54 protein-coding genes (1 of these 54 running past the window's edge) are annotated in these 56,446 nt (G+C 71.7%); 15 read left to right on the top strand and 39 right to left on the bottom strand.

Features of this window, described 5'->3' with window-relative positions:
- Positions 1 to 214: the beginning of an ATP-dependent DNA helicase gene (locus GLX25_RS02300; protein WP_155840528.1), read on the bottom strand. It extends 1,103 nt beyond the left edge of the window; the window shows 214 of its 1,317 coding nt (coding positions 1–214); it begins with the start codon at positions 212 to 214; the stop codon falls past the left edge of the window.
- A gap of 200 nt (positions 215 to 414) precedes the next feature.
- On the opposite strand from GLX25_RS02300, the gene GLX25_RS02295 reads away from it, so the two are divergent.
- The gene (locus GLX25_RS02295; RefSeq protein ID WP_155840527.1) at positions 415 to 1,464 is read left to right on the top strand and encodes a hypothetical protein; all 1,050 of its coding nucleotides are present in this window, start codon (positions 415 to 417) and stop codon (positions 1,462 to 1,464) included.
- 22 nt (positions 1,465 to 1,486) lie between these two features.
- Here GLX25_RS02295 and GLX25_RS02290 read toward each other — a convergent pair whose 3' ends face one another.
- The 15 genes from GLX25_RS02290 to GLX25_RS02220 all read right to left on the bottom strand — a co-directional run bounded on the left by GLX25_RS02290 (position 1,487) and on the right by GLX25_RS02220 (position 15,542).
- Positions 1,487 to 3,430: a bifunctional copper resistance protein CopD/cytochrome c oxidase assembly protein gene (locus GLX25_RS02290; RefSeq protein WP_155840618.1), complete on the bottom strand. Its 1,944-nt coding sequence runs from the start codon at positions 3,428 to 3,430 to the stop codon at positions 1,487 to 1,489.
- A 436-nt stretch (positions 3,431 to 3,866) separates the two neighbouring features.
- Complete coding sequence (locus GLX25_RS02285; protein ID WP_129233735.1) at positions 3,867 to 4,154, bottom strand: HU family DNA-binding protein; 288 nt, start codon at positions 4,152 to 4,154, stop codon at positions 3,867 to 3,869.
- A gap of 276 nt (positions 4,155 to 4,430) precedes the next feature.
- Positions 4,431 to 4,736, bottom strand: coding sequence for a 30S ribosomal protein S14 (gene rpsN / locus GLX25_RS02280; RefSeq protein ID WP_155053011.1), 306 nt, complete (start codon positions 4,734 to 4,736; stop codon positions 4,431 to 4,433).
- Between the two features lie 3 nt (positions 4,737 to 4,739).
- Complete coding sequence (gene rpmG, locus GLX25_RS02275; protein WP_021760158.1) at positions 4,740 to 4,907, bottom strand: 50S ribosomal protein L33; 168 nt, start codon at positions 4,905 to 4,907, stop codon at positions 4,740 to 4,742.
- Complete coding sequence (gene rpmB / locus GLX25_RS02270; protein ID WP_056727420.1) at positions 4,907 to 5,143, bottom strand: 50S ribosomal protein L28; 237 nt, start codon at positions 5,141 to 5,143, stop codon at positions 4,907 to 4,909. Before rpmB ends, rpmG begins: the two co-directional genes overlap by 1 nt.
- A gap of 149 nt (positions 5,144 to 5,292) precedes the next feature.
- Positions 5,293 to 6,015 (bottom strand): hypothetical protein, encoded by a 723-nt coding sequence (locus tag GLX25_RS02265; RefSeq protein WP_205719801.1) that lies wholly within the window; start codon positions 6,013 to 6,015, stop codon positions 5,293 to 5,295.
- 20 nt (positions 6,016 to 6,035) lie between these two features.
- The gene (gene gad, locus GLX25_RS02260; RefSeq protein WP_155840526.1) at positions 6,036 to 7,403 is read right to left on the bottom strand and encodes a glutamate decarboxylase; all 1,368 of its coding nucleotides are present in this window, start codon (positions 7,401 to 7,403) and stop codon (positions 6,036 to 6,038) included.
- Between the two features lie 268 nt (positions 7,404 to 7,671).
- Positions 7,672 to 8,565: a glycine betaine ABC transporter substrate-binding protein gene (locus GLX25_RS02255; protein WP_155840525.1), complete on the bottom strand. Its 894-nt coding sequence runs from the start codon at positions 8,563 to 8,565 to the stop codon at positions 7,672 to 7,674.
- A 155-nt stretch (positions 8,566 to 8,720) separates the two neighbouring features.
- The gene (locus tag GLX25_RS02250) at positions 8,721 to 9,674 is read right to left on the bottom strand and encodes an ABC transporter permease (RefSeq protein WP_166548351.1); all 954 of its coding nucleotides are present in this window, start codon (positions 9,672 to 9,674) and stop codon (positions 8,721 to 8,723) included.
- A complete protein-coding gene (locus GLX25_RS02245; protein ID WP_155840524.1) occupies positions 9,671 to 11,152 on the bottom strand; it encodes a quaternary amine ABC transporter ATP-binding protein in 1,482 nt (493 codons plus the stop codon). Before GLX25_RS02245 ends, GLX25_RS02250 begins: the two co-directional genes overlap by 4 nt.
- 352 nt (positions 11,153 to 11,504) lie before the next feature.
- Positions 11,505 to 11,909: a Fur family transcriptional regulator gene (locus GLX25_RS02240; protein WP_155840523.1), complete on the bottom strand. Its 405-nt coding sequence runs from the start codon at positions 11,907 to 11,909 to the stop codon at positions 11,505 to 11,507.
- Positions 11,906 to 12,748, bottom strand: a complete 843-nt coding sequence (locus tag GLX25_RS02235) for a metal ABC transporter permease (RefSeq protein ID WP_155840522.1) — start codon at positions 12,746 to 12,748, stop codon at positions 11,906 to 11,908. The genes GLX25_RS02240 and GLX25_RS02235 overlap by 4 nt, the downstream gene beginning before the upstream one ends.
- Positions 12,748 to 13,656: a metal ABC transporter permease gene (locus tag GLX25_RS02230; RefSeq protein ID WP_155840521.1), complete on the bottom strand. Its 909-nt coding sequence runs from the start codon at positions 13,654 to 13,656 to the stop codon at positions 12,748 to 12,750. Before GLX25_RS02230 ends, GLX25_RS02235 begins: the two co-directional genes overlap by 1 nt.
- Positions 13,657 to 13,693: 37 nt before the next feature.
- A complete protein-coding gene (locus GLX25_RS02225; protein ID WP_155840520.1) occupies positions 13,694 to 14,461 on the bottom strand; it encodes a metal ABC transporter ATP-binding protein in 768 nt (255 codons plus the stop codon).
- Between the two features lie 4 nt (positions 14,462 to 14,465).
- On the bottom strand, positions 14,466 to 15,542 hold the full coding sequence (locus GLX25_RS02220; protein ID WP_155840519.1) for a metal ABC transporter substrate-binding protein: 1,077 nt from the start codon (positions 15,540 to 15,542) through the stop codon (positions 14,466 to 14,468).
- Between the two features lie 121 nt (positions 15,543 to 15,663).
- Between GLX25_RS02220 and GLX25_RS02215 the strand changes: the two genes are divergently transcribed.
- Positions 15,664 to 16,161, top strand: a complete 498-nt coding sequence (locus GLX25_RS02215; protein WP_155840518.1) for a GNAT family N-acetyltransferase — start codon at positions 15,664 to 15,666, stop codon at positions 16,159 to 16,161.
- A gap of 45 nt (positions 16,162 to 16,206) precedes the next feature.
- Here GLX25_RS02215 and GLX25_RS02210 read toward each other — a convergent pair whose 3' ends face one another.
- The 4 genes from GLX25_RS02210 to GLX25_RS02195 form a co-directional block, all read right to left on the bottom strand.
- The gene (locus GLX25_RS02210; protein WP_155840517.1) at positions 16,207 to 17,628 is read right to left on the bottom strand and encodes a dihydrolipoamide acetyltransferase family protein; all 1,422 of its coding nucleotides are present in this window, start codon (positions 17,626 to 17,628) and stop codon (positions 16,207 to 16,209) included.
- 67 nt (positions 17,629 to 17,695) lie between these two features.
- Positions 17,696 to 18,655 (bottom strand): alpha-ketoacid dehydrogenase subunit beta, encoded by a 960-nt coding sequence (locus tag GLX25_RS02205; protein WP_420837635.1) that lies wholly within the window; start codon positions 18,653 to 18,655, stop codon positions 17,696 to 17,698.
- Positions 18,656 to 18,720: 65 nt separating this feature from the next.
- Entirely contained in the window at positions 18,721 to 19,854 is a 1,134-nt protein-coding gene (locus GLX25_RS02200; protein ID WP_166548350.1) for a thiamine pyrophosphate-dependent dehydrogenase E1 component subunit alpha, read from the bottom strand.
- A gap of 43 nt (positions 19,855 to 19,897) precedes the next feature.
- On the bottom strand, positions 19,898 to 20,980 hold the full coding sequence (locus GLX25_RS02195) for a histidinol-phosphate transaminase (protein WP_271192340.1): 1,083 nt from the start codon (positions 20,978 to 20,980) through the stop codon (positions 19,898 to 19,900).
- Between the two features lie 53 nt (positions 20,981 to 21,033).
- On the opposite strand from GLX25_RS02195, the gene GLX25_RS02190 reads away from it, so the two are divergent.
- Positions 21,034 to 21,414, top strand: coding sequence for a phage holin family protein (locus GLX25_RS02190; RefSeq protein WP_155840514.1), 381 nt, complete (start codon positions 21,034 to 21,036; stop codon positions 21,412 to 21,414).
- A 28-nt stretch (positions 21,415 to 21,442) separates the two neighbouring features.
- Here GLX25_RS02190 and GLX25_RS02185 read toward each other — a convergent pair whose 3' ends face one another.
- The gene (locus GLX25_RS02185) at positions 21,443 to 22,954 is read right to left on the bottom strand and encodes a hypothetical protein (RefSeq protein WP_155840513.1); all 1,512 of its coding nucleotides are present in this window, start codon (positions 22,952 to 22,954) and stop codon (positions 21,443 to 21,445) included.
- Entirely contained in the window at positions 22,951 to 23,289 is a 339-nt protein-coding gene (locus tag GLX25_RS02180) for a hypothetical protein (RefSeq protein WP_155840512.1), read from the bottom strand. Before GLX25_RS02180 ends, GLX25_RS02185 begins: the two co-directional genes overlap by 4 nt.
- Before the next feature lie 194 nt (positions 23,290 to 23,483).
- Between GLX25_RS02180 and GLX25_RS02175 the strand changes: the two genes are divergently transcribed.
- Complete coding sequence (locus GLX25_RS02175; RefSeq protein WP_155840511.1) at positions 23,484 to 24,011, top strand: low molecular weight protein-tyrosine-phosphatase; 528 nt, start codon at positions 23,484 to 23,486, stop codon at positions 24,009 to 24,011.
- Entirely contained in the window at positions 24,008 to 25,393 is a 1,386-nt protein-coding gene (gene purB, locus GLX25_RS02170) for an adenylosuccinate lyase (RefSeq protein ID WP_155840510.1), read from the top strand. Before GLX25_RS02175 ends, purB begins: the two co-directional genes overlap by 4 nt.
- Before the next feature lie 158 nt (positions 25,394 to 25,551).
- Here purB and GLX25_RS02165 read toward each other — a convergent pair whose 3' ends face one another.
- From GLX25_RS02165 to GLX25_RS19270, 5 genes are all read right to left on the bottom strand, one after another.
- A complete protein-coding gene (locus tag GLX25_RS02165) occupies positions 25,552 to 25,836 on the bottom strand; it encodes a hypothetical protein (RefSeq protein ID WP_155840509.1) in 285 nt (94 codons plus the stop codon).
- The gene (locus tag GLX25_RS02160; RefSeq protein ID WP_166548349.1) at positions 25,833 to 26,438 is read right to left on the bottom strand and encodes a DUF308 domain-containing protein; all 606 of its coding nucleotides are present in this window, start codon (positions 26,436 to 26,438) and stop codon (positions 25,833 to 25,835) included. The genes GLX25_RS02165 and GLX25_RS02160 overlap by 4 nt, the downstream gene beginning before the upstream one ends.
- Before the next feature lie 119 nt (positions 26,439 to 26,557).
- Entirely contained in the window at positions 26,558 to 27,970 is a 1,413-nt protein-coding gene (gene pntB, locus GLX25_RS02155; RefSeq protein ID WP_240898054.1) for a Re/Si-specific NAD(P)(+) transhydrogenase subunit beta, read from the bottom strand.
- A gap of 35 nt (positions 27,971 to 28,005) precedes the next feature.
- Complete coding sequence (locus tag GLX25_RS02150; protein WP_155840508.1) at positions 28,006 to 29,568, bottom strand: Re/Si-specific NAD(P)(+) transhydrogenase subunit alpha; 1,563 nt, start codon at positions 29,566 to 29,568, stop codon at positions 28,006 to 28,008.
- A gap of 241 nt (positions 29,569 to 29,809) precedes the next feature.
- Entirely contained in the window at positions 29,810 to 31,003 is a 1,194-nt protein-coding gene (locus tag GLX25_RS19270; RefSeq protein WP_166548348.1) for an adenylate/guanylate cyclase domain-containing protein, read from the bottom strand.
- 115 nt (positions 31,004 to 31,118) lie between these two features.
- On the opposite strand from GLX25_RS19270, the gene GLX25_RS02140 reads away from it, so the two are divergent.
- On the top strand, positions 31,119 to 31,835 hold the full coding sequence (locus GLX25_RS02140) for an IclR family transcriptional regulator (RefSeq protein ID WP_271192339.1): 717 nt from the start codon (positions 31,119 to 31,121) through the stop codon (positions 31,833 to 31,835).
- 24 nt (positions 31,836 to 31,859) lie between these two features.
- On the opposite strand, the gene GLX25_RS02135 is transcribed toward GLX25_RS02140, so the two are convergent.
- Positions 31,860 to 33,818 carry an FAD-dependent monooxygenase gene (locus GLX25_RS02135; protein WP_166548347.1) on the bottom strand — a complete coding sequence of 653 codons (1,959 nt, stop codon included), beginning with the start codon at positions 33,816 to 33,818 and terminating at the stop codon, positions 31,860 to 31,862.
- A gap of 165 nt (positions 33,819 to 33,983) precedes the next feature.
- On the opposite strand from GLX25_RS02135, the gene GLX25_RS02130 reads away from it, so the two are divergent.
- Positions 33,984 to 35,330, top strand: coding sequence for an aspartate aminotransferase family protein (locus tag GLX25_RS02130; RefSeq protein WP_155840506.1), 1,347 nt, complete (start codon positions 33,984 to 33,986; stop codon positions 35,328 to 35,330).
- A 28-nt stretch (positions 35,331 to 35,358) separates the two neighbouring features.
- Complete coding sequence (locus tag GLX25_RS02125) at positions 35,359 to 36,681, top strand: FAD-dependent oxidoreductase (protein ID WP_166548346.1); 1,323 nt, start codon at positions 35,359 to 35,361, stop codon at positions 36,679 to 36,681.
- Positions 36,682 to 36,687: 6 nt separating this feature from the next.
- Here the strand turns inward: GLX25_RS02125 and GLX25_RS02120 are convergent, their stop codons facing one another.
- Positions 36,688 to 37,857, bottom strand: coding sequence for an aminotransferase class I/II-fold pyridoxal phosphate-dependent enzyme (locus GLX25_RS02120; RefSeq protein ID WP_155840505.1), 1,170 nt, complete (start codon positions 37,855 to 37,857; stop codon positions 36,688 to 36,690).
- Between the two features lie 130 nt (positions 37,858 to 37,987).
- On the opposite strand from GLX25_RS02120, the gene GLX25_RS02115 reads away from it, so the two are divergent.
- Positions 37,988 to 38,359: a hypothetical protein gene (locus tag GLX25_RS02115; protein ID WP_155840504.1), complete on the top strand. Its 372-nt coding sequence runs from the start codon at positions 37,988 to 37,990 to the stop codon at positions 38,357 to 38,359.
- A gap of 57 nt (positions 38,360 to 38,416) precedes the next feature.
- Here GLX25_RS02115 and GLX25_RS02110 read toward each other — a convergent pair whose 3' ends face one another.
- The 8 genes from GLX25_RS02110 to GLX25_RS02075 all read right to left on the bottom strand — a co-directional run bounded on the left by GLX25_RS02110 (position 38,417) and on the right by GLX25_RS02075 (position 45,796).
- Positions 38,417 to 39,022, bottom strand: coding sequence for a hypothetical protein (locus tag GLX25_RS02110; RefSeq protein WP_155840503.1), 606 nt, complete (start codon positions 39,020 to 39,022; stop codon positions 38,417 to 38,419).
- Positions 39,023 to 39,247: 225 nt separating this feature from the next.
- On the bottom strand, positions 39,248 to 40,621 hold the full coding sequence (dnaB, locus tag GLX25_RS02105) for a replicative DNA helicase (RefSeq protein WP_155840502.1): 1,374 nt from the start codon (positions 40,619 to 40,621) through the stop codon (positions 39,248 to 39,250).
- Positions 40,622 to 41,125: 504 nt separating this feature from the next.
- The gene (gene rplI, locus GLX25_RS02100; RefSeq protein ID WP_155840501.1) at positions 41,126 to 41,578 is read right to left on the bottom strand and encodes a 50S ribosomal protein L9; all 453 of its coding nucleotides are present in this window, start codon (positions 41,576 to 41,578) and stop codon (positions 41,126 to 41,128) included.
- 13 nt (positions 41,579 to 41,591) lie between these two features.
- Positions 41,592 to 41,852, bottom strand: coding sequence for a 30S ribosomal protein S18 (gene rpsR / locus GLX25_RS02095; protein ID WP_067947514.1), 261 nt, complete (start codon positions 41,850 to 41,852; stop codon positions 41,592 to 41,594).
- A 71-nt stretch (positions 41,853 to 41,923) separates the two neighbouring features.
- Positions 41,924 to 42,439: a single-stranded DNA-binding protein gene (locus tag GLX25_RS02090; RefSeq protein WP_155840500.1), complete on the bottom strand. Its 516-nt coding sequence runs from the start codon at positions 42,437 to 42,439 to the stop codon at positions 41,924 to 41,926.
- A gap of 5 nt (positions 42,440 to 42,444) precedes the next feature.
- The gene (gene rpsF, locus GLX25_RS02085) at positions 42,445 to 42,828 is read right to left on the bottom strand and encodes a 30S ribosomal protein S6 (RefSeq protein ID WP_155840499.1); all 384 of its coding nucleotides are present in this window, start codon (positions 42,826 to 42,828) and stop codon (positions 42,445 to 42,447) included.
- Between the two features lie 305 nt (positions 42,829 to 43,133).
- On the bottom strand, positions 43,134 to 44,135 hold the full coding sequence (locus GLX25_RS02080; protein WP_155840498.1) for a hypothetical protein: 1,002 nt from the start codon (positions 44,133 to 44,135) through the stop codon (positions 43,134 to 43,136).
- A 227-nt stretch (positions 44,136 to 44,362) separates the two neighbouring features.
- Positions 44,363 to 45,796 carry a CCA tRNA nucleotidyltransferase gene (locus GLX25_RS02075; protein WP_155840497.1) on the bottom strand — a complete coding sequence of 478 codons (1,434 nt, stop codon included), beginning with the start codon at positions 45,794 to 45,796 and terminating at the stop codon, positions 44,363 to 44,365.
- 116 nt (positions 45,797 to 45,912) lie between these two features.
- Here GLX25_RS02075 and GLX25_RS02070 point away from each other — a divergent pair, with 116 nt between their 5' ends.
- From GLX25_RS02070 to GLX25_RS02045, 6 genes are all read left to right on the top strand, one after another.
- Positions 45,913 to 48,126 carry a DUF6049 family protein gene (locus GLX25_RS02070; protein WP_155840496.1) on the top strand — a complete coding sequence of 738 codons (2,214 nt, stop codon included), beginning with the start codon at positions 45,913 to 45,915 and terminating at the stop codon, positions 48,124 to 48,126.
- Positions 48,119 to 49,741 carry a murein biosynthesis integral membrane protein MurJ gene (gene murJ / locus GLX25_RS02065; protein WP_155840495.1) on the top strand — a complete coding sequence of 541 codons (1,623 nt, stop codon included), beginning with the start codon at positions 48,119 to 48,121 and terminating at the stop codon, positions 49,739 to 49,741. Before GLX25_RS02070 ends, murJ begins: the two co-directional genes overlap by 8 nt.
- Before the next feature lie 173 nt (positions 49,742 to 49,914).
- On the top strand, positions 49,915 to 50,925 hold the full coding sequence (trxB, locus tag GLX25_RS02060) for a thioredoxin-disulfide reductase (protein WP_155840494.1): 1,011 nt from the start codon (positions 49,915 to 49,917) through the stop codon (positions 50,923 to 50,925).
- Between the two features lie 82 nt (positions 50,926 to 51,007).
- Positions 51,008 to 51,331 carry a thioredoxin gene (trxA, locus tag GLX25_RS02055; protein ID WP_129233079.1) on the top strand — a complete coding sequence of 108 codons (324 nt, stop codon included), beginning with the start codon at positions 51,008 to 51,010 and terminating at the stop codon, positions 51,329 to 51,331.
- Between the two features lie 220 nt (positions 51,332 to 51,551).
- Complete coding sequence (locus GLX25_RS02050) at positions 51,552 to 52,874, top strand: aminotransferase-like domain-containing protein (protein WP_166548345.1); 1,323 nt, start codon at positions 51,552 to 51,554, stop codon at positions 52,872 to 52,874.
- A 16-nt stretch (positions 52,875 to 52,890) separates the two neighbouring features.
- Complete coding sequence (locus GLX25_RS02045) at positions 52,891 to 53,850, top strand: D-alanine--D-alanine ligase family protein (protein ID WP_155840493.1); 960 nt, start codon at positions 52,891 to 52,893, stop codon at positions 53,848 to 53,850.
- A 24-nt stretch (positions 53,851 to 53,874) separates the two neighbouring features.
- On the opposite strand, the gene GLX25_RS02040 is transcribed toward GLX25_RS02045, so the two are convergent.
- Entirely contained in the window at positions 53,875 to 54,852 is a 978-nt protein-coding gene (locus GLX25_RS02040) for a ParB/RepB/Spo0J family partition protein (protein ID WP_155840492.1), read from the bottom strand.
- Complete coding sequence (locus GLX25_RS02035) at positions 54,852 to 55,796, bottom strand: ParA family protein (protein WP_271192338.1); 945 nt, start codon at positions 55,794 to 55,796, stop codon at positions 54,852 to 54,854. Before GLX25_RS02035 ends, GLX25_RS02040 begins: the two co-directional genes overlap by 1 nt.
- Positions 55,797 to 56,446 lie beyond the last annotated feature (650 nt).

Genomic DNA, 56,446 nt, shown 5'->3' with positions numbered 1-56,446 from the left:
GGAACAGCGAGTGGATGGTCTGCCCGCCCACGTTCAGCGCCGCGACGCCCGTCGGCGCGCAGATCACGATCTGCTTGGACGTGTTCCAGTTCAGGTGGTTGAGCAGCGTCGACTTGCCCGTGCCCGCGCGGCCGGTGACGAACACGTGCTCGCGCGTGTGCTCGATCGCCCGGAACACCGCCTGCTGCTCGGCGGTGAGGGTCACGTGCTGCAACGGTCGGCCTTCGGTCTCGCGGGTTCGACGGGGTTCGGCGCGCCGCGGCGCTCCGGATCGTGGGGCGGATGCCGCGGGCGGGCGTCTTCACTGTAGACCGCGATCCCCGGCCCGAGGCCCGCGGTCGCGGCATCCGTCGACGCGTCACGCGGCGTTGTGGAGAGACCGAACCGTGATATCGGCCTGTCTAGACTTGCCGGGTGGGGAGCTCGGGCCGACGTGAGGGACGCCTGTCGCCGGTCGCGATCGTCGGGTGGACAGGCCTCGCCGTCATGCTCGTCGCCGGGTTCCTCGCCGCACTCGGCGGGCTGAACCAGAGCCTCTACGGCGCCCCCGCGTTCGTCGAGCGCTACCTCGACGCGATCGCGCGCGACGACATCGTGAGCGCCGCGGCCACGCCCGGCGTCCGGCTCGACGAGGGCGACCTCGCCGGCGCTGGGCTTCCCGCCGACATCTCCACCGCGATGCTGCGCTCGAACGTGGTCGACGCCGGCCCGGAGGACGTACGCGTGATCTCCGATGAGGCGCACGACGACGGGCGGCACACCGTGACCGTGAGCTACCGGCTCGACACCGCGATCGTGCAGACCGCGTTCGACGTGCGCCCGATCGAGCCGCTCTACGGCGTGCTGCACCGGTGGGAGTTCGCGACGAGCCCGCTGGCCGTGATCGAGGTCACGTCGGCGCAGAGCCCGCTGTTCACGGTCGGCTCGCTGACGCTCGACGCCCGGGCCACGAAGACCGGCGACGAGCTGTCGGCGTTCACGCAGACCGCGCAGTACCTCGCGATCGCCCCCGCGGTGTACGAGTTCGGCTACCAGTCGACGCTGCTCGAGGCCGTCCCCGTGCAGGTCATCGCCGAGCCCGGTGCGAGGGCCGAGGTCAGGGTCGATGCGCTCCCCACCGAGGCGTTCGTCGAGCGCGTGCAGGTGAAGGTCGACGAGTACCTCGTCGACCAGTGCGCGAGCCAGCCCGTGCTCCAGCCGGCGGGGTGCCCGTTCGGCGTCGTGATCGACGACCGCGTCGTCGGCGAACCCGCGTGGAGCATCGTCGAATCCCCCGTGGTCACGCTCGTCCCGGGCGACACCACGTTCGAGATGCCGCCGACGCCCGGCCTCGCGCACATCTCGGTCGAAGTGCAGTCGCTCTTCGACGGCACGTTCTCGACGCTCGAACAGGACGAGTCGTTCACGCTCGCACTCGACGCGACGGTGCGTCCCGACGGTTCGATCTCGATCCAGCTGCGCTGACCGCGCGCCGGCGCCGACGGGTTCAGCGCACGCCGTCGCGCTCGGCGAGCGCCGCGAGCCGGGCGTTGTACTCCTCCAGCTCGGCCTCGCCCGTCCGGTCGGCGTGGCGGTCGCGGCGCTTCGTCTCCTTGGCGTCGGACCGCGACCACTGCACCGCGACGGTGATCGCCAGCGCGACCGTCGGGATCTCGCCGATCGACCAGGCGATGCCGCCGCCGACCTGCTGGTCGGCGAGCGCGTCGGTGCCCCACCCCATCGCGCCGTACCAGTCGGCGAGCATCAGGCCGGTGCCCATCATGATCGCGAGCCCGAAGAACGCGTGGAACGCCATCGTGCCGAGCAGGAGCAGCAGCCGGAAGGGATACGGCAGTCGATACGGCACCGGGTCGATCCCGATGAGCGACTGCACGAAGAGGTACCCCGTGATGAGGAAGTGGGTGATCATCCACTCGTGCCCGATGTGGTCCTCCATCGACCACCGGAACAAGGGCGAGTAGTAGAACACCCAGAGCGAGCCGGCGAACAGCACGGCCGCGACGATCGGGTTCGCGATGATCGATGCGAACCGCGAGTGCACCGCGAGCAGGATCCACTCGCGGCCGCCTCGACTGCCGTCCTTCCTGGGGCGGATGGCGCGTGCCGCGAGCGTCACGGGCGCGCCCGGGACGAGCAGCACCGGCACGGCCATCGTGAGCGCCATGTGCCCGAGCATGTGCGCGGAGAAGAGGTACTGCTCGTACGCGGCGACCCCGCCGCTCGTGATCCACGCGAGCAGCAGCAGGCCGGCGACCCAGAGCACGGTGCGGTAGATCGGCCAGCGGTCGCCGCGGCGGTGGAGGCGCACCACGCCAGCCACGTAGAAGAAGATGCCGAAGCCGCACGCGAGGAGCCACAGCAGGTCGGGGCTCCACTCGGTGAAGTAGCGCAACGCGTCGGGCGCGGGCGGCAGGGGCTCGCCCGTCAGGATCTCGGCGGGCGTGCGGGCGAGCCCGCCGGAGACGTCCTCGTCGACGGGCGTGGCCGTCCGGGCGAGCGCCGCGGCGACGCCGGAGGCGATGCCCATGAAGGCCAGCTCGATGACGACGAGGAGCCAGAAGGTGCGGTTCGCCGATGCGCCGGGCGCACCGCGGCCGTTCCGCGCGGCGTCGGCGCGCAGCATCCGCCCGATCATCACGCGTCGCTGCCCGGCGCCGAACAGGCCGAGCGCGATGAGGGCCGCGACCTTCATCACGACGAGCACGCCGTACTGGGTGGCGAGCTGGTCCCACGTGCCGATCCGCAGCGCGGCGCTCGCGTACCCCGAGATCGCGACGACGATGAAGGCGATGAGCGCGACCGTCGAGTAGCGGGACAGCACGACTCCGAGGCGATCCCCGTCGAGCGCGGGCTTCAGGAGCACGATCGTGAGGAGCCCGCCGAGCCAGGCGGCCGCGAACACGAGGTGGAGCCCGAGCGCGGTGATCGCCTCGTTGTGGCCCGTCGCGCCGGCCGCGTGACCCTGCTGCGCCATGGGCACGAGCGCGACGACCGCGAGCACGGCGACGAACACGAGCGCGGTGTGATTGCGCACGGCGAAGCAGAGCACGGTGACGGCCGCGGCGATGAGCGTCGTCGCGAGCCACGCCTGGCCGAGCTCGATCGAGGTGACGAACTGCCCGAGCTGCTGGCCGAACCGGTCGTCGACCGAGAACTCGGCGCCGGTGACGAGCATGAAGGTCAGCACGCCGGTCGCGGCGCTCGCGACCGTGAGCACGGCGGCGGATGCCGCCGCCACGTCGAGCGCGAGGTCGAACTCGCGGCGCTTCGGGCTCAGTGCCCAGACGGCGAGCACGAGCGCGCCGATCATGCCGGCGGCGCCGAGGTTCACGAGGAGCTTCGCGACGGGGACGCCCCACCGTGCCACGGGGCCCGGGTCCTGGATCGGGTACGGCTCCGCGCCGCCGCCGTACGCGAGTGCGGCGATCATCGCGGCGAGCGCGACGGCGACGAGGGCGGCTGGGCCCAGCACGCGGGCGGAACGGATCACCGTACGAGCCTAGGCGAGCCGGCTGGGAGCGGGCGCCCGGCGCCGCGGCCCCGGGCGCGCGCCGGGCGCGCGCCCCGCAGCTCCGCGACATCCGCCCACCGCCTCGAGAAGTCGCACATGGCGAACCCGACCCTGCATCCGCGACTTCTCGGCACGAATGCCGCCGCGGCAGAAGCCCAGCCCCGCAGCGCTCACTCCTCGAGAAGTCGCAGATGGCGGGGCTGACCCTGCATTCGCGACTTCTCGGGACCGAGCGCGCGCCCGGCGGCGCGCCTGAGCAGGCGGGCTTGGCCCGCCCGGGCACGACGAAGGGGCGCACCGGACCAGCCGGGCGCCCCTTCGGGAGTCGCGGAATGCGTCTGCGGACGCGCGCGGGTTACTTCGCGGCGGCCTTGAGCTTCGAGCCCGCGGTCACCTTGACCGAGTTGCCGGCGGCGATCTGGATGGTCTCGCCGGTCTGCGGGTTGCGGCCCGTGCGGGCGGCGCGGTGGGTGCGCTCGACGGCGAGCCAGCCCGGGATCGACACCTTGGTGCCCGAGCCGACCGACTCGGCGAGGGTGTCGAAGAAGCCGTTGAGCACGGCGTCGACGGCCGTCTGGCTCTGGCCCGTCGACGCGGCGATCTTGGCAACGAGCTCCGACTTGTTGAGCGACTTGTCAGCCATTGAATGTCCTCCTCGGACCTTCGCTGTTGGTACAGCTGTCGTGTGGAAACACGGAGAACCGATCGCATCGATCGCCCCCGTAGCCGTTCAGGCCGCCTCGAATGTAGCAGAGTCCCGCGGAAACACGCGGATTTCCGGCCCATTCGGGCAGGTTCGCAGGGGGCTTGACGGATGCCGCGGCATCCGTCGCCCGTTGCCCCCACCACATCGACGCGCAGACGACGAGAGGGGCGCCCCGGAAGACCGGGACGCCCCTCTCGGAAGCGGTGCTTGTGGTTACCAGCTCGACTTGGTGATGCCGGGCAGCTCGCCGCGGTGCGCCATGTCACGGAAGCGGACGCGCGAGACGCCGAACTTCGTGAGCACGCCGCGGGGGCGGCCGTCGATGGCGTCGCGCGAGCGGACGCGCACCGGCGAGGCGTTGCGGGGCAGCTTCTGCAGGCCGACGCGGGCGGCCTCACGGGCCTCGTCGGTCGCGTTCGGGTCGACGAGCGTCTTCTTCAGCTCGGCGCGCTTCGCGGCGTAGCGGTCGACGACCACCTTGCGCTGCTCGTTGCGCGCGATCTTGCTCTTCTTGGCCATGTCCTAGCGCTCCTCTCGGAAGTCGACGTGCTTGCGCACCACGGGGTCGTACTTCTTGAGCACGAGACGGTCGGGGTTGTTGCGACGGTTCTTGCGGGTCACGTAGGTGTACCCGGTGCCGGCCGTCGAACGGAGCTTGATGATCGGACGGATGTCCTGCTGCTTCGCCATTAGAGCTTCACCCCACGAGCCTGGATGTCCTTGATGACGGCCTCGATGCCACGGGCGTCGATCACCTTGATGCCCTTGGCGGACACGTTCAGGGTGACGTTACGACGAAGCGACGGCACGTAGTAGGTCTTCTTCTGCACGTTCGGGTCGAAGCGGCGCTTCGTCCGGCGGTGCGAGTGCGAGATGTTGTGGCCGAAGCCGGGGACGGCTCCGGTCACCTGGCACACTGCTGCCATTGGTCTTTCCTCCAATACCGAGGGGCCGGACGGCCCCTCCCAAGGTCTCTTGTCTGCAGGCGGATCCCCTCCGCGCGAGCGGGAGATACAGGGGATTCGTCCACGGTCCGGGCGGTGGAAGCGCCCAGCCAAAGGGAAAGCCTAGCAGATCAGGCCGTTCGGCCCGAATCCGCCCGCTGCGGGCCGGCCGGTGCCGACGCGTCCACGCGGGTCGGCCCGTCGCGCGTCGGCTCGCCCCGGTCGACCCACCTCCGCGACAGCAGCGCGGCGAGGAGGAAGCAGAGCGCGCCGAGCATCGTCCCGAGGTTCGCCCAGAGGAGGCTCAGGAGCGTCCCGGTCTCCGGGATCACGTAGGCGCCGATCGCGGAGAGGCCGAAGAACACCGAACCGAGCATGCCCAGCCACGTGCCGTGCCAGGTGCGGGCGTCGGTGTCCCACAGCTCGCCGCGGTGCGTCGTCGCGACCATCGCGAACGCGCTCGCGGCGAGGAACGCGAGCGAGCCCCACGCATCCGGCTTCCAGCCCGCCCCTACGTAGTCGGGCGCCGCGATCGCGGCCAGCAGGGCCAGCGTGGTGCTCAGGTTGAACAGCAGCGTGCCGACGAACTGCACGGCCGCCGCCCACCAGTCCCACCAGTCGGCCCGGTTCGTCACGCGTCGGCGCGGCAGGTGCCGGCCGCTCAGGCTGAGCTGCACGAACGCGGCGAGGGTGAAGAACACCGACCCGACCACGAACGTGATGTTCACCCCGACCGGCCCGAGCCATTCCGCGTAGAACGGGAATGCCGCCACGAGGAAGCACAGCGAGCCGATCGCGAAGCCCCACGCCTCGCGACGCAGTCGTCGCACCCTGCCGACCCGGCGCGCGGCCATGCCGTTCTGGTCCCGGTCGCTCAGTGGTGGAAGGTCTGGACGAGGCCCTCGTGCGGCATCGGCGCGTCGAGGCCGTCGAGGAACTCGGTCTCCTCGCGGATGTCGCGCAGCAGGTCCTCGGCGAGGTCGTGGCTGAGGCCGTTGCGGCACACGATGCGCATGACCGTCTGGTCGGACTGGTCGCCCGAGAGCGGGTACGCCGGCACGAGCCATCCCTTGATCCTCAGTCGCTCGGCCAGGTGGTACAGCGTCCACTTGTCGGTGTGGCCGGGCGCCTGCCGCCAGGCGAAGACCGGGATGTCCCGGCCCTCGGTCAGCAGTTCGTACGCGTCCAACTTGCCGATCTCACCGGAGAGGAACACCGCGACATCCTGCGAGGCCTGCTGGATCGCCCGGTAGCCCTCGCGGCCCAGCCGCAGGAACCGGTAGTACTGCAGGAGCACCTGCGCGCCCGGACGTGAGAAGTTGATCGCGAACGTCGGCATCGAGCCACCGAGGTAGCTCACGCGGAACACGAGGTCCTCGGGCAGGGCCGCGGTGTTCCGCCACACGACCCAGCCGACGCCCGGGTACACCAGCCCGTACTTGTGGCCCGACGTGTTGATCGATTGCACGCGCTCGACCCGGAAGTCCCACTCGAGGTCGGGCTGCAGGAAGGGCGCGACCATGGCGCCGGAGGCGCCGTCGACGTGGATCGGGATGTCGAGGCCGGTGGCCGCCTGGATCTCGTCGAGCTTCGCGGCGACCTTCGTGACGGGCTCGTAGGAGCCCGTGTAGGTGACGCCCATGATCACGACGACGCCGATCGTGTTCTCGTCGACGACGTCCTCGAGCCCCGTGCCGTCCATCAGGGGGTGCTCGTCGCTCGTCGGGATGAACCGCATCTCGATGTCGAAGAAGTTGCAGAACTTCTCCCAGCACACCTGCACCGCGCTCGACATGATCAGGTTCGGCGTCTCGGTCGACTTGCCGGCCGCGCGGCGGGCGTGCTGCCAGCGGCGCTTCAGCGCGAGGCCGCCGAGCATGCAGGCCTCGGACGATCCGATGGTCGACGTGCCGATCGCGTCGTCGCGATCGGGCGCGTTCCACAGGTCGGCGAGGATCCGCCAGCAGTACTCCTCGATCGCCGCCGTGGCGGGGTACTCGTCCTTGTCGATCATGTTCTTGTCGAACGCGTCGTGGTACAGCCGGTCGCCGTGCTCGTCCATCCACGTCGTCACGAACGTCGCGAGGTTGAGGCGCGCGTTGCCGTCGAGCATCGACTCGTCGTGGATGATGCGGTACGCCGTCTCGGGCAGCATCGGCCACTCCGGCATCTGCGTGTACCGTGCGGTCGTCGCCTCCCCCGCCCGCGTGAACGTCGGCTCGAGCTGGTCGTCCTGGCGCATGGTTCCCCCTCCATCGCGTCGGCCGTCGGCGGCCGCACCGATGCGGACGATAGTCCCCGCCCTCCGCCGTCTCAAGGGCCGAAGGGACCAGGGGCTGAGACGACGGATGCCGCGGGCACGACGTGCGCCCGCGGCATCCGCTCGGCTGATCTGTGGAGGAGGCTTCTCGTGCCACAGCCTGCCGACCGCGTGCATTTCCGTCGAGCGCGTGCGCGGACGCAATCGCGCTCGTCGGATCTGCACGCGCTCGCGGTCCGAGCGCTCCGGATCAGGAGGTCAGGGAGTCGACGTACTCCTGGTTGTCGGCGATCCACTGCTCGACGACGGGACCGTAGTCGTCGCTGTCGTTCTCGTTGAACATGGCGTTCTCGAGCGAGTACAGCAGCTCGCTGTCCATCCGGAAGTCCTTCAGCCAGCCGGCGAGCGTCGGGAAGTTCTCCTCGAAGCTCTTGCCGCCGAAGGAGTGGATGCCCTCGGCGTCGCCGAGCATGCCCTCCGGGTCCTCGAGGTCCTTGATCGGGAACGCGTCGTAGGCCCAGTGCGGACGCCACAGGGTCACGGCGATGTTCTCGCCCGCGTCGGTCGCGGCGGTCAGCTCGGCGAGCATCGCCGGGGTCGACGAGGTCAGGTAGTCCATGCCGTCGAGGCCGTAGGTCGGGATGACCGAGTCGGTCGTGACGCGGTTGAGGCCCGAGCCGGGCTCGATGCCGACGAGGCGGTTGTCGAACGCGTCGGCGTTCGCGGCGAGGTCGGCGAGCGAGTCGACGGGGGCGTCCTCGTTCACGGCGATCGTGAGCTTGGCGTCCTCGTTCCAGGCGCCGAGGTCGACGAGCTCGTCGCCGTACTCGTCGATGTAGTCCTGGTGGGTGATCGGCAGCCAGGTGTCGAGCACGACGTCGTAGTCGTCGTCGCTCAGGCCCTGGTAGACGGGGGCCACGTCGGCGTACTCGAGCTCGACGTCGTAGCCCTGCTCCTCGAGCACGGCCTTCCAGAGCTCGCTCGCGGCGATGCCCTCGTCCCAGCCGTTGAATACGGCGATCGTGAGGTCCTTCCGGTCGCCGTTGTCGAGCGTCTCGGCCTCGGCGCCCGAGGCGCAGCCGGAGAGGGCGAGCGCGGCGGCACCGCCGAGGGCGAGCGTGGAGATCAGGTGACGCTTGGTCATTGCAGGGTGTTTCCTTTCCTCCCGTGTGCTGTGGCACGGGTGTCGGGGTTTCCGCGCGCGGGTCCGCGCGGGTCCGGGGCGACGGATGCCGCACCCCGGGCATGCCGGGCACCGCCGTGCCGCCGAGGCGGCCGTGCGGTGACCGGATGGTCTGGTTACGAGCTGCGGGCCAGGGCCGGCTCGCGCTCGGGCGCATCGGCGGATGCCGCGGCGCCGCCGTTCGCGGGCTCGTCGGTGCGGCGAGCGGATGCGGCATCCGCTCGTCGCCCGCGCGGACGCCGCCGATCGCGGGCGCCGAACGCGCCCGTGATGCGGTCGAGCACGATGGCGAGGATCACGACCGAGAGGCCCGCCTCGAAGCCGAGCCCGACGTCGATGCGCGTCAGCGACTGCACGACGTCGCCGCCGAGCCCGCCCGCGCCGACCATGCCGGCGATGACGACCATCGAGAGCGAGAGCATGATGACCTGGTTGACGCCGGCCATGATCGACGGCATCGCGAGCGGCAACTGGATCTGGCGGAGGATGCGCCACGGCGACGAGCCGAACGCGTGCCCCGCCTCGACGACCTCGCGGTCGACGCCGCGGATGCCGAGCTCGGTCAGGCGCACGCCGGGCGCCATCGCGAACACGATCGTCGCGACGATGCCGGGCACGACGCCGACGCGGAACAGGATCAGCGCGGGGATCAGGTACACGAACGCCGGCATCGTCTGCATGAAGTCGAGCACCGGGCGGATGACGCGGCTCGCCACGTCGCTCCGGGCGGCGAGGATGCCGAGGGGGATCGCCACGACGACCGCGATCGCACTCGAGACGAGCACGAGCGCCAGCGTGTCCATCGCGTTCTCCCACTGGTCGACGCCGACGATGACGAGCAGGCCGACGGCCGTGCCGACCCCGAGCTTCCAGCCCTTCGCGAACCAGGCGAGCGCGGCGATCACGAGGATCACGGCCCAGAACGGCGGGGTCGAGAGGATCACGTCGACGAGGTCGTAGAAGCCGGCGAAGACGGCGCGGATGACGTCGAACAGGCCGCCGAGCGCGTCGGTCAGGACGTCGATGGCGCCCTCGGCGAGTTCGCCGAGGGGGAGGCGGATCTCGTTCACGCGCGGCTCCCTTCGCTCGCGGCTCGACCGGGTTCGGCGGCGGCGAGCGCCTCCTCGAGGCCCGGTGCGGGCGCGGCGGCGGCGATCGGGTCGGCCTCGCCGGGGTCGGTGTTCCGCAGGGTCTCGGTGATCACCTCGACCGGCACGGTGGCCGGCGGCTCCACGATCGGGTGCTCGCCGGTCGCCGGCGCGACGTTGCCGAGCGCGGCGAGGAGCGTCACGCGCGGGACCGCGCCGAGCAGGCGGTGGCGCTCGTCGACCACGGCGAGCGGAAGCGGCTGCTCGACCGCGCTGCCGAGGAGGTCGGCGAGGTGCTCGTCGGGACCGACGGTCGCGAGGTCGTCGCGGATCGCGTCGTCGAGGCGGGTCGCGCCGCGCTGCACGAGGCGGAGCACCTCCCGGTCGTGCGCGACGCCGAGCAGGCGCCGGCCGGGCGCGACGACGAACACCGTCGAGGTCTGCAGGTCGCGCATCGTGCGCAGCGCCGCCCGCGGACCCGCCGACGAGGACACGATCGCGCGCGGCGCCTCCATGACGTTGCCGGCGGTGAGCACGCGCGCCCGGTCGACGTCCTGCACGAACTGCGCGACGTAGTCGTCGGCCGGGTCGGTCAGGATCTCCTCGGCGGTGCCGAGCTGCACGATGCGGCCGTCGCGCATGACGGCGATGCGGTCGCCGAGGAACATGGCCTCGTTGAGGTCGTGCGTGATGAAGACGATGGTCTTGCCGAGCTCCTGCTGCAGCTCGACGAGCTGCTCCTGCATCTCGCGGCGGATGAGCGGATCGAGGGCCGAGAAGGCCTCGTCCATGAGCAGGATGTCGGTGTCCGCGGCGAGTGCGCGGGCGAGGCCCACGCGCTGCTGCATGCCGCCGGACAGCTCGCTGGGCAGCTTGTCGCCCCAGCCGCCGAGGCCCACGCGGTCGAGCACGCGCGAGGCGCGCTCGCGGCGCTCCTCGGCGGGCACGCCCTGGATCTCGAGGCCGTAGGCGGCGTTGTCGAGCACCGTGCGGTGCGGCAGCAGGGCGAAGTGCTGGAAGACCATCGAGACGTGGTCGCGGCGGATGGCGCGCAGGCGCTTCGACGGGACGCCCGTGATCCGCTCCCCCATGACCTCGACCGAGCCGGCGGTCGGCTCGAGGAGGCCGTTGAGCATGCGGATGAGCGTCGACTTGCCGGAACCGGAGAGCCCCATGACGACGAAGATCTCGCCGCGGCGGACGTCGAACTCGGCGTCGACGACGGCCGCGGTGCCGAGGTGGGCGACGTCGTCCCGGGTCGCGCCGTCGGACAGCCGCTGCAGCGCTTCGGCCGGTCGGCGGCCGAAGAACCGGGTGAGCCCGCGGACCTCGAGGGCGGGTGGAGCGTGGCGGGCTGCGGCTGCAGCTGCGGCCGGGTCGGTGTGGTGGTCGGAGCCGGGCGGCGCCGTGACGTCAGGGGTCGCGACGCCGTCCGCTTCGCGGGCGGGGGATTCGAGCATGTGTGCAGGCACTCCGAGGCGCGCTCGACGCGCCGGCCATGGTGCGCTGCGGCCGGCGGGCAGGAGCGTGCTCAGGGTCACGGCCGGGTTCCGCGCGATCCGGGAGACGGGCTCGAGCCGCGGCGATGCTGTGCACCGGGCGAGCACCGAGTCCAGCGCGCCCGGCCATCCGGGCCGGACGCCACGCAGGGAACCGTACGACTCCGGTGGGCACTCGAGGAATGCCGGGCGACCGGGATCGCGGACTGGGTGGGTGGTCCACGTGGACCGTCGTCAACCGTATCCACGTCGTCGCCCGGTTCTCAAATCGTGGCGCCGGATTCCTCGCTGACCGGCGCTTTCCCCCGACTGTTCAGCCGCGCGCGCCCTCCGCGGCCTGCTTCGAGCACTCGGCGCAGAGCCCGAACACGTCGACGACGTGCGCCGGAGCGGTGAATCCCTGCTCGGCCGCGACGCGCTGCGCCCACGTCTCGACCTCGTCGGCCGCGATCTCGACGGTCAGCCCGCAGTTGCGGCAGATGAGGTGGTGATGGTGGCCGGTGCTGCACGCGCGGTAGATCGCCTCGCCCTCGGGGGACTGCAGGCAGTCGGCGTCGCCGCTCGCCGCGAGGTCGCCGAGCGCGCGGTACACGGTCGCGAGGCCGATGGGCGACCCGCTCGCGTGCAGCGCCGAGTGCAGCGCCTGCGCGCTGATGAAGCCCTCGGTGCCGTCGAGCGCATCGCGCACCGCCTCGCGCTGCCAGGTGTTCCGTTTCATGCGATCCGTGCGTCCTCCGCGGTCTCCACGGGTATCGGAGCCCGCCTCGAGGGTAGTCGTCGCAGCTGTGAGCCGACGAGCGCGACGAGGAAGAAGGCCGTCGCCGCCAGGGCGATCGCCGGCCCGGCCGCGACCGCCAGCGCGCGGGACGCGAGCACGCCGATGACGCCCGACGCCGCACCGATGACGGGCGCCGCGAACAGCACCCCGCGGTAGGTCGAGACGACGGCACGCGCCGCGGCGGCGGGGGCCGCGATGAGCGCGATCGCGAGGATCGCCCCGACGGCCGGCAACGAGCTGACGACGGATGCCGCGGTGAGCCCGAGCACGAGGAGCTCCACCGGCCACTCCCGGAACCCCGCGGCCCGGAATCCGCCGGGATCGAACGTCGAGAACGCGATCCGCGGACCGAACGCCGCCACGAGCACGACGGCGCCGACGAGGACGGCCGCCGCGAGCGCGATGTCGGCGTCGCTCACGGTGAGGATCGAGCCGACGAGCAACGATTCGGGACGGACCGGGATCCCCGGGATCACGGCCTGCAGGAGCGCCCCCGCCGCGAAGCCGCCCGTGAGCACGATCCCCGCGGCGACCTGCGCACCCTGGTGCCGCACGCGGGCGATCGCGGCCATGACCGCGACGATGGCGACGGATGCCACGGCCGCACCGAGCGGGACGCTGAGACCGAGGGCGGCCGCCGCGACCGCGCCGGGGTAGGTCGCGTGCGTCAGCGCCTGCGCGAAGAACGTCCGGCGGCGGAGCACGACGAGCGCACCGACGAATCCGGCGCCCGCCCCGATCACGACCGCGGCGAGCAGGGCCCGTTCGAAGTACCCCATCAGCGCTCCCCCATCGCGTCGGCCGACGGCCGCGCTGCGACCGACGTCGGCGCGCCCCGCGTCATCCGGTCTCGTACGAGCCGCACCGCCAGCATCAGCGCGTAGACCGCGACGAACACCGCGACGACCGTGCTTCCGGCGGGGAGGTCGATGCCGGCACCGACCGAGACGCCGAACCCGGCGGCGAGGCCGAGCCAGGCGCTCACCGCGCCGACCGCCGCCGCGATCGGGAAGAGCCGCCAGAGGTGCACGGTCGCGAGGCGGGCCGAGGCTCCGGGGACGATGAGCAGGGCGAGCACGAGGAGGGTCCCGACGGTGCTCGCGCCCGCGACCACGACGAGCGCGATCGACGCGTTGAGCACGAGGTCCAGCGCCAGCCCGCGATCGCCGGCCGCACGGCTGCCCTGCGGGTCGAAGGCGCGGAAGACCTGCTGCTTGAGGGTCGCCGCCACGGCGACGGCGGCGACCAGTGAGACGACGAGGAGCGGCACGACGTCCTCGGGTGCGATCGTGAGCACGCGTCCGAAGAGCAGCGCCTCGAGCTCGCCCGCGTAGTCGTCGCTCAGCGAGACCACGATCACGCCGACGCTGAAGGTGGCGGTCAGCACGACGGCCACCGCCGCGTCGGAGGTCACGCCCGCCCGGACGAAGAGCGTCAGCAGCACCGCGCCGATGAGCGCGGCGATCGCCGCGCCCGGCACGAGTCCCGCCGTCCCGCCCACGGCGAGGCCGATCGCGAGGCCGGGGAAGACCGCGTGCGTGAGCCCGTCGCTGATGAACTCGAGCCCACGGAGGTTCACCAGCACGCCGACGATCCCCGCCACGACCGAGAGCACGAGCAGCACGAGCAGTGCGCGACCCATGAACGGCAGCGCGAACGCGCCGAAGAGCATGTCGCCGAGGCTCATCGCGCGCCACTCCCCCGGTCGCATGCCCGTCGCGGCATCAATGCCCCTCGTGCCCTGGCACGACCACGGTGTGCTCGTCGATCTCGACCTCGACGCCCTCGAAGCACTCCTGGATGTTCTCGAGCGTGAGCACGTCGTCGACCGGGCCGCAGCCGATCTGGCTTCCGTTGACGAGGAGCACCGAGTCGCACACCTGGCGCGCGAGCTCGAGGTCGTGGGTCGACACGATGATCGCGACCCCGCGCGACTTGAGGGTCCGGATGGTGTCGATGAGCGCGTCGCGATTGGCCTGGTCGAGTCCGTTGAACGGCTCGTCCAGCAGGAGCAGCACCGGCTCGGAGGCCAGTGCGCGGGCCAGCATGCCGCGCTGCCGCTGGCCGCCGGAGAGCTCCCCGAAGCGACGCCGCGCCCGGTCGGAGAGACCCACGGTCTCGAGCGCGCCGCGGACGACCTCGCGGTCGCGCCGGCCGGGCCAGCGGAGCAGCCCGAGTCGCCGGTAGCGCCCCTGCATCACGACCTGCTCGAGGCTGATCGGGAAGTCGGGGTCGAGGTCGGACGACTGCGGCAGGAACCCGATCATGCCGTCGGCGGCATGTTCGGCGCCGCCGACGCGCATCGCACCCTCGACGAGCGGCACGAGGCCGAGGATGCCGCGCAGCAGCGTCGACTTGCCCGCCCCGTTCGGCCCGATGACCGCGACGGCCTCCCCCGGTGCGACCGTCAGGCGGAGCCCGGTGACCCCGGCCCCGCCGGGGTGGCGGAATGCCGCGCCCCGCAGGACGAGAACGGGTTCCGAGTCGGTCATGCCGTCATCCTCCCAGCACGGCGGGCGACGGGGAAGGCTCGACGCCCCACGACTCCAGGATGAGCGTCACGTTGTGCACCTGGCTGCCGAGGTACGTCTCGCCGTCGGAGCCCGGCTGGCCGAGCGAGTCGCCGTAGAGCGCATCCTCGCCCGAGTAGACCGCCACGCCGGCCTCGTCGGCGATCGTCTCGGCCGCCTTCGGCGAGATCGACGCCTCGGAGAAGACCGCCTGCACGCCGGTCTCCGCGATCCGCTCGACCAGCTCGTCGATCTCGGCCGCGCTCGGCTCGGCGTTGTCGTCGAAGCTCGGGATCACGCTGCCGACGAACGTGATGTCGTACGCGTGGAGGAAGTAGGTGAACGCGTCGTGGTTGGTCACCAGGAGGCGCTCCTCGACGGGCACCGTCGCGACGTTCTCCTCGATCCACGCGTCGAGCGCCTGGAGCCGAGCGGTGTAGTCCTCCGCGTTCGCACCGATCGCCTCGGCGTCGATGCCGGGCACCTCCCCGAGGCCGGCGGCGATGTTCGCGACCATGCGCTCGGCGAGCACGGGATCGGTCCAGATGTGCGGGTTGCCGTCGTCGTGCGCGTGCTCGTCCTCGGCATGCTCCTCGGCCGCGTGCTCGTCGGCCTCGTGGTCGCCGTCCTCGTGCTCGTCGGTCGCCTCGGCGTCGTGGTCGTGACCCTCGGCGTGCTCGTCATCCGTCGCCTCGAGCTCGATGCCCGTGCTCGCGTCGATCAGCACGCCGTCGAAGCCGGAGGCTGCGACGGCGTCGTCGATCCACGACTCGAGGCCCGCCCCGTTGACGACGAGCGCGTCGGCCGAGCCGAGCGCGAGCAGCTGCGCGGCCGACGGATCGAACGAGTGGGCGCTCTGCCCCGGCTCGAGCAGGCCGGTCACCTCGGCGGACTCCCCCGCGACCTCGCGGGCGAAGTCGGCGACCTGCGTGGTCGTCGCGACGACCTGCACGCCGTCCGACTCCGACGCGCCGGGCGTGGCGCAGCCTGCCAGCAGGGCGACGGATGCCGCGCCGAGGGCGAGTGCGGACAGGCGGATGCTTCGGGGCGTTGCGTTGGGCATGTGACGAGCGTACGCGTTATTGATAATGATTGTCAAAACCATCTACCGTCGCGCCGTGTTCGCGTGACGTTCTGTGCACTGGGGCTGTCGTTCGTCGGTCGTCCGTGCGAGAGTGTCAGCCGTGGAAACCGCCACGAGCCCCATCACCCTGCACCCGTTCACCCCCTCCGACGCCGAGCGCCTGCTCGACGGCCACGTCGATCCGCTCGACGGCTGGGAGGGCGGCTACTCGTTCACCGACGAACCCGAGCTTCTCGCCGACTACGTCCGCGCAGCGCAGCGCGACGGCGACCCGGCGCCCTACGGCCCCTACCTCGTGCGACGTCCCGGCGTCGACGGGGACGAGGGCCCCGCCGTCGGCGGCGTGAACCTCTTCGGCCCGCCCGACGAGCGCGGCGCCGTCGAGTTCGCGTTCGGACTCGTGCCCGCCGCGCGCGGCGCCGGACTGTCCCACCACGTCGTCGACGCCGCGCTCGACGTGCTCCGCGAGGCCGGCGCGCTCGTCGCGCGTGCCGAATGCGAGATCGCGAACCTGCCCGCGCGCCGCGTGCTCGAGCAGGCCGGCCTCGTCGAGGTCGGCCGGACCGACGGCGTGGTCGTCTACGAGATCCGCCTCTGAGGCGACGGCCCGAGTCGGGCCGCCGGGCCGCCGCCGCGGCAGCCGCTACTCGAGCAGGAGCGCCGGCTCCTCGATGATCGAGGCCACGTCGGCGACGAACCGCGACACGACGTCACCGTCGACGACGCGGTGATCGAACGAGCCGCCGATCGTCGTGACGAACCGCGGGCGCACCTCGCCGTCGACGACCCACGGCTTCTGCTTGATCGTGCCCAGGGCGACGATGCCCACCTCGCCGGGGTTGAGGATCGGGGTTCCGGTGTCCATGCCGAACACGCCGATGTTCGTGATCGTGATGGTGCCGCCCTGCATCTCGGCGGGTTGCGTCTTGCCCTCCCGGGCGGTCAGCGTCAGTTGCTCGAGCGCCGTCGCGAGTTCGACCATCGACATGTCCTGCGCGTCCTTGACGTTCGGCACGATGAGCCCGCGCGGCGTCGCCGCCGCGATGCCGAGGTTCACGTAGTGCTTCACGATGATCTCGTCATCGGTCCACTGCGCGTTCACCGTCGGGTTGCGGCGCACGGCCCACAGCATGGCCTTCGCCATGATGAGCAGCGGCGAGATCTTGATGCCCGCGTAGTCGGGCGACGCCTTGAGTCGCTTGAGGTACTCCATGGTGCGCGTGGCGTCGACGTCGACGAACACCGACACATGCGGCGCCGAGTATGCACTCTGCACCATCGCGGTCGCGATCGCCTTGCGCACTCCCTTGACCGGGATGCGCGTCTCGCGGTCGGAGGGCGCCTCGGGCGTCTGGATGTTGCGGAAGACGCTGGCCTGGCTGGCCTCGCGGATCACGTCGTCGCGGGTGATGTCGCCGATCGGGCCGGTCGGCGCGACGCGCGACAGGTCGACGCCGAGGTCCTTCGCGAGCTTGCGGATCGGGGGCTTCGCGATCACGGGGACCCCGTCGTCGTGCCGATCGGCCGGTTTGGCCGGCTCGGCCTGGGCGGGGGCGGGTGCGGGCGCCGCCGGGCCCGGGGATGCCGCCGAGACGGCGGGCGTCGGGGGCGGGGGCGGGGGAGCGAGGTGCTCGTGCGCGCCGCCGGGAGCGGGGTGGCGACGGCGACGGCTCCGGCTCGGGCCGCTGCTGCCGTGGCCGACGAGCACGGCGCCGCCCTCGTCGCCCGGTGCGGGCGCGGTCGTCGACGCGGGTGCGGCCGCAGCTGCGACCGGCGCCTCGGCCGGAGCGGGCGCGCCATCCGGCGAAGACATGCCGGCCGCGGCATCCGTCTGGACGACCAGGATCGGCGTGCCCACGTCGACCGTCCGGCCCTCCTCGACGAGCAACTCGCTGACGGTGCCCTCGAACGCGCTCGGCAGTTCGACCAGCGACTTCGCCGTCTCGATCTCGACGAACACCTGGTCGAGCGAGATGCGGTCGCCGGGCGCCACGCGCCACTGCACGATCTCGGCCTCGGTGAGGCCCTCGCCCACGTCGGGAAGCGGGAATCGGATCTCGCTCATCGTGCTCCTCAGGTTCGTCGGTTGGATTCGGGTGCGAGTGCGCCGCGCGATGAGCGCGACCCGCGGGTCAGTACGCCAGCGACCGGTCGACCGCCTCGAGCACCCGGTCGGCGCTCGGCAGGTACTCGGACTCGAGCGCGGCGGGCGGGAACGGCGTGTCGAAGCTCGAGACCCGCAGCACCGGCGCCTCGAGCGAGTAGAACGCGCGCTCGGCGACCGTCGCGGCGATCTCGGAGCCGACGCTCACGAAGCCGTAGGCCTCCTGCGCGACGACCAGCCGACCGGTGCGCTGCACCGAGTCGACGATCGGGCCGAAGTCGATGGGGGAGAGGGAGCGCAGGTCGACGACCTCGAGGCTCCGGCCCTCCTCGGCGGCGATGTCGGCGGCCTGCAGGAGTGTCGCGATCATCGCGCCGTGCCCGACGACGGTCACGTCGTCGCCGCGGCGGACGACCCGGCTCGCGTGCAGCGGCAGGCCGGCGTGGTCGTGGTCGACCGGCCCCTTCGGCCAGTAGCGGCTCTTCGGCTCGAAGAACAGCACCGGGTCGTTCGAGGCGATCGCCTCCTGGATCATCCAGTACGCGTCGTGCGGCGACGACGGGCTGACCACGCGGAGGCCGGGGGTGTGCGCGAAGTACGCCTCGGGGCTCTCCTGGTGGTGCTCGATCGAGCCGATGTGGCCGCCGTAGGGCACCCGGATGACCACGGGCATCGGCATTCCGCCGTCGTGGCGGAGGTTCATGCGCGCGAGCTGCGTGGTGATCTGGTCGAACGCCGGGAAGATGAAGCCGTCGAACTGGATCTCGAGCACGGGACGGTACCCGCGCATCGCCATGCCGATCGCGGTGCCGACGATGCCCGACTCGGCGAGCGGGCTGTCGAGCACGCGGCGGTCGCCGAACTCGGCGAGCAGGCCCTCGGTGACGCGGAACACGCCGCCGAGCGCGCCGATGTCCTCGCCCATCAGGAGGACCTTGGGGTCGTTGCGCATCGCCTCGGCGAGGCCCGCGTTGATGGCCTTGGCCATCGAGAGCGTGTGCACGCCGCGGAGCTCGTCCGCCTCGGCCGGCGCGCCGGCGACCGTCTCGACCGTCATGCCCGGCCTCCTTCGAACGAGTTCTCATACTCCTCGAGCCAGGCGGCCTGCGCCTCCACCAGCGGGTGCGGCTCGCTGTAGACGTGGGCGAAGATGTCGCTGCGCGGGGGAGCGGTGATCTCGAGCGCGCGCGTCCTGACGTCGGCCGCGATGTCCGCCGCCTCCTCGTCGACGCCGGCGAAGAACCCGGCGGACGCCCCGCGCCCCTCGAGCCACGCGCGGAAGCGCGTGATCGGGTCGCGTGCGGTCCAGTACGCGACCTCGTCGTCGGTGCGGTACTTCGTCGGGTCGTCGGCCGTCGTGTGCGCGCCCATGCGGTAGGTCACGGCCTCGATGAACGAGGGGCCCTCGCCGGCTCGGGCCTCCTCGAGCGCCTGCCGCGTCACCGCGTAGCTCGCGAGCACGTCGTTGCCGTCGATCCGGATGCCCGGCATGCCGAAGCCGCCGCCGCGCAGCGACAGCGGGCTGCGCGACTGGCGCGAGACCGGCACCGAGATCGCCCACTGGTTGTTCTGCACGAAGAAGACCTGCGGCGTGTTGTAGCTCGAGGCGAACACGAGCGCCTCGTTCGCGTCGCCCTGCGACGTCGAGCCGTCTCCGTAGTACACGAGCACCGCGGCATCCGCCTCGGGATCGCCCGTCGCGGTCGCGCCGTCGAACTGCAGGCCCATGGCGTAGCCGGTCGCGTGCAGCGTCTGCGAGGCGAGCACGAGCGTGTAGAGGTGGAAATTGCCGTTCTCCGCGGGATCCCAGCCGCCGAGGGTCGCGCCGCGGAGCAGCTTCAGGATGGCGACCGGGTCGAGCCCGCGGATCATGCCGACGACGTGCTCGCGGTACGACGGGAAGACGTGGTCCTGCGGGCGCGCGGCGCGGGCGGACCCGACCTGCGCGGCCTCCTGGCCGTGGCTCGGCACCCAGAGCGCGAGCTGGCCCTGTCGCTGGAGGTTCGCGCCGGTCACGTCGACCCGCCGCGAGACGACCATGTCGCGGTAGAACTGCTCGAGCGCGGCATCCGGCAACGCCTCGACGAGGGGGAGGTAGCCCTCCGCCTCGGGCGTCGGACGCAGTTCGCCCTCGGGCGTCAGGAACTGGACCGTCGGAGCGGTGAAGTCGCGTGAGGGGGCTGCCACCGTTCCACGGTACCCGCTCGGTGTGGGCCCATTCTTGTGGAGGTCAGACAAGCTCCCCGAGAAGCCTTAGGAGTACGTCCACAGACTCGTGCTCCCCGACGGAGACCCGGATGCCGTCGCCGGGGAACGCGCGCGCGACGATCCCGCCGTCGAAGAGCGCCTCGGCGACCTCGACCGTGCGGTCGCCGGTCGGCAGCCACACGAAGTTCCCCTGCGCCGCCGGGATCTCCCAGCCCTGCGCGATGAGCGCGTCGCGCAGGGCCTCGCGGCGCTCGGCGAGCGCGTCGACGCGCGCGAGCAGCTCGGCCTCGTTGGCCGGCTCGAGCGCGGCGAGGGCGCCGGCCGTGGCGACCCCGGTCACGCCGAGGGGGATCGCGGTCGCGCGCGCGGCGTCGAGGATCGGCACCGGGCCGATCGCGTAGCCGATCCGGACGCCGGCGAGGCCGTAGGCCTTGGAGAAGGTCCGGAGCACGACGAGGTTCGGGTGGCGCCCGATGAGCGAGATGCCGTCGACGGATGCCTCGTCCCGGACGAACTCGGCGTACGCCTCGTCGAGCAGCACGAGCCGGTCGGACGGCACGCGCGCCATGAAGCGCTCGAACTCCTCGGCGGTGACGGGAACCCCGGTGGGGTTGTTGGGGGAGCACACGATCAGCACGCGCGTGCGGTCGGTGACGGCGGCCGCCATGGCGTCGAGGTCGTGCCCGTGGTCGGGCCGGTTCGGGACCTGGACGCTCGTCGCCCCCGCGACGGTGACGAGCCCGGGGTAGGCCTCGAAGGAGCGCCACGAGTAGACGACCTCGTCACCCGGGCCGGCCGCGGCGAGCACGAACTGGGCGAGGAGCGACACCGATCCGGCCCCGACGAGCACCTCGTCGACGGCCACGCCGTAGCGCTCGGCCAGCCGTTCGCGGAGCGTCAGCGCGGTGGCATCCGGATACCGGTGGACCTCCGAGGCGGCGGCCGCGATGGCCGCCTCGACGGCGGCGACGGGCGGCCAGGGGTTCTCGTTGCTCGACAGCTTGAAGCCGTCCGCCGGGGCCGGCCGGCCCTGGCGGTACGGGGGAAGCGCGGCGATCTCCGGGCGCAGGCGCACCTGCGGGGGCGTGGGCTCCGATGCGGTCACGGCATCCACCGTACCCCTTCGCTCGCACGCCCCCCGCTGCCATAGTTGGGGGCATGCGCTTCCTCCTGAAGGTCATCGTCGTCGCGTTCGCCCTCTGGCTCACCACCCTCCTCGTCGCCGGCGTCAGCGTGGTGCCCTACGAGGACACCGACATCGCGACGGTGCTCACGTACCTGCTCGTCGCCGCGATCTTCGGCGTCGTGAACGCGACGATCGGGACGTTCATCCGCATCGTCGGCTTCCCGCTGTACGTGCTGACGCTCGGGCTCATCTCGTTCATCGTCAACGGACTGCTCCTGCTCCTCGTCGACTGGATCAGCGGGCTGATGGGCTTCGGCCTCGAGGTCGACGGCTTCTGGTGGGGCGTCCTCGGCGCGCTCGTGCTCGGCCTCATCAGCTGGCTCATCGGGCTGGTCGTCCGGCCTTCCGACTGAGCGCGTCGGCGCGACCCGGCCGAGCCCGTCACCGGCCCCGGCCGTCGGCGGCGCGCTCGACCCGCCAGTACGACACCTCGGCGGGCGCCGCGCCGTCGGTGAACCCCGTGACGAGGTCGCGGAACTCCGCGAGCCGCGGATCGTCGTCGCGATCGATCAGGCGCGCGGTCTCGCGGTAGCGGTCGATCGAGTGCGCGGGCACCGCGCCGCCCGTCCCGGGATCGAGGGCGCCGAGGCTCCGGCCCACCTCGATGCGCCCGCCGGCCGCGACGCCGGAACCCGCCGTGGCGGGCACGAGGTCCTCGCCGTGCGCGACCGAGAGCAGCGGAGTGTCGCCGGTCGGCACCTGCGCGACGGGTCCGCCGAGGCTGACGGCGGCGACCACGTCGAGGTCGGGATCGGCGGCCACGTTCGCCGCGACCATGCCGCCGGCCGAGTGGCCGACCACGATCACGGGATCACCCGGTTCCACCCCGGCCTCGGCCATCGCCGCGCGCAGCGCGCGCTCAGACGCGGCCGCCTCCGAGGGCAGGCCGATGAGGTCATGCAGCACGGATGCCCCGGCGACGCCGTGCAGGTTGGCCGTCATGTCGTACGGCTCGCGGGCGGGCTCCATCCCGAAGTCGGCGGTGCCGGCCGAGTAGACGATCCAGTGTGCGCCGCGGTCCGTGTCGTAGCGCTCGATCCGGACCTGCGGCCCCCGCGCGTCGGACGGCGGGATGCGCTCGGCGAGATCGGCGATGCCGCGCACCGGAGCGGCGCCGTCGGCGCCACGCCCGCCCTGGCCGGCGAGGTCCGGCGCGGACGTGCGGATCGGAGCGGAGATCGCGGTCTCGCGAAGGCCCCGCGAGCCCGTGACGAGCCCGACGACTCCGGCGGCCGCGAGCACCAGGCCGGCATTCTCCGGAGCGTCGAGCGCGGGTCCGATCGCGAACAGGCCCGGTGCGCGGAACAGGCCGGCGAGCAGCTCGTCGGCCTGGTCGGCCGCCACCCGGACGAGCTCGACGAACGCGGGGTCGGACAGGATCGGCAGGCCGTGCCGGGCGAGCACCGCCCCGACGGCCTCGGCATGGCGGTCCGGGTCCACGGCGAGGGCCAGCGTGCCGCCCAGCGCGATGGGGCCGAGCGCGAGCGCGGCCGCGGACGCGGCCGGCAGCAGCAGGCCCGACGCGGCCAGGCCGGCCACCCCGGCGCCCACCCGCCGTCCCGCCTCCACGAGCCCGGCGACGAGGCCCTCGGCCATCACGTACCGGGTCGCACCCAGCCCGAGCGCGGTCGAGAGGTCGGACGCCGCACGCTCGGCCGAGGCGAGACCGGCATGGGCGGTGTCGAGGTCGATCCCGGCGGCCGGCGCCCCGTCGGCGGCGGACGCGGACCCGGGGTCCGTCGCCAGGCGGTCGGCCTCGGCCCGGAGCGCCGCTGCCCGTGCCGCCCATCCGGCCACGATGTGGGCGACCGCGGCGAGTCGGACCGCTTCGCCGATGAGCGCCTCCGTCTCGACCGAGTGCGGCCCGCCGCTCCGGACCTCGAGGCCGCTCACCAGCGGCCGCCCGATCCGGTGACCGGTCGATCCGGTGTCGCGACCGCAAGTGCGGCGGCGTGTGCGGCTCGCGCGCGCTCGTGCTCGACCTCGAGCCGCGCCTCCGCATCGAGCAGTGCCTGCTCCGCTCCCGCGAGCGCGAAGCGCAACTCCCTGGCACGCTCCGCGTAGAGGTCGGCGGCGTCGGCGTGCCAGCCGTCGATGCGGTCGAGCACGAGCCCCGGGCGCACCTGCTCGACCTCGACGCGCAGCCGCCGGAGGGCGAGCAGCGCCTGCTCGACCGCCCCGAGGCGGAGCGCTGCGACGGCGGGCGAGACGGAAGCGGACCGGATCACGCGACGAGCCTGCCGGCCCCCGGACGACCGCGGCGCCCGAGCGACGTGTCCGGTGAACCCGTTCCGACCGGCCGGCCTGGTGAGGACGACACGCGCCGAGCCCGCCGCTCGATCCGCCGTCGCCGAGTCGAGGCGATACCCGCACCCGATCCCGCTCTGTTCCCGCACCCGGATTCGGTCCAGAATAGGGTTCCATGACGCCTGCGGAGCCCGCCGGGGAATCCGCGCAGCGCTTCCGAGTCTCGTTCGTCTGCACCGGCAACATCTGCCGGTCTCCGATGGCGGAGGTCGTGCTGCGCGCCCTCGCCGAACGCGCGGGGATCTCCGACCGGCTCGAGATCGAATCCGCGGCGACCGGCGACTGGCACGTGGGGGAGCAGGCCGACCACCGGACGCTCGAAGCGCTCGAGCGCGCCGGGTACGACGGCAGCCGTCACCGGGCTCGCCAGTTCGATCCGGAGGACTTCCCGAGACTCGACCTCGTGGTCGCGTTCGACCGCGGCCAGTCGCGCGTGCTGCGGAACTGGGCGCGCACTCCGGTCGATGCGCACAAGGTGCGCCTGCTCCTCGAGTTCGACCACGAGCTCGCGTCGCTCCAGGACGTCCCCGACCCCTACTACAGCGACGATGCGACCTTCGACCGGGTTCTTGGGATGATAGAGCGGTCGACTCAGGCGCTCTTCCGGCAACTCGCGCCGGCTCTCAGACAAGGAAACCGATGACTTCGCTGCCTCCCCAGCCGCTCAGCCCGCTCGACGGGCGCTACCGCGCCGCCGTCGGCGAACTCGGCGAGCACCTTTCGGAGGCCGGCCTGAACCGGGCCCGCGTGCACGTCGAGATCGAGTGGCTCATCGCGCAGACCGATCGCGGCTTCTTCGGTACGAGCCCGCTGGCGGATGACGCGAAGCAGGCGCTCCGCGCCGTCGTCGCCGACTTCGGCCAGGCCGACATCGACGAGCTCGCCCGCGTCGAGGCGACGACGCGCCACGACGTGAAGGCGGTCGAGTACTTCGTCCGCGGCAAGCTCGACGAGCTCGGGCTCTCGAACCTGGCCGAGCTGACGCACTTCGCGTGCACGAGCGAGGACATCAACAACCTCTCCTACGCGCTCACGGTGCGCGACGCCGTCGCCCAAGTGTGGCTGCCGAAGTACCGTGCCGTCATCGCCAAGCTGATCGGCCTCGCCGAGGAGCACCGCGACGCCGCGATGCTCTCGCGCACGCACGGGCAGCCGGCGACGCCGACGACCATGGGCAAGGAGCTCGCCGTCGTCGCGTACCGCCTCGAGCGCATCCTCCGCCAGGTCGAGGCGACCGAGTACCTCGGCAAGTTCTCCGGTGCGACGGGCACGTTCTCGGCGCACGTCGTGGCGGCGCCATCCGTCGACTGGCCCACGGTCTCGCAGGAGTTCGTCGAGTCGCTCGGCCTCACCTGGAACCCGCTCACGACCCAGATCGAGTCGCACGACTGGCAGGCCGAGCTCTACGGCCGCATCTCGCACGCGAACCGCGTGCTGCACAACCTCGCGACCGACATCTGGACCTACATCTCGCTCGGGTACTTCCGCCAGATCCCCGCCGCCGGCGCGACCGGCTCCTCGACCATGCCGCACAAGGTCAACCCGATCCGGTTCGAGAACGCCGAGGCGAACCTCGAGCTCTCGTCGGCGATCCTCGACTCGCTCGCGGCGACCCTCGTGACGAGCCGCCTGCAGCGCGACCTCACCGACTCGAGCTCGCAGCGCAACATCGGCGTCGGCTTCGGGCACTCGGTGCTCGCGCTCGACAACATCCTGCGCGGCCTCGGCGAGATCGACCTCGACCGTGCGCTGCTGCTCGAGGACCTCGACGGCAACTGGGAGGTGCTCGGCGAGGCCATCCAGACCGTGATCCGCGCCGAGGTGGCCGCGGGCCGGTCGTCGATCGAGGACCCCTACGCACTCCTCAAGGAGCTCACGCGCGGCAAGCGCGTCGGCGCGACCGAGCTCGCCGAGTTCGTCGGCGGCCTCGACATCTCCGACGACGCCAAGCAGCGCCTGCTCGCGCTGACGCCCGCGACCTACACGGGCATCGCCGACGAGCTGGTCGACCGCCTGGGCGCGTAGCCCCGCGCCGCGCCCCACCGGTGGTCGAGTAGCGAGCGCAGCCCATCACCGGTGGTCGAGTAGCACGCGAAGCGAGCGTACCGAGACCCCTCACGAGATCTCGATACGCGCCGTCGCTTCGCGCCGGTGCTACTCGATCACCGACCGACGCATGGCGCTCAGTGCGCCGAGTCGCCCCCGGGCCGCCGCTCGGGGTCGCCGCCCGTGCCGTCGCCGTGCTCGCCCGTGTTCGGCTTCACGGCCATGGAGAGCAGCGCGAGCACCATCAGCACGATGATGAAGACGCCGCCGAGGGTGATGAGCGTGATGGTCCAGTCGCGCGTGCCGAACAGCACGATGAACGCCGTGAAGACCGCCGCGATCGCGGCGCCGCCGACGTACTCGACGGGGCGCAGCACGTCGCGCCGGCTCGGACGGTACCCACCGTCGGGGGTGTTGGTCACGATCGCTCCGATCCGGATGCCGCGTCGCCGGAGCCCGTTCGCTCGGCCGCGGCCCACTTCAACGACAACCCGCCGATCACGAGCAGCACGCCGGCCACGACGAGGTAGGCGCCGAAGAGGCCGACCGCCGTGACGGGATCGAGCGGGAGGAGGACGAATGCGAGGGCCAGCACGGCGGTGAGCCCGCCGACCGCCAGCCAGTCGCGCGCCGCGGCGATGCGCCCGCGCGCGCGGATCCCGACGAAGAGCTCGAGGATCCCGGTCACGGCCGCCCAGACCGCCACCGTGAAGGTGAAGACGCCGACACCGGCCGAGGGGGTTCCCGCGAGCTGGAGGGCGACGAGGCCCGCAGCGGCCGTGATCACGCCGTTCGCGACGAAGGTCCAGCGCGCCGCACGGTCGGCCACGAGACGCGCCGACAGCGCGCCGACGGCGACGCCCGCCACGAGTGCCCACCAGCCGAACACCGTGAGGCCGAGCACCGCCGAGTGGTCCTGCGAGAACGTGATCACCACCGACGGGAGGATCGCGAGCGCTCCGCGGGTCACCGGGAGCAGCCAGGCGCCTGCGCGCTCGGGCGCGTCATCGCGGGCATCGGCCACGGCGACCTCTTTCGACTGGGGAACCATTCAATCCTACGCGCGCCGTCGTCGAGAGGATGCTGGGCGCTGCGCCACCCCACCGTCACCGCCGAGTGCGTGACGGGCAGACGAGAACGGTGTCAGAGCGACTTCAGGATGTCCTCCACACGCTCCTTGGCGTCGCCGAAGAGCATCTGCGCGTTGTCGCGGAAGAACAGCGGATTCTGCACGCCGGCGTAGCCGGTCGACATCGAGCGCTTGAACACGATGACGTTGTCGGCCTCCCAGACCCGCAGCACCGGCATGCCTGCGATCGGGCTGCCCGGATCCTCGGCCGCGGCGGGGTTCACGGTGTCGTTCGCGCCGATGACGAGCACGACCGAGGTGGCCGCCAGGTCGTCGTTGATCTCGTCCATCTCCTCGACGATGTCGTAGGGCACCTTCGCCTCGGCGAGCAGCACGTTCATGTGCCCGGGCAGCCGGCCGGCGACGGGGTGGATGCCGAACCGCACGTCGATGCCGCGCTCGCGCAGCTTCGCGGTCAGCTCGGCGACCGGGTACTGGGCCTGCGCGACGGCCATGCCGTAGCCGGGCGTGATGATCACGCTGCTCGCGCCCTTCAGCAGCTCCGCGGCATCCGGCGCCTGGATCTCGCTGTACTCGCCGAGGTCGGTATCGCCCTTCGCGGGCGCCTCGATGCCGAACCCGCCCGCGATGACCGAGATGAACGAACGGTTCATGGCCTTGCACATGATGTATGAGAGGTACGCACCCGAGGAGCCGACGAGTGCGCCGGTCACGATGAGCAGGTCGTTGTTCAGCAGGAAGCCCGCCGCGGCCGCCGCCCAGCCCGAGTAGCTGTTCAGCATCGAGATGACGACGGGCATGTCGCCGCCGCCGATGGAGGCGACGAGGTGCCAGCCGAGCGCGAACGCGAGCGCCGTCACCAGGACCAGCAGCCAGAGCTGCGAGTCCATGACGTACCAGACGGTGAGGCCCACGAACACGACGAGGGCGCCCAGGTTGAGCACGTTCTTGCCCGGGAGCACGAGCGGGGCCGACTTCATCCGCGCCGAGAGCTTCAGGAACGCCACGATCGAGCCCGTGAAGGTCACGCCGCCGATGAAGATGCCGATGAAGACCTCGGCGTGGTGGATGTCGGCGAGCGACCCCTCCAGCGCGGGCGGGTCGAGGTGGCCGTTCCAGCCGACGATCACGGCCGCGAGGCCGACGAAGCTGTGCAGCAGCGCGATCAGCTCGGGCATGCCCGTCATCTCGACGATGCGGGCCCGCCACAGGCCGATCGAGCCGCCGATCAGCACGGTGACGACGAGCAGGCCGAGGCCGAGCAGCGTGCCGGGCTCGTCCCATGCGCCCTGGAACGTCACCCATACGGTGGCGACCAGGGCGATGGTCATGCCGGCGATGCCGTAGCCGACACCGGCTCGTGCGGTCTCGTGGCGGCTCAGCCCGGCGAGGCTGAGGATGAACAACAGGGCCGCGACGATGTACGCGGCGCCGGCGATCGATTCGGGGGTCAGGGTCTCAGGCAACAGGGGGCTCCTCGATGACGTCTTCGGTTCCGCGGTCAGCTGCTCGCCCGGTCGCCCTTGGCGAACATGGAGAGCATTCGCCGGGTCACCGCGAACCCGCCGAAGACGTTGATGCTGGCGATCAGGATGGCGACCGACGCGAGGACCTGCACCGCGAGGACCTCGCTCGTGACCTGCACGATCGCGCCGACGATGATGATGCCCGAGATCGCGTTGGTGACGCTCATGAGCGGGGTGTGCAACGCGTGGGCGACCTTGCTGATCACGTAGAAGCCCGCGACGACCGCGAGCACGAAGACCGTGATGTGCTGCGGGAGCGGCTGGGGCGCGAAGGCGTTGAGCAGGAACAGCCCGGCGATCCCGAGGCCGATGAGGGCCGCGCGGCGGGCGGGGGAGAGCTGGCGCTTGGGCTTCGGGCCTGCGGCGGATGCCGCGGCATCCGCCCCGCCCGGAACGGCCGGCGCCGGGGCCGCCGAGACCTGCACGGGCGGCGGCGGCCACGTCGTCTCGCCGTCGCGCACGACGGTCACCGCGCGCTGCACGACGTCGTCGAAGTCGATGACGAGCTCCCCGTCCTTGCCGGGCGTCAGGAGCTTCACGAGGTTCACGAGGTTCGTGCCGTAGAGCTGCGACGCCTGCGCGGGCAGGCGCGAGGCGAGGTCGGTGTAGCCCAGGATGATGACGCCGTTCGGCGTGACCGTGCGCTCGCCCGCGACCGAGCCCTCGACGTTGCCGCCCTGGCCCGCGGCCATGTCGACGATCACGCTGCCCGGCTTCATGCTCGCGACGTCCGCCGCCGTGATCAGCCGTGGCGCCGGGCGACCCGGGATGAGCGCGGTCGTGACGATGATGTCGACCTCGCGCGCCTGCTCCGAGTAGATCTCGGCAGCGCGCTTGTCGTACGCCTCGCTCGTCGCCTTCGCGTACCCGTCGGTCGACTGCTCGACGGCGACCTCGACCTTCAGGTACTCGCCGCCGATGGACTTGACCTGGTCGGCGACCTCGGGGCGCGGGTCGGTCGCGCGCACGATGGCGCCGAGGCTGGATGCCGCGCCGATCGCCGCGAGCCCGGCGACGCCCGCACCGGCCACGAGCACCTTCGCGGGCGGCACCTTGCCCGCCGCGGTGACCTGGCCGGTGAAGAAGCGGCCGAACTCGTGCGCGGCCTCGACGACGGCCCGGTAGCCGGCGATGTTCGCCATCGAGCTCAGCACGTCCATCGACTGCGCGCGCGAGATGCGCGGCACCGCGTCGAGCGCGAGAGCCGTGACGCCGCGGGCGGCGAGCGCCTCGATCAGGTCGGGGCGGAGCGCGGGGCTGAGGAGCCCGATGAGCGTGGTCCCGGGCGACAGCGCTGCGATCTCGTCTGGCGCGGGCGGGTTCACCTTGAGGACGATCTCGCTCGCGAACGCGGCTTCGCGGGTCACGATCCCCGCTCCGGCGATGTCGTAGGCCTCGTCGGGGAACGACGAGCGCGCGCCCGCGCCGGCCTCGACGACGACCTCGTAGCCGAGGCCGATCAACTGCTTCACGGTCGCCGGCGTGGCGGCGACCCGGGTCTCCGAGCCCTGCTCGGTGACGACGCCGATGCGCGTCATGCGTACTCCCTCTCATCGCTCGACCGTCAGTCGATGCGATGCGGCACCTCGTGGACGGGTCCGTGCGAGCCCGTCGTCCGGTGGGGGCCGGAGCGGCGACGGTGCTGCACGCGATCACTTTAGGTCCACGGATGCCGGTGACTCCATGTTTCACGGCCCGTGACATGGAAAGACCGGGCATTCTTTCGCGAATCGGAAAGCAGGGTCGCGCACGCCGCTCGCGGCGTACGGGTGAGCGACCTCAGGCGAACTCGGCCCGGAAGAGGTGCATCGACTCGGACACGCCCTTGAGCTCCGCCGGGCCGACGTCGCGGAAGACGATGCCCTCCTCGTCACCGGCCGCGGCGACCGCCTCCGTCACGAGCACCTCGCCGGGTCTCGCGTAGTCCGCGATGCGCGACGCGAGGTTGACGGTCTGGCCGAAGTAGTCGCCCTGCTGGAACAGGACCGGTCCGGTGTGCAGGCCGACGTGGGCCGGCGGCAGGCCGGCGGTCGTCAGCTCGTCGACCATCTCGAGCCCGGCCCGGACGGCGGGTCCGGGATCGCGGAAGTGGAACATCACGCCGTCGCCGAGCCACTTGATCGGCTTGCCGCCGTGGCGGACCGACCCGCGCTGCACGAGACGCGCGAGGGTGGAGGCCAGGTCGGCGGCGGCCTCGTCGCCGCGCTCCTGGGTGAGCCGGGTGTAGCCCGTGATGTCGAAGAAGCAGATCGCGGGCGGGCGCTCGAGGTGGCTGTGGATGCCGGCTCTCGAGAGGAGCACCTCGAAGCCCTCGATGATGTTCGAGGTCCACGCGCGCGCCTGCTGCGCGTGGTAGAGCCCGAGCATCGCCCGCTCCGCGAGCGGCGCACTCCGATCGGCGAACTCCGGGTTCGCGATCTCGTCGGCCGACCTCCCGGCGGCGATCGCCGGCTCGACCACCTCGGAGTTCCACCACGCACCCTCGGCATCCGCCATCCGGCGCGTGCTCTCGCCCTGGACCCGCAGGAGGCGCTCGATGGCCGTCGGCCGGAAGCCCTCGGCGATCTGCAGCTCGAGGAACGGCACGACGGCCATCTCGTCCTCTCGCATGAGGTCGTCGGGCGACGGCAGCGGCGATCCGATCGACTCCCGGATCGTCGTGAGGAGGTCGAGCGGCACCCCGGTGCGCTCGCTGACCTGCTGGAACGACTCGCCGGAGAGCGGGGCGAACCGCTCGTACGCCGCGGCGTCGAAGAACCCGAGCGAGACCGCGCCGTGCTCGATCGCCACCGCGAGACGCTCGAGTGGGATCGCGGCGTCCTCGAGGGAACGCGCCATGAGCATGCGGCGCACGTCGCCGGCCGAGAAGCGATCACGCTCGGGCACGACGATGCCGAGTCGCACCAGACGGTCGACGTAGGGCACGTCGACCCCGGCGCGCTCGGCCGCCTCCTCGCGTGAGAACCCGCTCACGCGGGCCAGCCTACTCGCGGGAGGCCGATGGCCGTTCGGATTCCGTGCGACGCGTTCTACTATCGACCGAGTGCCCGCGGCATCCGCTCGGGCCATCGAAGGTCGGAGGATCGACGTGGACGCAGCGAAGCCGGCCGCACCGGCCGGATCGCAGACGCTCAGCCGAGGCATCCGCGTGCTCGAGGTGCTCGCCGACGCCGACCGCAACCTCACGATCGACGAGGTCGCCGCGGCGCTCGGCGTGCATCGCTCGGTCGCCTACCGGCTCGTCCGCACGCTCGAGGAGCACACGCTCGTCACCCGCGACGCAGCGGGCCGCCTCGCGCTCGGCACCGGACTCGCCGCCCTCGCCGCGGGCGTCGCCCGCGACCTGCAGCAGGTCGCGCTGCCCGAGCTCACCGAGGTCGCGAACGAGCTCGGCATGACCTGCCTCATCGCGGTGCTCGCCGACAACGAGGAGGCGGTCACCCTGCTCAGCGCCGCGCCGAGGCAGACGATGACCGTCGTCTCGTACCGCCCCGGTCACCGGCATCCGATCACGCGCGGCGGCCCCGGCAAGGCGATCCTGCTCGCCATGCCGGAGAGCTCCTGGCCGGTCGAGGTGCCCGACGCGCTGCGCGCCGAGGTCGCCGAGAGCCGCGCCCGCGGCTACGCGCTGAGCCACGACGAGGTCGTGCCCTCGCTCCGGTCGGTCGCCGTGCCGCTCACGCTGCCCGGTCAGCCGCCGGCCGCGATCGCGGTGATCCACGTCTCGATGCCGCGACCCGAGGCCGAGATCGCGGCGCGGCTCACCGCCGCGGCGCGCGCGGTGTCCCGCAGCTACGGGGCCTGAGCGCACCGCGAGCGGCGCCGGCCGTCAGCTGCTGACGAGGTCGCCCTCGACGGCCGCGCCGGCCGAGGCATCCGTCGCCGCCCGCTGCGGCAGCAGGTGCTGCGCGAAGAACGCCGCGAGCTCGTCGGTCGCCGTGAGCGGCAGGATGCAGGCGACGTACTGGTCGGGACGCACCACGACGACGGCGCCGTCGCGTGAGATGCCCCGCTCGTCGAAGATGTCGGTCGGGCACCAGGCGCTCGGCCCGGCCGCGAACACCTTCTCCCAGTCCATGAGCGCGAGCGGCCCGGTCCTCGGGCGGAACACGTCCGGCGCGGCCATGATGTCGACGCCCTCGTGCGGCTGCTGGTAGACCACCTTGACGTCGAACACGGCGTCGACGTCGACCCCGGCCGGCGTGTACCGCGCCAGCGGGGCGTCGGGCGACGACATCCACTCGGCCCAGTCCTCCAGGGCGGATGCCTCGCCGGCGGCGGGCGCGTCGGCGAACGCGTAGACCCGCCACCGTCCGTCGGCCCTCGCGTGGTGACCCAGGTGCACGACGTTCCCGTCGCACACGAGCGAGACCGGCGACGACTTGAAGCGCATGCCGATCGGGAATCCGGTGGCGAGCGACTGGTGCTCCGCGTCGCCGGTGATCATCGACGGGCCGTAGTGCGTCATGAACCCCGACGGGAACTCGGCGGTGCCGAGGTAGTGCTTCGCCAGTTCCTGCGGGTCCGAGATCTCCTCCGGCTTGCGCGCCATGAGCGAGGACCATTCGCGGTCGAAGTCGATCAGCTGCTGCGCGACCGGCTGCCGTTCGGACGAGTAGGTCGCGAGCAGGGCGGCGGGTGCCCGGCCGGTGACGACCGAGCCGAGCTTCCACCCGAGGTTGAACCCGTCCTGCATCGAGACGTTCATGCCCTGCCCGGCCTTCGCGCTGTGCGTGTGGCACGCGTCTCCGGTGAGGAACACGCGCGGAGCGGCATCCGCCCCCTCTTCGCGGTCGTCGAAGTGGTCGGTGACCCGATGCCCGACCTCGTAGACGCTGAACCATGCGACGTCGCGCACGTCGAGCGTGTACGGGTTCAGGATGTCGTTCGCCTTGGCGATGATCGTCTCGATCGGCGTCTTGCGCACCTCGTGGGTGTCGTCGGCCACCTCGCCGAGGTCGATGTACATGCGGCAGAGGTATCCGCCCTCGCGGGGGATGTGCAGGATGTTGCCCGCGGCGGAGTTGATCGCGCACTTCGTGCGCCAGTCGGGGAAGTCGGTGTTGACGACCACGTCCATGACGCCCCACGCGTGCGCGGAGATGCCGCCGACGTGCTTGCGACCGATCGCCTCGCGGACTCCGCTGCGGGCGCCGTCGCTGCCCACGACGTACTTGGCGCGCACGGTGCGCTCCTCGCCCGCGCGCTCCCCGGCGGTGCGGCGCACGCGCACCTCGACGGGGTACTCGCCCGCGGATTCGGAGCCCTCGTCGTGCACGGTGAGTCCGGTGAACTCGACGCCGTAATCGGGCACGATCCGCCCCGGCCCGTTCGCGGCGGCTTCGGCGAAGTAGTCGAGCACGCGCGCCTGGTTGACGATGAGGTGCGGGAACTCGCTGATCTTGTACCCGTAGTCCTCGGTGCGGGAGGTCCGGATGATCTTCGTCGGGTCGGCCGGGTCGGGGCCCCAGAAGTTCATGTATCCGATGTTGTAGGCCTCGGCGATGATGCGCTCCGCGAACCCGAACGCCTGGAACGTCTCGACGCTGCGCGGCTGGATGCCGTCGGCCTGGCCGAGCACGAGTCGCCCGTCACGACGTTCGATGACGCGGGTGACGACCTCGGGGTACTGCGAGAGCTGCGCGCCGAGCAGCATGCCGGCCGGACCCGAGCCGACGACGAGCACGTCGACCTCGTCGGGCAGTTCCTCGGGGCGATCGATGCCGACGCCGGCGGCGGGCTTGACCCGGGGATCGCCGGACACGTATCCGTGGTGGTGGAACTGCACGTGGTGCTCCTCACGTCGTCGTGGTGCAAGTCGTTGCGTTCGATAATCGAATGGGACTTTCTATTATCGCGCGGGGACATGGTAGGCCGGGATCCGGCGGGACACAAGCGCGCCATCTGGAACGGGCTCTGGATGCCACGGGGCCGGTGCGTTAGCGTCGCGTTCATGTCGCTCGCCGAATCCTCCCGTCCGCGCTCCGACGCCGCCGACGACGCCTTCTGGTCCGACGTCGACCGGCACCTCGTCCGCTACGGCGCCCGCTTCACGCCGGAGGTCATCGTGCGCGCCGAGGGCAGCTGGGTCGAGACCGAGGGCGGGCGGCGCCTGCTCGACTTCACGTCGGGCCAGATGAGCTCGATCCTCGGCCACTCGCATCCCGAGATCGTGGCGACCGTGCAGCGGCAGGTCGCCGCGCTCGACCACCTGTTCAGCGGCATGCTCTCCCGCCCGGTCGTCGACCTCGCGCGGCGCCTCGCCGACTCGCTGCCCGACCCGCTCGAGAAGGTGCTGCTGCTCACGACCGGCGCCGAGTCGAACGAGGCGGCGATCCGGATGGCGAAGCTCGTCACCGGCGGGCACGAGATCGTGTCGTTCGCCGGCTCGTGGCACGGCATGACCGCGGCCGCGGCCGGCGCGACGTACAGCTCGGGCCGGAAGGGCTACGGACCGACGGCGCCCGGCAACTTCGCCATCCCCACGCCGAACGCGTACCGGCCCGACTTCACGACGCCCGACGGCGCGTTCGACTGGAAGAAGCAGCTCGACCATGCGTTCGCACTCGTCGACGCGCAGTCCGTCGGCAGCCTCGCGGCGTGCATCGTCGAGCCCATCCTGAGCTCCGGCGGCATCATCGAGCCGCCGCCGGGGTACCTCGCCGCGCTGCAGCAGAAGTGCCGCGAGCGGGGGATGCTCCTGATCCTCGACGAGGCGCAGACGGGAATGTGCCGCACCGGGACCTGGTACGCGTTCGAGCGCGACGGCGTCGTGCCCGACATCCTCACGCTCTCGAAGACGCTCGGCGCCGGCCTCCCGCTCGCGGCCGTCGTCACGAGCGCCGAGATCGAGGAGGAGGCTGCCGAGCGGGGCTTCCTGTTCTTCACGACCCACGTGTCCGACCCGCTCGTCGCCGCCGTGGGCAACACCGTGCTCGACGTGCTCGAGCGCGACCGGATGGACGAACGCGCCCGCGTGCTCGGCGATCGCCTGCGGACCGGGCTCCTCGACCTGCAGGACCGGCACGCGGTCGTCGGCGACGTGCGCGGGCGTGGGCTCCTCCAGGGCGTCGAGCTCGTGCTCGACCGCGAGAGCAAGGAGGGGTCCGACGAGCTCGGCGCCGGGGTCACGCGCCGCTGCCTCGAACTCGGCCTGCACATGAACGTCGTGCAGCTGCGCGGCATGGGCGGCACCTTCCGCATCGCGCCGCCGCTCACCTCGAGCGAGGAGGAGATCGACCTGGGTGTCGAGATCCTGGACCGCGCGATCGGCGAGGTCTCACGCGAGCTGCTCGGCTGAGCACGGCGGACCGAGGGGCGGCACGGCGGTGGAGGCATCGGACGAGACGGACGTCGTGATCGTGGGCGCCGGCCTCGCCGGCCTGCGCTGCGCGGCCCGGGTCGCGTCATCCGGCCTGGGAGTGACCGTGCTGGAGGCCGCCGACGCGGTCGGCGGTCGCCAGCGGACCGACGAGGTCGACGGGTTCCGGCTCGACCGCGGCTTCCAGGTGCTGAACCCGGCGTATCCCGCGGTCCACCGCTGGGTCGACATCGAGGCCCTCGACCTGCGGAGGTTCCCGGTCGGCGTCGAGGTGCGCCGCGACGGGCGGGCGGATGTCGCGGTGCTCGCGCACCCGTTGCGGCATCCGGGCCTCCTGCCGGCCACGCTTCGGAGCGGGCTCGCGGCACCGCGCGACCTCGCCGCCCTGACGCGGTGGCTCGCGCCGGCGATCGCGAGACCGCGCTCGGTCATCGCGGGACCCGACCGCACGCTCGCCGAGGCGTGGGACCGTGTCGGGCTTCGCGGCCCGCTTCGCACGGAGGTGCTCGAGCCCTTCCTCGCCGGCGTCCTCGCCGACGATCGCGGCGAGACCTCCGATGCGTTCGCGCGCCTGCTCGTGCGCATGTTCGCGCTCGGGCGCCCGGGCCTGCCCGCCGCGGGCATCGGTGCGCTCCCGGCGCAGCTCGCCGACGTCGCGCGCGCCGCGGGCGCGCGGGTGCGCACGGGCGCGGAGGTGGTCCGGGTGCGGAGCGGCGGCGCGGCGACGGGGCGCGGGCGGCGCATCAGGGTCGAGTTCGCGAGCGGCGGCGTCGTCGAGGCATCCGCCGTGGTCGTCGCCGTCGGACCCGAGGCCGTGACCCGTCTCGCCGACGTGCCCGCGCCGCCGACCCGCGGCCTGCAGACGTGGTGGTTCGCGACCGCCGAGGCGCCGACGACGTCCGCGATGCTCGCGGTCGACGGCCGCCGTGCCGGCCCGGTCGTGAACGCGGTGGTGCTCTCGCACACGGTGCCCGACTCGGCGCCGCCGGGCATGCACCTGGTCGCGGCGACGAACCTCCTGCCCGCCGCCGCGCGCAGCGACCCCGCCGCGGCCCCCGCGGAGACCGACGTGCGCCGCCAGCTCGGCGAGATCTGGGCGACGGATGCCTCGCGCTGGACGCTGCTCCGACGCGACGACCTGCACGACGCGCTCCCGGCGCAACTCCCGCCGCTCAGCACTCGTCGTCCGGCGCGGCTCGGCGACGGCCGCTACGTCGGGGGCGATCACCGCGACACGGCGTCGATCCAAGGCGCACTCGTCTCGGGCGACCGCGTCGGTCGGGCCGTGGTGCGCGACCTGCTCGGTGCGCACGGCGACACCGGGTCGTGATCGGCCTCAGGCCCCGTCAGCCGCCTCCTCGATCACCGGCAGCGCCCGGTCGATCGTGTCCATGGTCGCGGTGAGCGAGATCCGGAAGTGCGCCGGCTGGTCGAACAGCGTGCCCGGCATCAGGAACACGCCCTGCTCGGCAAGAGCCCCGCAGAACGCGACGGCGTCCCCGCCCGGCGCCCGGCCCCAGAGGTAGAACGTGCCCTCGGGCTTCGTCAGCGTGTACCCGGCCGCGTGCAGCGCTCCGAACATGCGGTCGCGCTTCCGCGTCAGCTCGGCCAGGTCGATCGACACGGACTCGAGTGCGGGCACCGAGTACTGCATCAGGGCGTCCGGGAAGCCCCACCCGATCGCGAGCTGCAAGGGCATGCACGCCTCGCGCAGCGCGCTTCGCTCGGCGGGCTCGAGCAGCGGCGAGATGGCGAGATAGCCGAGGCGCTGGCCCGGGGCCAGCAGCACCTTGCCGTAGCTGTAGTCGATGAGCGTCCACGGGTACGAGCCCGCCGGGCTCGCGAAGCCGATCCCGTCGAAGCGGATGCGTCGGTACGGCTCGTCCGACAGCAGCCAGATGCGGCGGCCGTGGCGGCGGGATGCCTCGTCGAGCGCTTCCGCGAGCGCGTCCCACGTCTCCTTCGGGTAGACGCGCCCGGTCGGGTTGGCCGGTGAGTTCACGATCACGAGGCGCGTCCGCGGCGTGATCGCCCGGGCGATCTCGTCGACGTCGAGGCTGAAGTCGGCGGGCGCGAGCGGGGCGCCAACCGGCACCAGGTTCCTCGCATGAAGCATCGGGGCGTAGCAGAACCACCCCGGCACGGGGATGACGACCTCGTCGCCGGCATCCGTCAGCAGCGCGAGCGCGAGTGAGATCGCACCGAATGCGCCCTGCGTCATCGCGATGTCGGCCGGCTCGAAGTCGAGGCCGAGTTCGCGTCGAAGTCCGGATGCCACTGCCTCCTGCGCTGCGGCCTCACTGGTCTTGTACGCGAACCAGTCGACCGACCTCGGCTCGAGCTGCGTCCGCATGGCTTCGGTCAGCCCGTACAGCGGCATCTCGTGCGGATTGCCGAACGTGAAGTCGAGCGCATCCGGGTCATCCGCCCCCTGGATGCTCGCGAAGAACGACGTCACCATCGCGACCGAATCCCTCGCCTCGGTCGCCCGCGTGGACAGGACCATGTCGACCGCCTTCCGGCTGCATCTCGTCACGGGTCGCTGCCCAGCATCCCAATGACCGCACGCGCCGTCAATCGACCGTTCACCGCGCGCATCTGGCCGCAGCGGGCGAACGCGCGTACGGTCGGATCACATGGGCAAGCTCATCGAGAACCTGGCGGAATCGGTCCCCTCGTGGGGCGCACGCGTGGCCTACGGCGAGAAGACCACGGTCGACGGGCAGGAGGCCGTTCCCGTCGCCTTCGTCGTCTTCGGCTTCGGCGCCGGCGAGGGCTCCGGCGACATGCCGGAGGGCGGCAAGGCGCTCGCCGGCCACGGCGAGGGCAGCGGCGGAGGGGGCGGCGGCTTCTCCGTGCCGATCGGGGCGTACATCAACGGCCCGGACGGCCTCCGGTTCCGGCCGAACACGATCGCGCTCGCGGTGGCCGCGGTACCGCTCGTCTCGGCGATCGGCGGCGCGCTGGCGCTGATCGTCGGCGCCGCGAGGTTCCGCGGCGTCCGCTGACGCGGAGATCGACCCCGGGCGCGGCCGGTGCGGCGCGCCCGGTCAGGGCGCGTCCGGTCAGTGCGCGTCCGGCTCGGCCTGCCCGGCGGCGGGCCCGGCGGGCTCGGCCGGCTCGGCCGGCTCGGCGGCGGGCTCGCCGTCCGTGGTCCCCTCGCCCGACCGACCGGCCATCCGGGCGTACACGAACTGCCCGAGCACGAAGGCCGCCTCGAACAGGTGCACCACGAGCGCGGTCGTGTAGAACGCCTGCGCCAGGTCGGGCCACACGCCGAGGACGGCGAGCAGGAGCGGCACCTGGATCGCGACCTCGAGGACGCCCCAGAACACGACGGCGAGGCCCGGGCTCTGCCGGGCCTGGGTGCGCGCCGAACTCCGGTTCTCTGGCCTCCGCAACGAGAGCACGATGACGACCCAGACCAGCACGAGGAACAGCGCACTGCTCACGCGCCAGAGCACCGCCGGGTCGAGGCGGTACGCATCGAGCGCGACCGGGACGAGGGCGGCGACGATCACGACGAGGCCGATCGTCACGACCGCGCGGACCTGCGCGAGCTGGGCCGGTGCGATCTCGTCGCGCCCGGTCACGCTGATGAGCGCCGCGAAGCCCACGAAGACCCCGGCGATCTCGGCGATCGCCACGAACAGCGCCGCGTCGGCAGTCATCGCGTCGCGCACCGCGATCGAGGTCGAAGCTGAGGCTCCCGCACGCGGGCACGCTACTGCGATCGCGGGCGGGCGGCAACGCGCACGCGCTCGATTGCTGCTCCTGCCTCACCGCTCCGTCGTGCCCGGCCGGAGCGCGGTCGGAGGACGAGCGGCCCGATGCAGCACTCGCACGCGAGCGCGCGGCCCGTCGGGGACGGGCCGCGCGCAGTGGGGGCAGCTCGGTTACACCTGCACCATGTCGGCGAACCGCGAGAAGTGGCCGTGGAACGCCACGGTCACGGTGCGGGTCGGGCCGTTGCGGTGCTTGGCGACGATGAGGTCGGCCTCGCCCGCGCGCGGGCTGTCGCGCTCGTAGGCCGATTCGCGGTGGAGCAGGATCACCATGTCGGCGTCCTGCTCGATCGAGCCCGACTCGCGCAGGTCGGAGAGGGCGGGCATCTTGTCGGCGCGCTGCTCGGGACCGCGGTTCAGCTGCGACAGCGCGAGCACCGGCACCTGGAGCTCCTTCGCGAGGAGCTTCAGCGCACGCGAGAACTCCGACACCTCCTGTTGGCGGCTCTCGACGCGCTTGCCGCTCGTCATGAGCTGGAGGTAGTCGATGACCACCATCTTCAGGCCCACGCGCTGCTTGAGCCGCCGGCACTTCGCCCGGATCTCGACGAGCGTCATGTTGGGGGAGTCGTCGATGTAGAGCGGTGCGTCGTTGATCCGGCCGCGCGTCGAGGCGATCGTGGTCCAGTCGCGGGTGTCGACGGTGCCCTTGCGCATGTTCTGCAGGGGCACGGATGCCTCGGCCGAGAGCAGTCGCATCGCGATCTCGCTGCGCCCCATCTCGAGCGAGAAGAAGATCGTCGGCAGGTCGTGCGTGATCGCCGCCGACCGCGCGAAGTCGAGCGCGAGCGTCGACTTTCCCATGGCGGGCCGCGCGGCGACGATGATCATCTGCCCGGGGTGGAAGCCGTTGGTGAGGTCGTCGAGATCGGCGAAGCCGGTCGGCACGCCCGTCATCTTGCCGTCGGTGTGCTTCGCGGCCTCGATCTCGTCGATCGCGGTGCCGATGGCATCGGTCAGCGGGACGTAGTCCTCGCTCTCGACCGAGCCGGTCACCGAGTAGATCTCGGCCTGGGCGTTGTTGACGAGCTCGACGACCTCACCCTCGCCCGCGTAGCCCATCTGCACGATGCGCGTGCCCGCCTCGACGAGGCGACGCAGCAGCGCCCGTTCGGCGACGATCGAGGCGTAGTAGCCGGCGTTCGCCGCCGTCGGCACGAGGCTCGTCAGCGTGTGGAGGTACTCGACGCCGCCGGCGCGCTGCAGTTCGCCGGTCTTCGTGAGCTCGTCGGTGACCGCGATGACGTCGGTCGGCTCGCCGTGCGAGTACAGCGAGAGGATGGCGTTGAAGACGACCTCGTGCTTCGGCACGTAGAAGTCGATGCCGCGGAGCGTCTCGATGACGTCGGCGACGGCGTCCTTCGAGAGCATCATGCCCCCGAGTGCGCTCTGCTCCGCGAGGAGGTCGTGCGGCGGGATGCGCTCGCCGCGGCGGGCCTCGGACTCGTCGACGGGCTCGGCGATCCCGATGTGCGCGATCGACAAATTCCTACCTCCGCTCGCCCGCCGGGCACGTTCCATCGCCCCGCGACCAGTCTGCTCGGACCCCCCGACACCTCGTCGAACGGCGTTGGCGGGGCCCGTTCACGGCGTCATTCCGAAGGAGACTGACTCACCATAAGGAAGGGGTTCCCACAGCACAAGCCGCCCTGTGGATAACTCTGTGGAGGACGTGGGCGAAACGCCGCCGAACATGTGAACAGACCCTGTGGACAACTGTGGAAATCTTGTGAATGACATGTCCTGAATTTCACCCTGACCTGCGATTTACGGAATCCACACCTGTGGGGGGAAAATTCTTCCGTTTCCCGGTGGGCGCCACGCCGGTCCTGTGTACAAACCTGAGGACAGCACCCCAAAGTGTGGACTTGCGTCGGCGCTTCCGACGGGTGTAATGCGGACGCCCGAACAGGCCCGCCGAGACCCGCACACGACGACGCGGCGGGGGCCTCAGCCCACCGCCGCGTCGTTCGCGTGCGTCGGAAGCGACTACTTCGCCGCGACCACCTGGAGGGTGATCGTCGCGGTGACCTCGTCGCGCAGCTTGACGGTGACCTCGTGGTCGCCGACCGACTTCACCGGAGCGGTGAACTCGACCTTGCGCTTGTCGATCTCGCCGAGACCGGCGTCGGCGACGGCCGCCGCGACATCCGCGGGCTTGACCGAGCCGAAGAGGCGGCCGCCGAGGCCGGCCTTGACGCTGAGGCGCACCTTGGTGGACTCGAGCTTGGCCTTGAGGGCCTGCGCGTCCTCCAGCGAGTGCAGCTCGCGCGCGGCGCGCGCGGCCTTGATCTGGTCGACCTGCTTCTGGCCGCCACGGGTCCACGGGGTCGCGAAGCCCTTGGGGACGAGGTAGTTGCGGGCGTACCCGTTCTTGACCTCGACCACGTCGCCGGCCTCGCCGAGACCGGAGACCTCGTGCGTGAGGATGATCTTTGCCATTGTTCCGTGCTCCTTAGCGGCCGGAGCCCGAGTAGGGCAGGAGCGCCATCTCGCGCGCGTTCTTCACGGCGCGGGCGATGAGGCGCTGCTCCTGCACGGAGACACCGGTGATGCGACGGGCGCGGATCTTGCCGCGCTCCGAGATGAACTTCCGAAGGGTCGCGACATCCTTGTAGTCGATGACGCCGACCTTGACGGACTTCGCGGGGGCGGCGTTCTTCGCGCCCTTGCCGCCGCGAGGCTTGCGGCGGTCGCCGCTGCTCTTTCCAGCCATGGTTCTTTCCTGTCGTGTGTGAGTTTCAGTGCGAGCGGATGCCACGTGGCATCCGTCGCCGGCCCGGAGGCCTAGAAGGGCGTCTCGTCGCCGTAGTTCGTGCCCGGGGTGTTCCAGACGTCGCCGCCGCCCGAGGACTGCGCGGGAGCGCTCGGCGCCCACGCGTCATCCGACGACTGCTGGCCGCCCCCGAAGGAGCCGCCTCCGCCGACGCCGCGGTTGGACTGGGCGCGCGTCACGGACGCGGTGGCGTAGCGCAGGCTCGGGCCGATCTCGTCGACCTCGAGCTCGATGGTGGTGCGCTTCTCGCCCTCCTTCGTCTCGTAGGAGCGCTGCTTGAGACGTCCGGAAGCGATGACCCGGGTTCCCTTGGTGAGCGATCCCGCGACGTGCTCGGCGAACTCGCGCCAGCAGCTCGCACGCAGGAAGAGGGCCTCGCCGTCCTTCCACTCGTTCGCCTGGCGGTCGAACGTGCGGGGCGTCGACGCGATCGTGAAGTTCGCGACAGCCAGCCCGCTCTGCGTGTAGCGCAGCTCGGGGTCGGCGGTGAGGTTGCCCACCACGGTGATGACGGTCTCGCCGGCCATGAGGACTAGGCGTCCTTCTTGGCGGGGGCCTTCGCGGCGGCGGCGGCCTTCTTCGCGGCCTTCGCCTCCTCGGCCTTCTTCACGGCGGCGACCTGGGCGATCGCCTCCTCGGCACGGAGCACCTTGGTGCGCATGACGGCCTCGCTGAGGTTCAGCTGGCGGTCGAGCTCGTTGGTGGTCGCGGACTCGGCGGTGAAGTCGACGACGGCGTAGATGCCCTCGGACTTCTTGTTGATCTCGTACGCCAGGCGACGCTTGCCCCAGATGTCGACGTGGTCGACGGTGCCGCCATCGTTGCGGATGACGTTGAGGAACTTGTCGAGGCTGGGAGCAACGGTGCGCTCGTCGATCGACGGATCGAGGATCACCATCAGCTCGTACTGGTGCATGACAGACCCACCTCCTTCGGACTCAGCGGTCACAGACGGTCTGTGACAGGAGGGTGTACATGCGTCGTGCTGCGGAGGCCCGGAGTCGGGCACGCAGACAACCGGTCAAGTGTAACGGATGCCTCGCCGCCGCGCACATCGGCGGCGCGGCCGGGCAGCCGGGCGACCTCCCGCGGCGAGCTCGCCGAGCGCGTGTAGATGCGACGATCGCGTTTGCGTATGCAATTGCGCTCGTCGGATCTACACGCGTTCGGGGACGGGCCGTGATGTGTCCCGGCCCACCATGCCACGCGGTGGCGCAGGTGTCAGCCGCGGACGATCGGGAGGCCCGCGGCGAGCAACTCGGCCTTGAGGAGCTGCGGCGTCCGGGCGTCGTCCCAAGTCCATCGACTCACCTCCAGGCCGTGCTCGCGCCGGAGTCGGCGTTCGCGCTCCTTCTCGCGCCAGACCACTTCCTCCGGCGAGAGGTCGCCCGTGTACTCCTCGCGGTGGTACTTCACGAACCCGTCGAACTCACCGGCGACCCCGTACTCGCGCCAGTGGAAGTCGGTGACGTCGTCCCCGCCGCCGCTTCGCGCGAACGGAACCTGGAGCTGCGGGGCCGGGAATCCGAGCAGGTGGATCTGCGCACGGCTGAGCGACTCTCCCGGGGACCCGGATCGCGCATCAGCGAATTCGACGGCCCGTCGAGCTGCGCGGATGCCTCGGGCACCCCGCGCGGCTGCGATGCGTTCCACGAGTCGGTCCTCGTCCACCGGTATGAGCTCCTCCGGAGCACATTCGACGAAGCGAGCTCCGTCGACTCGCGCCGGCACCGGTTCGTATCGGCCCGCCAGCATCGCGTCGAGCGCCACGGTCGCGGACGCGAAGCGGCGGGTCCGGGCGAGGTCGAACGCGGTGCGTTCCGGGCTCGTCAGCACGAATCCGCGGTGTTCGATGACATCGTCGTCGCCGAGCCGCGCCCGATGCCACACGACTCCACGCTCGTTGCGCGGAGCAGAACCCGTCCGCGAGATGAAGTGAACGGTGTCGGGACGTGGACCGACGATCGGGACGCCGAGCACGAGCGCTGCGGACTCGTGGGTGAGCACCGCGCCCTGGCGTCGCGTTCGGACCGCAGCGAGGAGCCTGACGAGCGCTCGCTGATCGTGCCCCGAGGCCGCCCACTCGCCGGCGTCGACGTGGATACCGGCGCGGATGCGTACCAGACGACCGTGCGTGACCGCCCGCTGCACCCATCGATCCCCTGCCGGGGCTCGTCGCTCGTCGGCAGTCAGGATGATGCGCGGTGCGACCGTGGTATCCACGGCGTCGACACTGACGGCGCGAGAACCATCCACCGACGTCGCGAACGTCGCCGGCACCGCCCACATTCCCCGACCCGGGTGTGGAGGACCGGTCGAATGAACACCAGGCAATGCCTCGAGAGCGTGTACTTCCGACGAGCGCGTTTGCGTACGCAATCACGCTCGTCGGAACTACACGCTCTCGGCGAATCAGCGGCGAACGAGCGCGCGGCAGCGCGCGGCGGGCCTCAGGCGCCGCCGCGCGCGTCCCACCAGGCGAGCAGGCGCTCGCGCGCGGCATCCGGACCGATCGGGCCCTCGTCGAGGCGCACGTCGAGCAGGTGCTTGTAGGCCTCGCCGACCACCGGCCCGGGGCGGATGCCGAGGATCTCCATGATCTGCTGGCCGTCGAGCTCGGGGCGCACCGCGGCGAGCTCCTCCTCCTCGGCGAGCCGCGCGATGCGCTCCTCGAGGTCGTCGTAGGCGAAGCCGAGGCGGTCGGCCTTGCGGCGATTGCGGGTCGTGACATCCGCCCGCGTCAGGATGTGGAGCCGCTCGAGCTGGTCGCCCGCGTCGCGCACGTACCGGCGCACCGCCGAGTCGGTCCAAGCGCCGTCCGTGTACCCGAAGAAGCGCAGGTGCAGCTCGATGAGGCGCGAGACCGCCTTGATGGTGTCGTTGTCGAAGCGCAGCTCGCGCAGCCGCCGCTTCGCCAGCTTCGCGCCGACCATGTCGTGGTGGTGGAACGACACCGCGCCACCCGGTTCGAGCCGCCGGGTCGCGGGCTTGCCGATGTCGTGCAGCAGCGCCGCGAGGCGCACCACGAGGTCGGGGGAGTCGAGCACCCCACGCGACGCCTCGTAGTCGATCGCCTGGTCGAGCACGGTCAGGCTGTGCTCGTAGACGTCCTTGTGGTGGTGGTGCTCGTCGATCTCGAGTCGCAGCGCCGGGATCTCGGGCAGCACGCGCGCCGCGATCCCGGTGTCGACGAGCAGGCGGATGCCGCGGCTCGCCGCGCCCGTGCACAGCAGCTTCGACAGCTCGTCGCGCACGCGCTCGGCCGAGATCCGGTCGATCTCGGGCGCGAGTGCGGCCATCGCCCCGAGCGTGCCCGGTTCGACCTCGAACCCGAGCTGGGCCGCGAAGCGCGCGGCGCGCATCATCCGCAGCGGGTCGTCGCCGAACGAGACCTCGGGGGCGGCGGGCGTCCGCAGCACCTGCCCGATGAGGTCCTCGACGCCGCCCGACGGGTCGACGAGCGTGCGCTGCGGCAGGCGCAGCGCGAGCGCGTTCACGGTGAAGTCGCGGCGCACGAGGTCGTCCTCGAGGGACGTGCCGAAGACCACCTCGGGCTTGCGCGAGGCGCCGTCGTAGGCGTCGGCGCGGTAGGTCGTGATCTCGACGGTGTGCCCCTGCACGATCGCGCCGATGGTGCCGAAGGCGCGGCCGATGTCCCAGTGCGCCTCGGCGATCGGCTTCACGACCGCGAGGATCTCGTCGGGAGTGGCATCCGTCGTGAAGTCGAGGTCGTTGGTCGACCGGCCGAGGAACGCGTCGCGGACCGGGCCGCCGACGAGGGCGAGCTCGAAGCCGGCCGCCTGGAAGGCGTCGGCGAGCGTGGCGACCGTCGGCGAGGCCGCCAGACCCGCGAGCCGGTCGAGGGCCTCCGCGACACTCTGCATTGCTCCATGTTAGGCAGGGCGACCTCGGCGCGCCGCCCGCGCGATCGCCGCGACCCTGCCGACGACCCGGGTGCCGCCCCGCGACCTCTCGGTTCGCTCACCGTAGAATCGCCAGCATGCCGGCCGAGTCGACCCACCCTCGACGCCTGCGCCGACTCCTCGCCTCCCTGTCCGCCGGGGCCGCCGCCGTGGCCCTCGGGGTCGCCGGCGCGGTCGCGCCGTTCGACGGCCCGACGGGCGCCCAGGCCGCCCGAGCGGCCGAGCCCGAGAGCGGAGTCCGCGTGAGCGTCGCACTCGCCGACGGTACCTCGGCGACCGCCGGAGCGCCGATCGACGTGGTCGTCGAGATCGTGAACGGCGGCGACGCCGCCGTCGAGGCCGGCACGCTCTTCCTCGGCGTCGCGCCGTCGGGGATCGACGACGCCGACGACCTCGACGCGTGGACGAGCGACGGCGGGCTCCCGTCCGGCGCGCGGACCGTGTTCGAGCGAACGACCGCGACCCTTCCCGTGGGCGCGGTCACGACCGTCGAGTTCACCCTTCCGGCCGGCGCGACGGATGCCGCGGATCCCGCGATCGGCCTGGCCGCGTCGCTCGAGTCGGGTGGGGCGGATGTCGCGGGCGGCACCGCGGCCGTCGCGAACCGCCTGGTCGCCGACGACGACCGGCCGGCGCTCGCGCTCGCGTACCCGCTCACGGTCCCCGTCAACGAGGGCGGACTGCTGCCCGCCGAGCGCCTCGAATCGTGGACCGGTCCGACCGGCCTGCTGACCCGGCAGCTCGAGGCGGTCTCGGGCGCCGGGGTCGCGGTCGGCATCGACCCGCGGATCCCCGTGTCCATCCGCGCACTCGGCTCGTCGGCTCCGGAGTCGGCCGTCGCCTGGCTCGAGGCGCTCGCCGAGATGCCGAACGAGGTGTTCCCCCTCGCCTACGCCGACGCCGACCTCGCCGCGCAGTCGCAGGCCGGGCTCGACGCCCCGCTCGAGCCGCTCGGGTTCGGCGACGTCGTCGACCCCGCGGACTTCGGCGGGGACCTGGGTCCCGCGGGCGCGACGACCGCACCGGGCGAGGCGCCGTCCGACGCCGACCTGCTCGACTGGGATTTCACCCGCACCGACCTCGTCTGGCCGGCCGACGACACCGTGGCGTCCGGCGACCTCGACCGCTTCGCGGCCGGAGGGCTCACGACGGCGATCCTGGCGCCGGGCAACGTCGAGGCGACCGCGGGCGGCGCGAACGCCGCAGCCACGATCGACGGTCGTGGAGCGGTCGTCGCCGACGCGCGGCTGCAGAACCCGCTCCGGCTCGCCGCGGCGGCCCAGACCGACGTCGAGTGGCGCAGCGCCGCGTCCGGCCTGCTCGCCGAGTTGGCGGTCGGCCCGGGCGACGCCGGCACCACGTTCGCCGGCACGTTCGCCCGATCGGCGGGTGCCGACGCCGACCGCGTCGCCGAGACGCTGGCCGTCCTGGACGGTTCGACCTGGTCGCGACCCGCGACGCTCGCCGAGGCCGTCGGCGCGCCGCCGGTTCCGCGCACCCTCGTCTCACTGCCCGAGGAGGCCCAGCGGCTCGACAACGTCGAACGCCTGCTCGGCGCGGAACTGGCGGTCGAGCAGTTCTCGGACGTGCTCGACGACCCGACGCTGCTCACCGCGCCGACGCGACGCGACCTGCTCGAGCTCCTGTCGGTGGGCTGGCTCGACCTGCCGACCGAGTGGAGCGAGGCGGTCGGCCGATGGCTGGTCGACCAGCGCGCGATCACCGACTCCGTCTCGGTCGTCCCGACGAGCAGCGTGCTCGTGGTCGCGAGCGAGACCGGCATCCCGATCACGATCGAGAACGACCTGCCGTACCCCGTGAACGTGGTCGTCACCGTCGATCCGTCGAACGGCCGGCTGCTCGTCGAGGATGCCGTCGAGGCGACGGTCGAGGGGGAGAGCCGCCGGACCGTGCAGGTGCCCGTGGCGGCCGGCGTCGGCAGCGGCGAGGTCGACCTCGAGGTCTCGCTCGCGTCGCCCTCCGGGACGCCGCTCGGCTCGATCGTCCGGATCCCGGCGAACGTCCACGCCGACTGGGAGGGGGTCGGCGCGACCGTCCTCGCCGTGCTCGCGGTGGTCGCCTTCGGCGCCGGCATCCTGCGCACCATCCTGCGTCGTCGACGCGAGCGTGCGGCCGCGGCATCCGGGACGCCGGAGGACGAGTCGGGGGCCGGGACCGACACGGACTCCGAGACCGCAGCGGCGCCCGAGACCGAGGCGGCGCCCGAGACCGAGGCAGCGCCCGAGACCGAGGCGGCGACCACCCGACCGGAGGACCCCTCGCATGGCTGACGACCGCATCGCCCGGGCGAGCCTGTTCCTGGCATCGGGCACGATCGTCTCGCGCATCCTCGGATTCCTGAAGGCCATCGTCCTCGCCGCGACCATCGGCGTCGTGGGCTCGGCGAGCGCCGACGCGTTCGCGGTGGCGAACGGCCTCCCGAACACCGTCTACGTGATCGTCGCGGGCGGCGTGCTGTCGGCGGTGCTCGTCCCGCAGATCGTGCGCGCCGCGGCGCATGCCGACGGCGGCAGCGCCTACATCAACAAGTTGGTCACGCTGGCGCTCGTCGTGATCGGCGCCGCGACCGTGGTCGCCACCGCGCTCGCCCCGGCGCTCGCCTGGCTCTACGGCGGCGGGTTCGCGCCCGACACCCTCGCGCTCGCCACCGCGTTCGCGTTCTGGTGCCTGCCGCAGATCTTCTTCTACGGCCTCTACACGCTGCTCGGCGAGGTGCTGAACGCGCGTCGGAGCTTCGGCCCGTTCACGTGGGTCCCGGTGCTGAACAACGTGGTCGCCCTCATCGGCCTCGTCGTGTTCGGCCTGCTGTTCGGCTTCGACCCCGCGGGCACCCGCTCCGCATCGGACTGGACGCCGGGCATGATCGCGCTCCTCGCCGGGTCGGCGACCCTCGGCATCGCGGCGCAGGCGCTCGTGCTGTTCTGGTTCTGGCGTCGGATCGGCCTGCGCTACCGGCCGGACTTCCAGTGGCGCGGCGTCGGCCTGCGATCCGCCGGGCGCATGGCGGGGTGGACGTTCGGGATGCTGCTGCTCACGACGTTCGCCGGAATCGTGCAGACCCGCGTCGTGAGCACCGCGTCCGAGCAGGGCGCCTCGGTCGCCGCGATCGAGAACGCCTGGCTGATCTTCATGCTCCCGCACTCGGTGATCACGGTCTCGATCGCGACGGCCTACTTCACGCGCATGAGCGAGCACGCCCGCGACGGACTGCTCGACCGGGTCCGCGCCGACCTGTCGGGCGCGGTGCGTGCGGTCGGCCTCATCCTGATGCTCGCCTCGGCCGTGCTCGTCGTGGTGGCCTACCCGTTCGCGGCGGTCTTCCAGCCGGGGAACTTCGCGAACGCCTCGGCGCTCGGCAACGTGATCATCGCGTTCGCCGTGGGACTCGTCGGGTTCAGCATCCTGTTCGTCGTGCAGCGGACGTTCTACGCGCTCGGCGACACCCGGACGCCGTTCATGTTCACCCTCGTCCAGGTGGTCGTCTTCACGATCGCCGCGCTGACCTGCCTGCTGCTCCCGGTGGAGTGGATCGCCGTCGGCGTCGCCCTGTCGACGACGGTCGCGGGCACGATCCAGTTGGGCCTCGCCGTGCTCCTCCTCCGGCCGAAGCTCGAGCGCCTCGACGCGAAGCGCGTGCTGACGAGCCTCGCGCGCGACGTCGTCGCGGTCATCGTCCCCGTCGTCGCGGGCGCGGCGATCGTGTGGGTCTTCGGCGGCTTCGCGGAGGGCGGCTTCGCGATCGCCGATCGCTGGAGCGCCATCCTCGTGATGGCGATCACCGGGACGGCCATGGCCGTGCTCTACGCCGGCATCCTCTGGCTGCTGCGTTCGCCCGAACTGCGCGGCTTCGCCGAGCCCGTGCTGGCGCGGCTCAGGCGTCGATGACGACGGATGACGCGGGGCGCGAGCCCGTGTCATCCGCTCGGTCTGGGTCAGCCTGTGACCCGCCCGTGAGCGCCGCGGATGGCGGAATAGGCGCCGCCTAGACTGTGTTCACCATGTCGTGGCATCCGGAATGTAGGATGCCGCGGGCATCGCAGGGAACGACAGGAGCGGGTTTGCGCGACATCATCATCATCGGGTCCGGACCGGCGGGCTTCACCGCCGCCATCTACGCGGCCCGCGCCGAGCTGAAGCCGCTGCTCATCGCCAGTTCCGTCGAGATCGGCGGCGAGCTCATGAACACCACCGAGGTGGAGAACTTCCCGGGCTTCCCCGAGGGCATCATGGGCCCCGACCTGATGGGCAAGATGCAGGCCCAGGCCGAGCGCTTCGGCACCGAGGTCGTCTACGACGACGTCGTGGAGCTCGACGTCGACGGCCCGGTCAAGCGTGTGAAGCTCGGCAACGGGGGTGAGCACGAGGCGAAGGCGATCATCTTCGCGACCGGCTCGGCCTATCGCAAGCTCGGCCTCCCCGAGGAGGAGCGCCTCTCCGGCCACGGACTCTCGTGGTGCGCCACGTGCGACGGCTTCTTCTTCCGCGAGAAGACCATCGCGGTCGTCGGCGGCGGCGACTCGGCGATGGAGGAGGCGACCTTCCTCACGCGCTTCGCCGACAAGGTCTACGTGATCCACCGCCGCGACTCGCTCAAGGCGTCGAAGATCATGCAGCAGCGCGCGTTCGACAATCCGAAGATCGAGTTCGTCTGGAACGCCGCCGTCGATGCCATCCACGGCGACACCGCCGTGACCGGTGTCACGCTGCGCGACACCGTCTCGGGCGAGGTCAGCGCGCTCGACCTCGACGGCCTGTTCGTCGCGATCGGCAACGACCCGCGCACCCACCTCGTGCACGGCAAGCTCGACCTCACGCCCGAGGGCACCATCGCCGTCGACGGTCGCTCGTCCCGCACGTCGGTCCCGGGCGTCTTCGCGGCGGGCGACGTCATCGACCCGATCTACCGCCAGGCGGTCACCGCGGCCGGCTCCGGTACGGTCGCGGCCCTCGACGCCGAGCACTACCTCGCCGCCCTCGAGGACACGAGCGGCGACCCTTCGGCGGCCTCCGCCGAAGCGGCCGAAGTCGACGAGCTCGTCGCCGTCGACCTGGCGGACGCCGCCCGCTGATCGCTCTCCCGGAACGGATGCCGGCATCGACATATGCCCGGCGGACGTTCCGGACCATCGCTTCCACCAAAGGAGATATCCAATGACTGCACGTGCAGTGTCCGAGGCCACCTTCGACCAGGAGGTGCTGCAGAACGACAAGGCCGTCCTCGTCGACTTCTGGGCCGAGTGGTGCGGTCCGTGTCGCGCGGTGAGCCCGATCCTCGACCAGATCGCGACCGAGCACTCCGACAAGCTCGACATCGTCAAGCTCAACGTCGATGAGAACCCGGGCCTCGCGATGAAGTACCAGATCACCGCGATCCCCGCGATGAAGGTCTTCAAGGGCGGCGAGGTCGTCCGCACCGTGATCGGCGCGAAGCCGAAGCCGATCCTCGAGCAGGATCTCGCCGAGTTCATCGGCTGAGCATCGCGATTGTTCCCGAGGGCCCGTAACCGTATCGATCGGTTACGGGCCCTCGTCGTGCGTGGGGGTGCGGGGCCGCGCGGGCGGCATCGCCGGGGCGGCATCGCGGGGCGGCCCCGCCGGGCGGCGTCACGGGTGCGGCGTCACGCAGTGGCATCCGGTTCGGGCGCCCCGACGCGGCTGGCTAGCATGGAATGCCTGAGCAGAACGGAATCCAGCAGTGACCTCTGACGGAGTGCCCCAGCGGGCCGGCAACAACCTCGATCCGTGGTACGCGAACTACGCCGACCGAGCCGCCGGCTTCGCCGCCTCCGAGGTGCGCGCGCTGTTCGCCGTCGCCTCGCGACCCGAGGTCGTCTCCCTCGCGGGCGGCATGCCGTACGTCTCCGCGCTCCCGCAGGAGCTCATCACCACGGCGTTCGAGCGCACGATGCGCGAACAGGGTCCGGTCGCCCTCCAGTACGGCTCCGGCCAGGGCATCCCGTCGCTGCGCGAGCACATCCTCGAGGTCATGTCGCTCGAAGGCATCCGTGCGTCGGTCGACAACGTCGTGACCTCGACCGGTTCCCAGCAGGCGCTCGACTTCGTGGCCAAGCTCTTCCTCGATCCGGGCGACGTCGTGCTCGCCGAGGCGCCGTCCTACGTCGGCGCCATGGGCGTCTTCCGGTCGTACCAGGCGTCCGTCGTGCACGTCGCGATGGACGACGACGGCCTGATCCCCGAGGCGCTCCGCGAGACCATCGCGCACCTGCGCGGCCAGGGCCGTCGCATCAAGTTCCTCTACACGATCCCGAACTTCCACAACCCCGCGGGCGTGACGCTCTCTGCCGCACGCCGCCCCGAGATCCTCGAGATCTGCCGCGCGAACGAGATCCTCGTGCTCGAGGACAACCCGTACGGTCTCCTGCACTTCGACGAGCCCGCACCCGACGCGCTTCGCTCGATGGACCCGGAGGGCGTGATCTACCTCGGGTCCTTCTCGAAGACGCTGGCTCCCGGGTTCCGCGTCGGCTGGGCGCTCGCACCCCACGCCATCCGCGAGAAGCTCATCCTCGCGGCCGAGTCGGCGATCCTCTCGCCGTCGTCCTTCAGCCAGCTCGTCGTGTCGGAGTACCTGTCGCAGGCCGACTGGCGCGGGCAGATCGACGCGTTCCGCGGCGTCTACCGCGAACGCAAGGACGCGATGGTCGAGGCGCTGGGGGAGTACCTGCCCCAGCTGTCGTGGACGAACCCGAACGGCGGGTTCTACGTGTGGGTGACCCTCCCCGACGTGCTCGACTCGAAGCAGATGCTCCCGCGCGCGGTCCGCGAGCTCGTCGCGTACACGCCGGGCACCGCCTTCTTCGCCGACGGGCGCGGTCGGCACGCGATGCGACTCTCCTTCTGCTACCCGACCCCCGACGCCATCCGCCTCGGCATCCGCCGGCTGGCGACGGTCGTCAACGGCGAGCTCGACCTGCTCGACACCTTCGCCGGGACCGGAACGCTCCAACTCCCCGATCGACCCGGCATCGAACTCGCCCCGCCCACCGACCTGAAGTAGTGGAGAACCCCTGATCATGAGCGATTCCACCGGCCTTTCCGTCGTCGTGCTCGCCGGGGGCATCTCGCACGAGCGCGACGTCTCGCTCCGCTCGGGGCGACGCGTCGCCGACGCCCTCACCGAGGCCGGCCACCGCGTCGAACTCCGCGATCCCGACGCCGGACTGCTGCCGTACCTCGCCGAGCACCGACCCGACGTCGTGTTCCCGGCGCTGCACGGATCGAGCGGCGAGGACGGCACCCTGCTCGAACTGCTGGCGGCGCTGCGGATCCCGACCGTCGGCTCGACGGGCGCGGCCGCCCGTCGGGCGTGGTCGAAGCCGGTCGCGAGTTCGCTCGTCGCCGGGGCCGGCGGTGCGGTGCCCGAATCGATCGTGCTCTCGCACGAGGCCTTCCGCGAGCTCGGCGCCGCGAGCGTGCTCCGCGTGGTCCGCGAGGCGCTGCCGGGCGACCTCGTGGTGAAGCCAGGCTCGGGCGGCTCGGCGCAGGGTGTCACCATCGTCGCGGCGCCCGCCGACCTCCCGCGTGCGATGGTCGACGCGTTCACCTACGCCGACGTCGCGGTCGTGGAGCGACGGGTCATCGGCACGGAGCTCGCCGTAGCGATCGTCGAGACGGATGGCGCAGCGCGCGCCCTCACTGCGGTCGAGATCGTCCCGTCTGCCGGCGTGTACTCGTTCCAGGCGCGCTACAACGCGGGGGAGACCACCTTCTTCTCGCCCTGCCGCCTCTCCGAGGAGCACGTCGAGCGGGCCACGGCGGCGGCGCTCGCGGCGCACCGCACGCTCGGCCTTCGCGACCTCTCCCGTGTCGACCTCATCGTCGACGACGAGGGCACCCCGTGGTTCCTCGAGGCGAACGTGCTTCCCGGCCTCACCGAGACCTCGCTCGTCCCCCTCGCGATCGAGGCCTCGGACACCGATGCCTCGACGGTCTACGACGGGCTGGTCCGCACGGCCGCGCGCCGCGGCGCCTGATCCGTCGGAGGGGCTTCGGGGCGATCAGAGCCCGTCGAGGTCCTCGCCCAGCTCGGACAGGATGCGCCGCAGGTCCTGAACGGTCGCGAAATCAATGCTGATCTGGCCCTTTCGAGCACCGATCGAGATCTTGACGCGCGTGTCGAGCCGATCGCCGAGTCGGGTCGAGAGGTCGTCGAGGAACTCCTGGCGCTTGCCCGCGGCGGGCTTGAGGCGCGCCGGCTTCGGCGCGGACGCGGCGATGGCCTCGGCGGCGCGCACGGAGAGGTCCTCGTTGACGATCTTGTCGGCGAGACGCTGCATTGCCTCCGGGTCGCCGGCGGCGAGGATCGCCCGCGCGTGGCCGGCGCTCAGCACGCCGGCGGCCACGCGCACCTGGACCGGCTCGGGGAGCTTCAGCAGCCGGAGCGTGTTGGAGATCTGCGGCCGGGATCGACCGATCCTCGTCGCGAGTTCCTCCTGGGTGATCCCGAAGTCGGCCAGCAACTGCTGGTAGGCGGATGCCTCCTCGAGCGGATTCAGCTGCGAACGATGGAGGTTCTCGAGGAGGGCATCGCGGAGCATCGCCTCGTTGGCCGTGTCCTTGACGACGGCGGGAATCGAGTCGAGGCCGGCGGCCTTGGTCGCGCGGAGCCGGCGCTCGCCCATGACGAGTTCGTACTTGCCGGGCTCGTCGGGGTGGGGTCGGACGACGATCGGCTGCAGGACGCCGAACTCGCGGACCGAATGGACGAGCTCCTCGAGGTCGTCGGCGTCGAACACCGAGCGTGGCTGCTGCGCGTTCGGGACGATGTCGTCGGGGTTGAGCCTGGCGAGGTGGGCTCCGGGCACCGTGACGAGGTTCGCCTCGACGGCGTTCTCGACCGCGGCGACCGCGGTCGTCGGGGCCTCGCTCTCCCGGAAGAAGACGTCGACGGGACGGGTGACCTTCGGCGCCGTCTCCTCGTTGGTCGGGATCAGGGCGCCGATCCCGCGCCCGAGTCCAGTGCGCTTGGTCGCCATCAGACGGACTCCTTCTGTTCGGACGCGTTCTGCACGCCTCGCCATGCGATCTCCGCTGCCGCTTCCCGATAGGAGAGGGAGCCGGTCGAGGCGAAGTCGTAGCTGATCACGCTCTGTCCGTAACTCGGGGCCTCGGAGACGCGGACCGACCTGGGGATGATCGTGTCGAGCGTCTGGGTGGGGAAGTGGTCGCGGACCTCCTGCGCCACCTGCTGGGCGAGATTCGTGCGCGAGTCGTACATCGTCAGGAGGATCGTCGTCAGCCGCAGTTCGGGGTTCAGGTGACGCTCGATGAGCTCGATGTTGCTGAGCAGCTGCGAGAGGCCCTCGAGCGCGTAGTACTCGCACTGGATCGGGATGAGCACCTCCCGCGCCGCGACGAACGCGTTGATGGTGAGCAGTCCGAGCGACGGCGGGCAGTCGATGAACACGTAGTCGTAGGGGCGCTCCATCGTCGCCAGGTGCGCGTCGAGGGCGCGGCGGAGCCGCTGCTCGCGAGCGACCAGCGAGACGAGCTCGATCTCGGCGCCGGCGAGGTGGATGGTCGCCGGCACGCAGTCGAGGTTCTCGTGCTCGGTCGACGGCTGCACGACCTCCGCGATCGCGAGATCGGAGACGAGGACCTCGTAGACGCTCTGCAGGTCCGATCGGTGATCGACCCCGAGGGCGGTCGAAGCATTCCCCTGCGGGTCGAGGTCCACGACGAGGACGTGCGCCCCGGCGCGCGCGAGTGCCGCGGCCAGGTTCACCGCGGACGTCGTCTTCCCGACCCCGCCCTTCTGGTTCGAGATCGTGAAGATGCGCGTGGTCCGGGGCAGCGGCAGCACGGCCTGGTCGAGCGCGATTCGGCGCCGGGTCTCGTCGGCAAGCTGATCGGCCAGGGGAGTTCCTCCGTATGATTCCGGTGTTTCACGTGAAACCGACCCAGCCGGGCCGGCGACCACGGCGTGACTCGTCGTCGCAGCAGCTGGGTGGGAGGCCGGCTCTGCGTGTTCGGCGTCATCGACTCCGGACTCCGTCGGCGTCTCCACACCCGCCCCGACAGCATACGGCTCCGCCGGAGCGGATGCCGCCCCGAGCGCAGTCTCGCGATCGGCCGGGATCCGTTCACGGTCGGCCGCCAGGGGAGGCTCGTCGACCTCCGACGAACGGAGTTGCGGATCACCCTCACCGGCAGGAGGGAGCGGTGCGCTCGGCGCCGACGGCATCGATGCGCTCGTCTGGCCGGTGACCGCACGCGATGGCGACTCGTCCTGCGGTCGCGGCTGCTGGAGACTCGAGACCGTCTCGGCCGTCGCGTCACCGACGATCTCGCGGATGATGTCTTCGAGCAGCTTGTCGGGATCGCTGTGGGGGAGCGGGGTGTTCGCCGGGCGGACCGCAGGTACGGACTCGTCCGAGAGTGCGGCCGCGGTCGCCGCATCCCAGTCGTACCGCGTCACCGCCCCTGCGGCACTCGACGCTCCGCCCTCGGACGACGGAGCGTGTGTCGGCGCCTTCTCGTCGCGATCCGCGGTGGGTGCCGCACCCGGTGCGCGAGTGCTCGTGTCGTCCGAGCGCGGCGCCTCGCCCGCCGCGGTCGTCTCGGGAGTGG

It is taken from the genome of Agromyces luteolus (genome assembly GCF_009729855.1).
Lineage (GTDB): Bacteria > Actinomycetota > Actinomycetes > Actinomycetales > Microbacteriaceae > Agromyces > Agromyces luteolus.
The sequence above is the reverse complement of the archived record's forward strand: the minus strand, read 5'-3'. Positions and strand labels throughout refer to the sequence as shown.

Coding starts and splice junctions, on each gene's coding strand:
- GLX25_RS02120 (WP_155840505.1), bottom strand. CDS start 37,857: ATGGTCCTGTCCACGCGGGCGACCGAGGCGAGGGATTCGGTCGCGATG.
- GLX25_RS02090 (WP_155840500.1), bottom strand. CDS start 42,439: ATGGCCGGCGAGACCGTCATCACCGTGGTGGGCAACCTCACCGCCGAC.
- rplI (WP_155840501.1), bottom strand. CDS start 41,578: ATGGCAAAGATCATCCTCACGCACGAGGTCTCCGGTCTCGGCGAGGCC.
- GLX25_RS02220 (WP_155840519.1), bottom strand. CDS start 15,542: ATGCCCAACGCAACGCCCCGAAGCATCCGCCTGTCCGCACTCGCCCTC.
- GLX25_RS02245 (WP_155840524.1), bottom strand. CDS start 11,152: ATGCTCGAATCCCCCGCCCGCGAAGCGGACGGCGTCGCGACCCCTGAC.
- GLX25_RS02230 (WP_155840521.1), bottom strand. CDS start 13,656: ATGAGCCTCGGCGACATGCTCTTCGGCGCGTTCGCGCTGCCGTTCATG.
- purB (WP_155840510.1), top strand. CDS start 24,008: ATGACTTCGCTGCCTCCCCAGCCGCTCAGCCCGCTCGACGGGCGCTAC.
- murJ (WP_155840495.1), top strand. CDS start 48,119: ATGGCTGACGACCGCATCGCCCGGGCGAGCCTGTTCCTGGCATCGGGC.
- rpsN (WP_155053011.1), bottom strand. CDS start 4,736: ATGGCCAAGAAGAGCAAGATCGCGCGCAACGAGCAGCGCAAGGTGGTC.
- GLX25_RS02190 (WP_155840514.1), top strand. CDS start 21,034: ATGCGCTTCCTCCTGAAGGTCATCGTCGTCGCGTTCGCCCTCTGGCTC.
- GLX25_RS02240 (WP_155840523.1), bottom strand. CDS start 11,909: ATGAAACGGAACACCTGGCAGCGCGAGGCGGTGCGCGATGCGCTCGAC.
- GLX25_RS02045 (WP_155840493.1), top strand. CDS start 52,891: ATGAGCGATTCCACCGGCCTTTCCGTCGTCGTGCTCGCCGGGGGCATC.
- GLX25_RS02075 (WP_155840497.1), bottom strand. CDS start 45,796: ATGCAGAGTGTCGCGGAGGCCCTCGACCGGCTCGCGGGTCTGGCGGCC.
- rpmB (WP_056727420.1), bottom strand. CDS start 5,143: ATGGCAGCAGTGTGCCAGGTGACCGGAGCCGTCCCCGGCTTCGGCCAC.
- GLX25_RS02115 (WP_155840504.1), top strand. CDS start 37,988: ATGGGCAAGCTCATCGAGAACCTGGCGGAATCGGTCCCCTCGTGGGGC.
- GLX25_RS02070 (WP_155840496.1), top strand. CDS start 45,913: ATGCCGGCCGAGTCGACCCACCCTCGACGCCTGCGCCGACTCCTCGCC.
- GLX25_RS02110 (WP_155840503.1), bottom strand. CDS start 39,022: ATGACTGCCGACGCGGCGCTGTTCGTGGCGATCGCCGAGATCGCCGGG.
- GLX25_RS02040 (WP_155840492.1), bottom strand. CDS start 54,852: ATGGCGACCAAGCGCACTGGACTCGGGCGCGGGATCGGCGCCCTGATC.
- trxA (WP_129233079.1), top strand. CDS start 51,008: ATGACTGCACGTGCAGTGTCCGAGGCCACCTTCGACCAGGAGGTGCTG.
- rpmG (WP_021760158.1), bottom strand. CDS start 4,907: ATGGCGAAGCAGCAGGACATCCGTCCGATCATCAAGCTCCGTTCGACG.
- GLX25_RS02210 (WP_155840517.1), bottom strand. CDS start 17,628: ATGAGCGAGATCCGATTCCCGCTTCCCGACGTGGGCGAGGGCCTCACC.
- GLX25_RS02265 (WP_205719801.1), bottom strand. CDS start 6,015: ATGGCCGCGCGCCGGGTCGGCAGGGTGCGACGACTGCGTCGCGAGGCG.
- GLX25_RS02150 (WP_155840508.1), bottom strand. CDS start 29,568: ATGACGCGCATCGGCGTCGTCACCGAGCAGGGCTCGGAGACCCGGGTC.
- GLX25_RS02290 (WP_155840618.1), bottom strand. CDS start 3,430: ATGATCGCCGCACTCGCGTACGGCGGCGGCGCGGAGCCGTACCCGATC.
- GLX25_RS02285 (WP_129233735.1), bottom strand. CDS start 4,154: ATGGCTGACAAGTCGCTCAACAAGTCGGAGCTCGTTGCCAAGATCGCC.
- GLX25_RS02175 (WP_155840511.1), top strand. CDS start 23,484: ATGACGCCTGCGGAGCCCGCCGGGGAATCCGCGCAGCGCTTCCGAGTC.
- GLX25_RS02130 (WP_155840506.1), top strand. CDS start 33,984: ATGTCGCTCGCCGAATCCTCCCGTCCGCGCTCCGACGCCGCCGACGAC.
- gad (WP_155840526.1), bottom strand. CDS start 7,403: ATGCGCCAGGACGACCAGCTCGAGCCGACGTTCACGCGGGCGGGGGAG.
- GLX25_RS02225 (WP_155840520.1), bottom strand. CDS start 14,461: ATGACCGACTCGGAACCCGTTCTCGTCCTGCGGGGCGCGGCATTCCGC.
- GLX25_RS02205 (WP_420837635.1), bottom strand. CDS start 18,655: ATGGCCAAGGCCATCAACGCGGGCCTCGCCGAGGCGATGCGCAACGAC.
- rpsR (WP_067947514.1), bottom strand. CDS start 41,852: ATGGCTGGAAAGAGCAGCGGCGACCGCCGCAAGCCTCGCGGCGGCAAG.
- GLX25_RS02235 (WP_155840522.1), bottom strand. CDS start 12,748: ATGGGGTACTTCGAACGGGCCCTGCTCGCCGCGGTCGTGATCGGGGCG.
- GLX25_RS02255 (WP_155840525.1), bottom strand. CDS start 8,565: ATGACCAAGCGTCACCTGATCTCCACGCTCGCCCTCGGCGGTGCCGCC.
- rpsF (WP_155840499.1), bottom strand. CDS start 42,828: ATGCACCAGTACGAGCTGATGGTGATCCTCGATCCGTCGATCGACGAG.